The following is a 42,004-nucleotide window of genomic DNA, read 5'->3' on the forward strand; positions in this document are numbered from 1 at the left end:
CATCTAGCGTAGTTCAGTTCCGGTGCGGCAGGCCGCGCCGGAGGCGACTAGCGTGCTGCGTAGTACTCGACGACGAGCTGAACTTCACAGGTCACGGGGATCTCGATGCGCTTCGGGGCGCGAACGAGACGGGCCTGCAGCTTGTCGAGTTCGACCTCGAGGTACGGCGGGAGCTTGGGCAGCAGGTCGACGTGACCGCCGGCCGCGGCAACCTGGAAGGGCTCGGTGCCCTCGCTCTTGGCCTTGACGTGGATGAGCTGACCCGGCTTCACGCGGAACGACGGGCGGTCGACGAGCTGGCCGTCGACGAGGATGTGACGGTGCACGACGAGCTGGCGGGCCTGCGCGGTGGTGCGGGCGAAGCCGGCACGCAGCACGAGGGCGTCCAGACGCATCTCGAGCAGCTCGACGAGGTTCTCACCCGTCAGGCCGTCCTTGCGACGAGCCTCGTTGAACGTGTTGCGCAGCTGCTTCTCGCGGATGCCGTACTGCTCGCGCAGACGCTGCTTCTCGCGCAGACGGACGGCGTAGTCGCTGTCCTGCTTGCGCTTGGTGCGGCCGTGCTCACCCGGAGCGTAGGGACGCTTCTCGAGGTAGCGGGCGGCCTTGGGGGTCAGTGCGACGCCGAGGGCGCGCGAGAGGCGCACCTTACGGCGGTCCTGGGACTTCGTTGCCACGAAATCTTCCTTCCATGACGTGGCCGCGTCTTTCGCAGCTCACGGGCGTATCGCCGCTCCTCGCCCTTTCGGACTGCACGCCGGGGCACGCCGAAAGGTGGGAAAGAGAAGCGGGGATGCCCGAAAACACGGTTTCGAGCCGATCAAGCCTAACAGATCGGCCCTGAGACTCAGTCTGCGTCTGCGCCGGTGATCTCCACCCGGGCGAACCGGGTGCCCTCCATCACCGTGATCTTGATCTCCGCATCGCCCAGCGACCCGGCATTCAGCCCGAACCGCGCCGCGATCTCCGCCGGCGAGGCGTTGCGCAACTCCTCCGCCTCGCTCGCCGGGGCGAGGAACTTCATCGATCCGGAGTCATTGCGCCCGTACGCGTCGGGGTCGTCCTGACCGATCGCGTCCTCGTAGAGCTCTTCCACGATCTGCTGCGGCACCTTCTTGGGGACGCCCTTCACTTCGTCGAAGACGTCGCCGGGAATGTTCCGCACGTCCTGGCCCACGGTCTGGCCGAGGTCGCGCGCCGCGTTGTAGTCGGGGGCACGATGCTGCGGGACGTGATCCCGCGAAGACCACCCTTTGACCGCGTCGGTCACGATGTTGTACTCCTTGGCATGCGAGCGCGGCTTGTCGGCGCGGCGGTGCTGCGGTGAGTGATTGCTGTTGCGACGGTCCCAGGCGCGGATGCGATCGGCATCTGCCCGGTGCTTGCCGCCGCGCTTGCGGAACGCGCCCGAGAACCCGGTCTTGAACTCCCGTCCCGCGCCGTCCAGCGCATCGACGATGTCGCGCATCAGCTTCTTGAGCATCACGTCAATCTCCCGAGATCTGCAGGTTCGCGAGGTCAGCCAGGAGCCGGTCGGTGAGCTCCTCGACGTCGGCGGCGTGCGCATCCATGTCGTCGGCGGCCTGGTCGAGCGCGGCGAGGTCGGCGGCGAACTCGTCGGCGTCGCCGAACGTGTCCTCCACCACCGACGCGTCCAGGAGCGCCGCGACGAGGCCGGGCACCTCGTTGGCGAGCGGCTCGACAGCCAGCGGCAGCACCTGATTGACGACCTGCTCGATCGTCGCCTCCATCGCCATCGAGAAGAGCTTCTTGCGCGCGAGGATGAGGGCTGCGGCGCCACCGGCACCGAGCGGACCCGCCGCGAGCAGCGGAATGAGATGAGCGAGCGTGATGGTGACCTCGACGATCACCTTGAGCTTCAGCGCCAACACGATGTCCGCGGCGAGGTCGATCCCGGTCGCGGCAGGCCCCAGCACATCGAGCAGCTTCTGGATGTTCTGCGAACGGTTGCGGTTCCAGCCGTCCACCTGCGCGAGGGCGGTCCGCCCCTTCATCGCCGTGGCGAGCTCCCCGTTGATGCGACTGTCAGCGGCCTGGACGAGGGTCTCCAGATCGCTCCGGTAGGTCCGCACGTAGGTGGCGGCCTTGCGCACCTCGTCCTCGTCGATGTCGGGCCATTCCAGGCCCATCTTGTCCATGATCCAGATCAATTCGTTCGGCAACATCATGCCCACCACGACCACCTCCTGCGCGCGACGGTAGCCAGCACGGATGCGAAACGCGATGGGGAGATCACCCCATGTCCGTTGTGCTATACGCAGTCCGTCTGCCGGCGTCACCCGTCGGCGTCGAGCGCGCAGGCGAGCTCCAGGGCGCCGTCCGGGTAGAACGGCAGTTCGCCCGCCTGGAGGTCTGCGAGGCGGTACCAGCCGACCTCGGTGTGCCCGTCGATCACCGCGATTCGACCGTCCAGCGGGAGGGCATCGGTCTCGGGGCTTCGTGCGGCGAAGACGAACGCCACCTCGTGCCCGCGGGTTCCCGGACCGTCGACGAAGATGTTCTCCACGACGGCGAGGAGACGGCGCGTCGTGACAGAGGCGCCGAGCTCTTCGCGGAGCTCACGGACGACCGCATCCTCCGCGCGTTCGCCGAAGTCGATACCGCCGCCGGGCGCACGGAGATACGCGCCGCGCTCGCGGTTCTCGGGATACCGTTCCGCGAGCACCCACCCGTCACGCACGATCAGGGCGACGGCGATCGAGCGCACCCGAGGCCTCGCCGGGAGCTCCGCGGCATACGCGGCGACGGACCGGCCGTACGCGGGAAGTGTCGGAGCGAGATCGGCCAACACGCGACGCAGCGCGGGGGTGGGCTTGTCGTCGTCGTGGAGCGCGAGCGCGAGGAAGGCCCGGGCGGACGGAGCGAGCGGGTCCTCCTCCGGGACACCGCGGAGCAGGGCGATCGCCCCGGACGAGTCGCCGACGTTGCGGAGCGAGCTGGCGAGCTGGATCGTCGCCTCCGTGCGACGGATGCCGCTGAGACCCGCCGAGAGGGCAGCACGGTAGAGCGGAATGGCCGCGGTCTCCTGACCGAGGAAGTCCTCCACCGAGGCTGCCTCGAACAGCGCCTCCGGGTCGCCCTCTTCCCGTTCGGCGATGAGGCCGGCCATCTCGGATCGGAGCGCGGCGGGGTCGAGTTCCTCGGCGGCGGCCCAGAGCGAAGCGACCCGGTCGTGCCAGGGCAGCGCGCTCATGCGTCCCCTTCGAGGATCTTCCGGATCTTCTCGACGCGAGCGGAGATATCCCGCTCCACACCTCGTCCGGTGGGCTCGTAGTACCGACGACCCCGCAACTCATCGGGAAGGTACTGCTGGGTCGCGACCCCCACCGGCAGGTCGTGCGGATAGACATAGCCCTTGCCGTGGCCGAGCCGCTTCGCTCCCGGGTAGTGCGCATCGCGCAGGTGCGCGGGGACGCGCCCGAACCCGCCCGCGCGGACGTCGGCCATGGCGGCGTTGATCGCGTTGTAGGCGGCGTTGGACTTCGCCGTCGTCGCGAGATAGGCGGTCGCCTCGGCGAGCGGGATCCGTCCTTCCGGCATCCCGATGAACGCGACGGCGTCAGCCGCAGCAACGGCGATCTGCAACGCCTGCGGGTCGGCGAGACCGATGTCCTCGGATGCCGAGATGACCAGGCGCCGCGCGATGAAGCGCGGATCCTCCCCCGCCTCGATCATCCGGGCGAGGTAGTGCATCGCGGCATCCACGTCGGATCCTCGGATCGACTTGATGAAGGCACTGATGACGTCGTAATGCTCATCGCCCTGCCGGTCGTAGCGCAGCAGCGCCCGGTCGACGGCTTGCGCGACCTGCTCGGCGGTCACGACCGGCCGCTCGTCGTCGGCGCCCGGCTCCGCCATCATCGCGGCGGCTTCCAGCGAGGTCAGCGCCCGGCGCGCATCGCCGGACGCGAGATGCACGAGCGCCGCGCGCGCCTCGGGGGAGAGTTCGACGGCGCCGGCGAGCCCGCGCGGGTCGATCACGGCGCGGTCGATCAGCATGCCGAGGTCCTCGTCGGTGAGCGGCTGGAGGGTCAGCAGCAGCGACCGCGAAAGCAGCGGCGAGATGACCGAGAACGACGGGTTCTCGGTGGTCGCGGCAATGAGGATGACCCAACCGTTCTCGACGCCGGGGAGCAGGGCGTCCTGCTGCGCCTTCGTGAACCGGTGGATCTCATCGAGGAAGAGGATGGTGGACACGCCGTAGAGGTCGCGCTGGTTCATCGCCTCCTGCATGACCTCACGGACGTCCTTCACGCCTGCGGTCACGGCCGACAGCTCCACGAACCGGCGACCGGAGGTGCGTGCGATGGCCTGCGCGAGCGTCGTCTTGCCCGTGCCGGGCGGGCCCCAGAGGATGACCGACACCGCTCCCCCGGTGGATTTCCCGGGGTCTGCCAGCGCAACCAGCGGCGAGCCGGGACGCAGCAGGTGCCCCTGGCCGGCCACTTCGTCGAGGGATGCCGGGCGCATACGAACCGCCAACGGCGTCGCCCCACGGAACAACGCCTCACCCATCGCCATCCCTCCAGGCTATCTGCGCCCACGGACACCGCGTCCGGTTTGATCGCGGGAGCGCCCACTGCATAAGGTTTCGAAGGGCCCACCGGGGCCGACGATGGGAAGGTACGCCGTGGCAGCGGTCAGGAACGGCTCGCGCAAGAGCGTGCAGGAGCGCGAACGCGCCCGCCTCTACGAGGCCCGGCGGCGTTTCCATGCCTCGATCTCCCAGCGGCGCCGACGCGACAACGTCGCCGCCATCATCGTTGGCGGTCTGGTCATCGCGGGTGTCATCGGCGGTCAGGTCGCGTATTACACCCTGGGGCCGGGCGCTCCCTCGCCCTCTCCCTCCCCCACGGCGACGATGGACAGCACCCCCGCACCCTCCGCCTCGCCCACCGGATCACCGACGTCCTCACCCGCTCCCGCGACGCCGAGTCCGTCCGCGACACCGACCCCCTGACGCGCTCGTACTAGGCTGAGCGACGAATCCGACCCCCATGCGGCGAAAGCCGCCGACGAGGTGCACCCCGTGACTTCCGCCACTCCTGAATCCGCCGAGACCCAGCCCTGGGGACGTGTCGATGACGACGGCACCGTTTCCGTCCGCGAGGGCGACCAGTGGCGTGTGGTCGGCCAGTACCCCGACGGCACCCCCGAAGAGGCCCTCGCCTACTTCGAGCGCAAGTACGCCGATCTCGCCTCCGAGGTGACGCTCCTCGAGGTGCGCCGTCGCCGGGGCGGGGCTTCCGCCTCCGACCTGCGCAGCGCCGCTCGCACTGTCCGCGAGAAGTTGACGGATGCCGCGGCGGTCGGTGACCTGGCTGCTCTCGACGCCCGACTCACCGCGATGGAGGCCACGCTGAACGAGGCCACTGCGGAGGAGGCACAGGCCCAGCGCGCCGCCGTCGACGCGGCCGTCGCCGAGCGCGAGGCGATCGTCGCCGAGATCGAGGCCATCGCCGCCAAGGATCCCCGCTCGATCCAGTGGAAGCAGACCACCGCCGACGTGAGCGCCCTGTTCACCCGCTGGCAGGACCACCAGGCCAACGGACCGCGCCTGCCCAAGGCCACCGGCCAGCAGCTCTGGAAGCGATTCCGTGACGCGCGTGCCGTGGTCGACAAGCACCGCCGCGAGTTCTACGCCGGTCTCGACGAGCAGCACAAGACCGCCCGCGACGCGAAGACCCGTCTCGTGGAGCGTGCCGAAGCCCTCGCCCCGCAGGGAGAGGACGGCATCTCGGCCTACCGCGCGCTCCTCGACCAGTGGAAGGGCGCCGGCCGCGCCGGGAAGAAGGCCGACGACGCCCTCTGGGCGCGGTTCAAGGCCGCCGGTGACGTGCTCTACGGTGCGCGCATCGAGCGCGAGTCCGCCGACGCCGAGGCGTCGAAGGAGAAAATCGAGGCCAAGCGCGCCCTGCTCGAGCAGGCGGCGCCGATCGCCCGCGAATCCGACACCGCGAAGGCACGCGCAGCGCTGACAGCGATCCAGCGGCAGTGGGATGAAATCGGGCGCATCTTCCCGCGCGAGGCCGAGCGTGGCCTCGACGACCAGCTCCGCAAGATCGAGAACGCGGTCAAGCAGCGCGAGGACGAGGACTGGAAGCGCAACAACCCCGAGACCAAGGCGCGTCAGAACGACATGACGAGCCAGCTCCAGGACGCCATCACGAAGCTCGAGGAAGAACTCGCCGCGGCTGAGGCCGGCGGCGACAAGGCGGCCATCGCGAAGGCGAAGGACGCTCTCGAGGCCCGCAAGGGCTGGCTCCGCGCACTCGGCGGCTGACGACACAGCACGCTCGCCCGCCGGTTGTCCACAACAGCGGATGAGCGCACCCACGCGCCCGGAGTCTCGAACAGACTGCGGTTATGTGGCCGTTCCTCTACTTCGCCGGTGACCGTTTGACCGAGGCGGAGCTGCGCGCCGCACTTCTGGACGGAGACCTCGTCGACATCGGCGAGGGGTTCATGCCGGCTGATGCCGTGGAGACCCCGGAGATGCGCGCGGCATCCCTCCTCCCCCTCACCGGCGGCCATCGGGCGCTGACGCATGTGTCGGCGGCATGGGTCTACGGTGTGCGTCACGAGCCTCCGCTCGTCCACACCCTGCAGCGCGCGACGGCGACGCGGGCGTCTTTCCCCCTCGACGCCCGCGTGCGGTTCCGCGACCTGGCGCTCCCCGAGGCCGACGTCACGCAGATCGGGGGCGTCCTCGTCACCACACCGGTGCGCACCTTCGTCGACCTGGTACGTCGGCAGGTGGCCACGGGAACAGCGGATGCCACCATCGCGGCGTTCCTCCGGTGGCGGCCCTCACTGCGAGAGGACGGGCTGCGATGGCTTGACGCGTGCGGACCGGTCCACCACAAGCGTCCCGCCCGCGACGAACTGCTCCTGGGTGCAGCCCGCGGCGCAGCCCGCGATCAGGACGCGGAGCTCAGGACGTCGTGACGCGGTAGACGTCGTAAACGGCGTCGATGCGTCGCACCGCGTTGAGCACGCGGTCCAGGTGCACGGTGTCCCCCATCTCGAAGACGTAACGGCTGATCGCGAGCCGGTCGCTCGTCGTCTGCACCGAGGCGGACAGGATGTTGACGTGGTGCTCGCTGAGCACGCGCGTGATGTCGCTGAGCAGCCCCGAGCGGTCGAGCGCCTCAACCTGGATGTGCACGAGGAAGACGCTCTTCGAGGTCGGCGCCCAGGCCACATCGATCATCCGGTCGGGCTGGTCCTCGAGGGAGGAGACGTTCGTGCAGTCCGCGCGATGGACGGACACGCCGCTCCCCCGCGTCACGAACCCGACGATGTCATCGCCCGGAACGGGTGTGCAGCACTTCGCGAGTTTGACGAGGATGTCGGGCGCGCCGCGTACGAGCACCCCGGAGTCGCCGCCGCGCGGCGCCTTCGACCTGCCAACGGGGGGAAGGTCGATGGGGCCGGTGGTGGCCTCCTCCTCCGCGCGGACGAGGGCGGTGACCTTCTCGATGACCGACTGCGTCGAGACGTGGCCTTCGCCCACCGCCGCGTACAGGGCGGTGACGTCCTCGTAGCGGAGCTGGTGGGCGACGGAGGTGAACGAGTCCTGGTTCATCAGGCGCTGCAGCGGGAGGTTCTGCCGGCGCATGGCGCGCGCGATGGCGTCCTTGCCCTGCTCGACGGCCTCTTCGCGCCGTTCCTTCGTGAACCAGCCGCGGATCTTGTTGCGCGCGCGGGTGCTCTTGACGAAAGCGAGCCAGTCCTGGCTGGGCCCGGCGTCGGGATTCTTCGACGTGAAGACCTCGACGACGTCGCCGGAGTTCAGCACGGTCTCCAGCGGCACGAGCCGCCCGTTGACCTTTGACCCCATCGTGCGGTGGCCGACCTCGGTGTGCACCGCGTAGGCGAAGTCGACCGGGGTGGCCCCGGCGGGCAGGCCGATGACGCGCCCCTTCGGGGTGAAGACGTATACCTCCTTCGCACCGATCTCGAACCGCAGGGAGTCGAGGAATTCGCCGGGATCGGCGGTCTCGGCCTGCCAGTCGGAGATGTGCGCGAGCCACGCCATGTCCTGGTCGACGGCCTTGGGGTCGTTCTTCCCCCCGGCCATCTGCTCCTTGTACTTCCAGTGCGCGGCGACACCGTACTCGGCGTGCTGATGCATCTCGTGCGTGCGGATCTGGATCTCGACGGTGCGACCGCCGGGACCGATCACCGTCGTGTGCAGCGACTGGTAGAGGTTGAACTTCGGGGTCGCGATGTAGTCCTTGAACCGTCCCGGAAGCGGCGTCCACCGCGCGTGGATCGCGCCGAGCACCGCGTAGCAGTCGCGGACGGTCCCGACGAGGATCCGGATGCCGATGAGGTCGTAGATGTCGTCGAACTCGCGGCCCCGCACGACCATCTTTTGGTAGACGGAGTAGAGCTGCTTCGGGCGGCCCATGACCCGACCTCGGATGCGGAGTTCCCGCAGGTCGGACTCGACCGAGTCGATCACGGTGTGGACGTACTGCTCGCGCTGCGGGGTGCGCTGGCGGACGAGCGATTCGATCTCGGCGTAGAGCTTGGGGTGCAGGACGGCGAACGAGAGGTCCTCGAGCTCGCTCTTGACCGTCTGGATGCCGAGGCGGTGCGCGAGCGGAGCGTAGATCTCCAAGGTCTCGCGCGCCTTCTTGCCCGCCTTCTCGGGAGGGACGAATCCCCACGTGCGGGCGTTGTGGAGTCGGTCGGCGAGCTTGATCAGCAGGACGCGGATGTCTTTGGACATCGCGACGATCATCTTGCGGACCGTCTCGGCCTGCGCGGCGTCGCCGTACTTGACCTTGTCGAGCTTCGTGACGCCGTCGACCAGCATGGCGACCTCGTCGCCGAAGTCGACGGTCAGCTGATCGAGCGGATAGTCCGTGTCCTCGACCGTGTCGTGCAGCAGGGCGGCCGCGATCGCACGCGGACCGAGCCCGAGCTCGGCGAGGATCTGCGCGACCGCGAGCGGGTGGGTGATGTACGGCTCACCGCTCTGCCGCTTCTGCGACGCGTGCGCCTTCGCCGCGACCCGGTAGGCCCGCTCGATGATGGCGATGTCGCCCTTGGGGTGGTGCGTGCGCACCGTCCGCATGAGCTCTTCGAGCGCGTCGCGCGAAGGCGCGCGCGAGAAGATGCGCGGAACGAGACGGCGAAGCGATTGACCACCCGAGGCGGTCCCCGTCGGGGTGACCGGTTCGGCCATACGATCACCTCCGGTCGTTGCTCGCGCGCGTGTGGATTTGGACAATCCTACGCCCGCCCGCACCGCAGTCAGACCGCAGCGGAAGCGGCGGTACGGGCCTCGAGCACCCGCGCGTCACGAGCTTTGAGCGCCGGCTCGTTCTCCCGCAGCAGCGAGTAGAGCGGCGCCGCGACGAACAGCGTCGAGTAGGCGGCGACGATCGTTCCGACGAAGATCGACAGCGAGATGTCGGTGAGCGTCTGCGCCCCGAGCCACAGCGCACCGATGAACAGGATGGCCGCGGTCGGGAGCGCGGCGACGACCGTGGTGTTGATCGAGCGGATGAGGGTCTGGTTCACGGCGAGGTTCACGGATTCACCGAAGGTGCGGGAGGAGTTCTCGCCGTCTTCGTAGGTGTTCTCTCGGACCTTGTCGAAGACGACGGTGGTGTCGTACAGCGAATACGACAGGATCGTGAGGAAGCCGATCACCGCCGCCGGTGAGATCTCGAAGCCGAAGAGCGCGTAGATGCCGATCGTGACGACGAGCACGTCGACGAGACCGATCATCGCGGCGACCGACATCTTCCAGGTGCGGAAGTACAGCGCGAGGATGAGGAAGGTCAGCGCGAGGAAGATGGCGAGGCCCCACAGCGACTGACGGGTAACGCTGTCGCCCCAGCTGGGTCCGATGAAGGACGAGCTGACGTTTGCGGCGTCGACGTCGTATGCCTCGGCCAGAGCCGCCGTGACGTCGCGGGTCTCGGGGTCGGTCATCTGGTCGGTCTGCACGCGGATGGCGTCCTCACCGATCGTCGCGACCTTGGTCGTCGCTTCGGGGACGACCGACTGGACGGCCTCTGTGGCGAGGAGCTGGTCGGGCGTCGTGACGCTGTTGACCGTGAACTGCGAACCGCCGGTGAACTCGATGGAGAAGGCGATCGGACGGAAGAGCGGCACCAGCGCCGAGCCGATCACGAGGATCGCAGCGATGATGAACCACAGCTTGCGGCGCCCGACGAAGGGGAAGGAGGTCTTCCCGGTGTAGAGGTCGTTACCGAGATCGTTCATGGAGCGCATCAGTCGTTCCCCTCCCCCGCAGAGCGCGTATCCGCGCTCTGCTGTGCGAGCTTGCGCTCGGCGATCGTCTGGCGGCGCTCCGCCTCACCTCGTGCGCGCGACGTCCGTCGCTCCGCCGCGGTCTTGCCGGTGGCCGCCACCGGTGCGCGGAACTGCGCGCGACCGCGGTACACCGCGCCGAGCGCCCTCGGGTCGAGCCCCGACAGCGGGTGCCCGTCGCCGAAGAACTTCGTCCGCGCCAGCAGCTGCAGCACCGGGTGGGTGAAGAGGATGAAGATGAGGATGTCGATGACCGTGGTGAGGCCCAGCGTGAACGCGAAGCCCTTCACGGTCGCGTCGGCGAGGATGTACAGCACGACGGCGGCGAGGATGTTGATCGACTTCGAGATGTAGATCGTCCGCTTCGCGCGCGCCCAGCCGTCCTCGACGGCACTCGTGATCGACTTGCCGTCGCGCAGCTCGTCTCGGATGCGCTCGAAGTAGACGATGAACGAGTCGGCCGTGAAGCCGATCGTCACGATGAGACCCGCGACGCCGGCGAGCGAGAGGCGGAAGCCCATGCGCCAGGCGAGGATGCAGAGGGTGATGTAGGTCAGGATTCCCATCACCGCGAGCGAGGCGATGATGACGAAGCCGAGCGCGCGGTAGACGGTGAGCGAGTAGATCGCGACCAGGGCGAGGCCGATGAGGCCGGCGACAAGGCCGATCATCAACTGCTGGGAACCGAGCGTCGCAGAGATCGAGTTGCTGCTCTGGACCTCGAAGCTCAGCGGCAGAGCACCGTACTTGAGCTGGTCGGCGAGGACCTTGGAGCTCTCCTGGTCGAAGTTTCCGGTGATCTGCGGCTTGCCGTCGACGATGACCGCGTTCATCGAGGGCGCCGAGATCACGACGCCGTCCAGGACGAAGGCGAACTGGTTCTGCGGCGGCGACAGGTTGAACAGGCGCTGGCTGATCTCACCGAAGGTGTCCGCCCCGTCGCCGTCGAAGACGATGTTGACCGCCCACTGGCCGTTCTGCGAGTTGATGCCGTTGGTGGCGTCGTCGATGGCGGAGCCGTCGAGTTCGACCGGGCCGAGGATGTACTTCGCGCTGCCGTCGGCCTCACACGTGATCAGCGGCTGGTTCGCAGGCTCGTCGGCCGGCTGGTTCGCGTCGTCGGAGCAGTCATAGCTCAGGAACTCCGCGTAGAGGGCATCCGTCACCCAGGCGAGGTCGCTGCCGCCGGTCGGGGCGGGCGTCGGCGTCGCGTTCAGCGTCGGGTCGGGCGTGGGGTACGGCGTCTCCTCGCCGTCCTCGCCGACGTAGGAGGTCGCGGGCGCACCGGTGAAGAGCACAGCGCGAAGCTGCATCTGCGCCGAGCGCTCGATGCGGTCACGGGTCTCCTCGTCGGCCTGGCCGGGCAGCTGCACGACGATCTGGTTGCGGGCCTGGGTCGTGATGTCGGTCTCACCGATGCCCGAGGCGTCCACGCGCTGGCGGATGATCGAGACCGCCTGCTCCATCTGCTCGGGAGTAGGCTGCGCGCCCGCTTCGCCCTGCGCTTCGAGGATGATCTGCGTTCCACCCTGGAGGTCGAGCGCGAGCTCAGGGAGCCACGAGCTCTTGCCGAAGGCGTACACGCCGAGAGCGTTGATGCCGAAGAGCACAGCGGTGATCGAGATCAGCCCGATCAGCGCACGCCAGGCATGACGGACGGGAGTGGAAGTGGCCACAGGGGGAACTTTCGTCGAGCGCCGCCGAGGCGGCGGGAAATCAGGCCTTGGGCTTGTCGTCCGCGTCGGGCGTGCCGTCGACGGATGCCGGGGTCTCGCTCGCCGGCGCCTCGAACTCGGTGCGCGGCGCGGTGGACTCAGCGGGCGTGACGAGGTCGTCGCCGGGGACGTCTTCGGTCTCAGCCTCGGGCTCGACGATCCGCAGGATCGCCTGGCTGTGCACCTCGACGATCGCGCCGGGGGCGAGTTCGACGAGCGCGGGCTTGGACAGGTCGGTGGCGTCGTAGTCGACGATGGTGCCGTAGAGACCGCCCTGGAGGAGGACCTTCACACCGGGGAGCATCTGGAGGGCCTTCTTCTCCTGCTCCTCCTTCATCTTCTTCGTGCGACGACGCGAGCTCCAGAACATGAACACCAGCAGAGCCGCCAGCAGAATCAGCAGGCCGTAGTCAGAGAAGAAATTCCCTCCGGTGGCCGGGGTGGTCTGCGCGGTGAGGAACATCATGGACCGGGGTCCGCCTTTCGGGTGGCACGCCGCAACGACGCGGTAAGAGGGGATCAGGCCGATGGCCTTCAGCGATTATAGGTCATCGAGGGTCAGCGCCCCGTCGTGGCGCGGCACCCCGAGATGCGCATACGCCTCACGGGTCGCGACGCGTCCGCGGGGGGTGCGGCCCATGAATCCGATGCGCACCAGATACGGCTCGACGACCGACTCGATGGTGTCCGCCTCCTCACCCACCGCTACGGCGAGGGTGTTGAGCCCGACGGGGCCGCCGCGGAAGCGACGGACGAGCGCGTCCAGCACGGCGCGGTCGAGGCGGTCGAGCCCGAGGTCGTCCACGTCGTAGAGGTCGAGTGCGGCGGACACGTCGTCGATCGTGGCTTCGGTCGCCGACCCCCCGTGGACGACGACATAGTCGCGCACGCGTCGCAGCAGCCGGTTCGCGATCCGCGGGGTGCCGCGTGAGCGCCGCGCGATCTCGGCGCGCGACTGGGCCGGCAGCGCCACGTCGATCATGATGGCGGAACGGGCGATGACCTGCTCAAGCTCACCGGGGTCGTAGTACTCCAGGTGCGCCGTGAAGCCGAACCGGTCGCGGAGCGGATTGGGCAGCATGCCCGACCGGGTCGTGGCACCCACCAGGGTGAAGGGCGCGAGATCCAGCGGGATGCTCGTGGCACCGGCGCCCTTGCCGACCATGATGTCGATCCGGAAGTCCTCCATCGCGAGATAGAGCATCTCCTCGGCCGAGCGGGCCATGCGGTGGATCTCGTCGATGAACAGCACCTCGCCGGGCACCAGGCTCGACAGGAGCGCCGCCAGATCACCGGCGTGCTGGATGGCGGGGCCGCTGGACAGACGAAGCGGCTTCTCGCTCTCGTGCGCGACGATCATCGCGAGGGTGGTCTTCCCGAGTCCAGGCGGCCCCGAGAGCAGGATGTGATCGGCGGGACGCTGCTGGATGCGTGCGGCGTCGAGGAGCAGCTGCAGCTGGCCTCGGACCTTCGTCTGCCCGACGAACTCCGCGAGCGATGCGGGGCGCAGTGCGCCCTCGACGGCGAGCTCGACCTCGTCCTGAGCCTCCTCGCGCGGCTCAGCCACCGACCCGCTCCTTACGCGCCGGGCCGAGCTGGGCGAGGGCGAGCTTGAGCAGGGCCGGAACCGTGGCGCCGGCGGGCGCGTCGGCCATCACCGACTCGGCGGTCTCGGTCGCCACGCGCTCGTTCCAGCCGAGCGCGGTGAGGGCGGCGATCAGCTGCGCGGTGAGCGCACCGGAGGCGGGAGCAGCGGCATCCGCCCGAACGGGGGCGAGCAGCTTCCCCGCCAACTGCACGACGATGAGTTTCGCGGTCTTCGGACCGATGCCCGACACACGGCGGAACGGGGCGTCGTCCTCATCGGCGACAGCGCCGGCGATCTGGTCGACGGTGAGCGACGAGAGCACCCCGAGCGCGGACTTGGGACCCACCCCCGAGACGCTCAGCAGGTGGCCGAACACGTCGAGTTCCTCCCGCTGCTCGAAGCCGAAGAGCGACATCGAGTCCTCGCGCACGATGAGGGTGGTGTGCAGCAGGGTTTCGTCGCCGATCCGCAGCTGCCGCGCGTGCTGCGCGGTGACAGCGACCGCGTACCCCACACCGTGCACATCCACGATGACGGAGTCGGGCTCGAGGTGCAGCACGCGGCCGCGGAGGGACGAGATCATGCTCCGACCCTAGACGAGCGTTCGGACGTATGTTCGAGCGACACGCGTGGGCGGCGCGTCAGCGACGGACGGCACTCTCCGCCTGAGCCCATGCGCGCTGCGCCGGAGTGAGCGATCCGCTCGCGGCGGTTGCGCCAGCGCCGCCGCGGCGCCACGCGTGACACAGGGCGAGGGCGAGGGCGTCCGCGGCATCTGCCGGCCGCGGCAGGCTGTCGAGGCGGAGCACGCGCGCCACCATCGTCTGCACCTGCAGCTTGTCGGCGTTGCCGTAGCCGGTGACAGCGGCCTTCACTTCGCTGGGCGTGTGGGTCGCGGCAGTCAGGCCGTGCTCGGCCGCGAGCATCAGCGCGATGCCGCTGGCCTGCGCCGTGCCCATCACGGTGCTGCGGTTGTTCTGCGCGAACACCCGCTCGACCGCCACGACATCGGGTTCGTGCTCGGTCAGCACCGAACGGATGCCGGCGGCGATGAGCGCCAGTCGCTGCTCGATGGGCAGCTCCACGCCCGACCGGACGGCTCCGACGTGGACGAGTGTGGCGCTCCGGTCGCGCCGGACATCGACGACGCCGACACCGCACCGGGTGAGGCCGGGATCGATGCCGAGAACGCGAAGAGCGGATGCCACTCCCCCACGCTAATGCGGGGGTGTGCGGCATCCGCTCCAGGCGCGCCAGAGGCCGATTACTCGCCGTCGTCCTCTGCGAGCTCGGCCTGCACCTCCGCGGTCAGGTCGAAGTTGGCGAAGACGTTCTGCACATCGTCGCTGTCCTCGAGGGCGTCGATGAGGCGGAAGATCTTGCGGGCGGTGTCGGCATCGACCTCGACCTTCAGATTCGGGACGAACTCGACGTCGGCCGACTCGTACTCGATCCCGGCGTCGGCCAGCGCCGTTCGCACGGCGACGATGTCGGAGGCTTCGGTGATGACCTCGAACCCGTCGGCACGGGGCTCGACCTCTTCCGCGCCGGCTTCGAGGGCCGCCATCATGACGTCATCCTCGGTGGTGCCCTCTCCAGCGACGACGACGACGCCCTTGCGGGTGAAGTTGTACGCGACCGACCCGGGGTCGGCGAGGGTGCCGCCGTTGCGCGAGAGCGCGGTGCGCACCTCAGCGGCGGCGCGGTTCTTGTTGTCGGTCAGACACTCGATCATGAGGGCGACGCCGTTCGGTCCGTACGCCTCGTACATGATCGAGGTGTACTCGACCGATTCGCCGCCGATGCCGGCGCCGCGCTTGATCGCGCGGTCGATGTTGTCCTTGGGGACGGAGGTCTTCTTCGCTTTCAGGACGGCATCGAACAGCGTCGGGTTGCCGGCGAGGTCGGCACCGCCGAGCTTGGCGGCCACCTCGATGTTCTTGATGAGCTTCGCCCACGACTTGGCACGGCGCGCGTCGATGACGGCTTTCTTGTGCTTGGTGGTGGCCCACTTGGAATGTCCGCTCACGGGACTCCTCTCGAAAAACGCGAGTCCCATTGTAAGGGCGCGACCTCGCCCCCTTGTCGAGCGCGAACAGGTCAGCGCCCGGCGACCGCCTCCAGGAAGAGGCGGTGGAACCGGACCTCCCCGGAGATCTCCGGATGGAAAGCCGTACCGAGCAGCGCACCCTGGCGCACGGCCACGATGTCGTCCCCCACGCGCGCCAGCACCTCGACCGAGGGACCGACGGATGCCACGACGGGAGCGCGGATGAAGGTCGCCCGCACCGGGTCGGGGCCGACAGCGGGCACGTCGAGCTCGGTCTCGAACGACTCGGTCTGACTGCCGAAGGCGTTGCGGCGAACCGTCACGTCGAGGCCGCCGAAGCTCTCCTGCCCTTCGATGCCGCCCTCGATGCGGTCGGCGAGGAGGATCAGCCCCGCGCAGGTGCCGTAGACCGGCAGGCCGGCGGCGATGGCGGCGCGGATCGGGGCCTGCATCCCGAATGCGCGGCTGAGCTTGTCGATGACGCTGGATTCGCCGCCGGGGAGGACGAGGCCGGCCACGGCATCGAGCTCATCGGGGCGGCGCACCGGAACCGCGTCGGCGCCCAGCTCGCGGAGGACGCGCAGGTGCTCGCGCACATCGCCCTGCAGAGCGAGGACGCCGACGCGGGGGCCGGTCACCAGCCGCGCTCAGCGAGACGGTGCGGGGCGGGCAGGTCCGACACGTTGATGCCCACCATCGCCTCGCCGAGACCTCTGGAGACCTCCGCGATCACGGCGGCGTCATCGTAGAAGGTGGTGGCCTTGACGATCGCGGCGGCGCGCGCCGCGGGGTTCCCGCTCTTGAAGATGCCCGAGCCGACGAAGACGCCGTCCGCACCCAGCTGCATCATCATGGCGGCATCTGCGGGGGTGGCGACGCCGCCGGCGACGAACAGGACGACCGGCAGCGTGCCGGTGCGGGCGATCTCGGCGACCAGCTCGTAGGGGGCCTGGAGCTCCTTCGCCGCGACGTACAGCTCGTCGGGCGAGAGCGCACCGAGGGCCGCCACCTCGCCGCGGATCTTGCGGATGTGCTTCATCGCCTCTGACACATCACCGGTTCCCGCCTCACCCTTGGACCGGATCATCGCAGCGCCTTCGGTGATCCGACGGAGGGCCTCGCCGAGGCCCGTCGCACCGCACACGAACGGGACGGTGAACTGCCACTTGTCGATGTGGTTCACGTAGTCGGCGGGCGAGAGCACCTCGGACTCGTCGATGTAGTCGACGCCGAGCTGCTGCAGCACCTGCGCCTCGACGAAGTGTCCGATGCGGGCCTTGGCCATCACGGGGATGGAGACGGCCTCGATGATTCCGTCGATCATGTCGGGGTCGCTCATGCGCGAAACCCCGCCTTGGGCGCGGATATCGGCGGGCACGCGCTCGAGCGCCATGACGGCGACAGCGCCGGCGTCTTCGGCGATGCGTGCCTGCTCGGGGGTGACGACGTCCATGATGACGCCGCCCTTCAGCATCTCGGCGAGGCCGCGCTTGACGCGCCCCGTTCCGGTCTCAGTGGTTGGCATAGGCCAAAAAGTAGCATGTCTCGGACATAGGATCTGTTCCATGACGGATGCCGCGGACTCGATCACCGGTGAGACGGCGGCCGAGATCGCCGACAGCATCCGCGCGCTGATCGACCAGGGCAGGCTCGCGCCCGGCGCCGCGCTCCCCCCGGTACGCGCACTCGCCGAGACCGTCGGAGTGAACCGCAACACTGTCGTCGCGGCGTATCGACAGCTCGCCGCGGCGGGCGCGGTGGAGACCGCGGGGCGCGCCGGGACGAGGGTCACCGAACCCTCCGAACCCGCGCAGGAAGGCTTCGCCGCCGACACCGTCCTCCGCGACATCGGCACCGGCAACCCCGATCCCGCCCGGATCCCCGATCCTCTCCGCGCGCTGTCCACCCTCCCCGCCCGGCCGGTGCTGTACGGCGAGCCGACGATCGATCCCGCCCTCGAAGAGTGGGCCACACGCTGGATCAGCGCCGACCTTCCTCGGGGGCGCGAGGTGCATCTGACGATCACCGGGGGCGCCGTGGACGCCCTGGAGCGGCTCTTCGCCGACGCGCTGACCCGCGACGACGCCGTGGGGCTCGAGGACCCGTGCTTCCTCTCCGCGCTCCGCACCGTCCGGATCGGCGGCTACCGGCCCGTCGCGATTCCGGTCGATGAGGCGGGCATGACCCCGGACGGTCTCCAGGCCGCTCTGGACGCCGGCGTCCGCGCCATCGTGTGCACCCCGCGCGCCCACAACCCGACCGGCGTGAGCCTGACCGCCGAGAGGGCGGCGGAGCTGCGTGCGGTGCTGGCGCGGCATCCGTACGTCCTCGTCATCCAGGATGACCATTTCTCGATGCTCTCCCGCGAGCCGTACCACTCGATCATCGGCCCCGACCACCGCCGGTGGGCGCTCATCCGGTCGGTCTCGAAGTTCCTGGGCCCCGACATGTGCCTGGCCGTCACGGCGAGCGACGAGGAGACCGCCTCACGTCTGGGCCGGCGCCTCAGCCCCGGATCGACGTGGGTGAGCCACCTGCTGCAGCGGCTCGTCGTCGCGCAGGTGAGCGACCCGGAGGTGCTCGCGATGGTCGAGGCCGCCGGTGTTCACTACCGGGAGCGCAATGAGGCCTTCGCAGCAGAGTTGACCCGGCTGGGCATGCCCACGCGGCCCGGCGATGGCTTGAGCCTCTGGGTCGGCCTGCCCGCGCCCGCGCGCGCCGTCGCTGAGCAGCTGATGCGCCGCGGCTGGCTCGCCCGACCCGGCGACGAGTTCGTCCTCGTCGACGACGCGCCGCTGAGATACCTCCGTCTGACCGTGCATGACCTTCCCGAAGACGATGCCGCGCGCCTTGCCGCCGACGTCGTCGCCGCTGCGCGCGCTGCCGCGCCCTCATCGAAAGTGACGTCCGCCCCGTGAAGACCCTCTCCATCCAATCCGCCGTCGCATACGGCCACGTCGGCAACTCGGCAGCGGTCTTCCCGCTGCAGCGCATCGGCGTCGAGGTCTACCCGGTCTACACGGTGAACTTCTCGAACCACACCGGCTACGGGGCCTGGCGCGGACCGCTCATCAGCCCCTCCGACGTGGCCGACGTGATCACCGGCATCGAGGAGCGCGGCGCGTTCGCGGACATCGACGTGATCCTCAGCGGCTACCAGGGCGGCGAGGGCATCGGCGAGGTCATCCTCGACGCCGTCGCGCGGGTGAAGGCCGCCAACCCCTCCGCCGTCTACGCGTGCGACCCCGTGATGGGCAACGCGAAGAGCGGCTGCTTCGTCGCGCCGGCCATCCCGGTGCTGCTGCGCGAGCGCGTCGTCCCCGCCGCCGACATCATCACGCCGAACCAGTTCGAGCTCGGCTTCCTCACCGAGACCGAACCCACCGACCTCGAGTCGACGCTCGCCTCGGTCGACGCCGCCCGGGCGATGGGACCGTCCACCGTCCTGGTGACGAGCGTGGAGCGCCCGGACCGCCCCGAAGGGTCGATCGAGATGATGGCGGTGACCGGCGAGGGCGCGTGGATCGTGCGCACGCCGCACATCCCGATGAAGGCCAACGGGTCGGGTGATGTCACCGCGGCCCTGTTCACGGCGCATTTCCGCGCGAGCGGTGACGCCGCCGAGGCACTCGCGAAGACGACGTCCAGTGTCTTCGATCTGCTGCAGACGACCTTCGACGCGGGCTCCCGCGAACTGCAGCTGATCGAATCGCAGGAGTTCTACGCGCAGCCCCGCATGCAGTTCGAGGTCACGCAGGTCCGGTGACGGACGGCCTGCCCGTCAGATGACGGGCCAGGCCCCCTGCACGGCGTTGCGCACCTCTCCGAGCAGCTGCGGCAGAGCCTTCGTCTTGGCGATGATCGGGAAGAAGTTCGCGTCCGTCGCCCACCGTGGCACGATGTGCTGGTGCAGGTGTTCGGCGACGCCCGCTCCCGCGACCGCACCCTGGTTCATACCCAGGTTGAAACCGTCGCAGCGGGCGACGTCGCGGAGGACGCGCATGCCGATCTGCGTGAGCGCGCCGATCTCGGCGACCTCCTCCGGCGTCGCGTCGTCGTACGTCGCGAAGTGGCGGTAGGGGCACACCATCAGGTGGCCGGAGTTGTACGGGTAGAGGTTCAGCAGCACGAAGGCGGTCTCGCCTCGCGCGACGATCAGGCCGTCCTCGTCGCTCTTGCCGGGGGCTGCGCAGAACGGACAGTCGTGCGCGAGGGGCTCCGGTCCCGCCTGGATGTACGCCATCCGGTGCGGCGTCCACAGCCGCTGGAACTGGTCGGGCACGCCGCCGAGCGACGCGGCATCCTCGAGTCGGCGCTCGGTTCCGTCGGTCATGCGAGGTCCTCCGCGGTGCTGATGAGGGCGCGGGATGCCACGGCGGCGACGATCTTCTCGATCGCCTCGTCGACGGCGATGCCGTTGGTCTGGCTGCCGTCGCGGAAGCGGAACGACACGGTGCCGCCGGAGCGGTCCTGCTCGCCCGCGATGAGCTGCAGGGGCACCTTCTGCGTCGTGTGGGTGCGGATCTTCTTCGGCATGCGGTCGTCGGAGTGGTCGACCTCGGCACGGATGCCGCGGGCGCGGAGCCGCGCGACGATCTCGTCGAGGTAGGGGCCGTACTCCTCGGCGACGGGGATGCCGACGACCTGCACGGGAGCCAGCCACACCGGGAAGGCTCCGGCGTAGTGCTCGAGCAGGATCGCGAAGAAACGCTCGATCGAGCCGAACAGTGCGCGGTGGATCATCACCGGCCGGTGCTTCTCGCCGTCGGGGCCGGTGTACTCCAGCTCGAACCGCTCGGGCTGGTTGAAGTCGAGCTGGATGGTGGACATCTGCCACGTGCGGCCGATCGCGTCGCGCGCCTGGACGGAGATCTTGGGTCCGTAGAACGCCGCGCCGCCCGGGTCGGGAACGAGCTCGAGGCCCGACCCCTCGGCGACCTGACGGAGCGTCTCGGTCGCCTCTGCCCACAGGCGGTCGTCGCCGATGAACTTGGGGTTGCCCTCCTCCTTGGTGGACAGCTCCAGGTAGAAGTCGTTGAGGCCGTAGTCGCGCAGCGTCTGCAGCACGAACTCGAGGCTGTGCTCGAGCTCGCCCTTGACCTGCTCGGCGGTGACGTAGATGTGGGTGTCGTCCTGCGTCATCCCGCGCACGCGGGTGAGGCCCGCGAGGGTGCCGCTCTTCTCGTAGCGGTAGACCGACCCGAACTCGCTGAGGCGCAGCGGCAGCTCACGGTAGCTGCGTCCACGGGAGCGGAAGATCAGGTTGTGGAACGGGCAGTTCATGGGCTTCAGGTAGTACTCCTGGCCCTCGCGGGACACGTGCCCGTCGGCATCCACCACCTCATCGAGCACCATCGGCGGGTACATGCCGTCGGCGTACCACTGCAGGTGCCCGCTGGTCATGAACAGGTCGCCCTTGGTGATGTGGGGCGTGTTCACGACCTCGTAGCCGTTGGCCAGGAGACGCTCGCGCATGTAGCGCTCGATCTCGTATCGGATGATCCCGCCCTTGGGGTGGAACACCGACAGGCCGGGGCCGATCTCCTCGGGGAAAGAGAACAGGTCGAGTTCCTTGCCGAGCTTGCGGTGGTCGCGCTTGGCGGCCTCTTCGAGACGGTGCTGGTAGGCGCGAAGCTCGTCCTTCGGCGGCCAGGCGGTGCCGTAGATGCGCTGCAGCTGCGGGTTCTTCTCGCTGCCGCGCCAGTAGGCGCCGGCCACGCGGGTCAGGTCCCAGCCGTTGCCGATCATGCGGGTGCCGGGCACGTGGGGCCCGCGGCAAAGGTCCTTCCAGGCGACCTCGCCGTCCTTGCGGACGTTGTCGTAGATCGTGAGCTCGTCGGCCCCGACCTCGACGGACGCGCCTTCGGTGGACTCCGCTCCCCCGCCCTTGAGCCCGATGAGCTCGAGCTTGAACGGCTCGTCGGCGAGCTCGGCGCGGGCCTCGTCGTCGGTGACGACGCGGCGGACGAAGCGCTGGCCCTCGCGGACGATGCGCTCCATCTCCTTCTTGATGGCTTTGAGGTCCTCGGGGGTGAACGGGTCGTCCACGCCGAAGTCATAGTAGAAACCGTCGGTGACGGGCGGCCCGATGCCGAGGTTCGCCTGCGGGCGCACCCGCTGCACCGCCTGCGCCAGCACGTGCGCCGTCGAGTGCCGCAGGATCGACAGACCGTCAGGGCTGTCGATCGTGACCGCCTCGACGCCGTCGAGGTCGTCGACCGTGGTGGAGAGATCCTTCAGTTCGCCGTGGACGCGCAGGGCGACGACGGAGCGGTCGGGGAAGAGGGCGAAACCATCGGCGGGAAGTGCGACATCTGCCGGCGCGATCACATCAGTCAAGGGGAATTCTCCAGAAACGTGGCTTGGATCGAGGCTACTCAGCGTGGAGCGCGGTGCGCTCCGCCCGCTCAGGCGCGAAGCGTTCGCGCGCCGACGGAAGCGGGGTGCCGGCGATGATCCATAAGCGCGATTCTAGTGCGAGAGGTGGCGCACAGCCTCCCTCCGACTCAGCGGGCTGAGCGCGTGAGCGGGCACGTAAGCCGCGACCCATTCCGGGAACTTCCGCGCCGCGTCCCGCAGCGCCCAGCCGATCGCCTTGCGGATGAAGAAGTCCGGATCGCGCAGGTTCGGCTCCAGCACGTCGGCGAGCAGCTTCAGGTCGGTGCGCTCGCGACGGTTCAGCTGTGACAGGATCGCGAGCCGCCGGAGCCACAGGTCACCGCTGACGCTCCAGCCGCGGACGAGGGATGCCGCGTCGCGAGGGTGAGCGTCGAGGAGCTCCCGCACCCGCCCGGCGAGCTCGTCGGTGATGTCCCACCACTGGCCGGCGCGCACCATGTGCTCGATCAGCGGCACCACCGCCTGGTCGCCGCGCACGGGTGGCACGGCCAGGAGCATCATGGCCGCGTACCGTTCCTCGCGGTGCGTGGCGCCGTCCCAGAGCTCACGTGCCGCCGCCAGGACGACGCGGCCGTCCGAGATCGATCGCGCGGACCGCCGTGCGATCGACCGCGTTTCGGGCACGCGGACGCCGAGGAACGGCATGTCGGATTTCATGTAGGCCTGCTGCCCGGCCGCACGTTCCGGATCGGCGGCGCTCCGAAGGGCCGCGCGGATGTCCGCCGCGGTCGTCATCTCACGCGACGGTGACGTCGACCTGGATCTCGTCCGCGAGGCGCTCGAGCGCGGCTGTCACGGCAGCGGCATCCGCTCCCTCGGGAACACGCACGACAGCCGTGGCTTCGAAGAGTGTGCCGCCGGCCATGGGCGCTTCGAGGGTGCGGCTGCGGAAGACGTCCACGCTCGCGGCGTGGGCGGCGATCGCTGCCGACACGTCACGGACGATACCGGGCCGGTCGTTGCCGAGCACCGTGACCTCGTACGACTGCGCGGGAGTCGGCGCCTCGGTGGCGGCGTGGCCGCTGTGCGTCGTGACACGCAGCATCCCATCCAGGTCTCCCAATGCCGCGGTCAGCTGCTCCGCACGGTCATCGGGAACCGAGACGAGCACGATCCCGGCGAACGCGCCGGCGAGCTCGGCGAGCTCGCTGCGCTCCCAGTTGCCGCCGTGAGCGGCGACCTGCTCCGCGAGCGCATTGACGAGACCGGGCCGGTCGTCACCGACCACCGTGAGTACGAGATGGGCCATGCCGCGAGCCTAGCCCTCGACCGCTGCGCCCGGCAGAGGCCGGCCACTCGCGAGAACGCACGTCGCGAAGCCCGCGCAGTTCGCGTTTCAGCACCCGCTACTGATCGCGAGGCTGAGTGCGCCTTACGCGAAAACCACACAGATCATGGCCCCTGAAACGAGAAAACCCCCGGTAAAACCGGGGGTTCGTCTCTGTGCGCGATACTGGGATCGAACCAGTGACCTCTTCCGTGTCAGGGAAGCGCGCTACCGCTGCGCCAATCGCGCCCGTGAAGGCTGTTGAGTTGTGGAGTGGAGGTGGCGACGGGATTCGAACCCGTGTGGACGGCTTTGCAGGCCGCTGCCTAGCCACTCGGCCACGCCACCGTGTGTGGTTTGACCCACGTGACGTGATCTCCCGAAGGAGATCCCCCACACTCGAGCGGATGACGAGATTCGAACTCGCGACCCTCACCTTGGCAAGGTGATGCGCTACCACTGCGCTACATCCGCGTGCCCTCCGGTTTCCCCGAGGACCTGCGCTCCCTGGTTGCCCCGGGAACTCGATCTACATTAGACGACATTTCGCCGAGCACAAAACCGATGCCCCCCGCGCGTGTCCCGCCTCGTCGTTCAAGACGGCACCGCCGATCGGGTATGCTCGATCACCGGCCCTCAGTGGCCTGGGGCGATTGGCGCAGTTGGTAGCGCGCTTCCTTCACACGGAAGAGGTCGTCGGTTCGAGTCCGGCATCGCCCACCCTCAGACCCCCGGCTTGCCGGGGGTTTCGTGTTCCCGCCGCGCACGATCCCCCTGCCAGACTGGCGCCATGACCATCGCCCGCATCATCATCCTGTTCGCCCTCGCCGCCGTCGCCGAGATCGGCGGGGCCTGGCTGATCTGGCAGGCGGTCCGCGAGAACAAGGGCTGGCTCTTCGCGCTGATCGGGGTCGTCGCGCTGGGCGCGTACGGGTTCATCGCGGCGTTGCAGCCCGACGCCAACTTCGGCCGCGTCCTGGCTGCGTACGGGGGCATCTTCATCGCCGGCTCGCTGGCGTGGGGCATCGTCGTGGACGGCTTCCGGCCGACGACGTGGGACTACGTCGGGTCCGCCGTGGCGCTCCTGGGAGCGGCGATCATCATCTTCGCGCCGACCGCCTCCGCGACGACTGTCGACTGACCTCGCCGGATCAGCCGCGCACGCGCCACCCGAAGCGTGTCGCGAGCTCGGTGGCGACGTCTGCGAAGACCTCGGGGCTCACAGCCGCTCCTTCGCGCCTGACGCCGTCGCGGGGCACGAGGTACACCTGATCCGTGTCCAGCCACGAGGGGCGGCCTGCGCGGTCCCAGGGACCCGTGCCGAGGAAGATCGACCCGTCGGGACGGTCGGGCTCACGGCTGGTGAGCTTCATCGCGAAGACCCGCCCTCCGTCCGCCTCGGCGATCAGCAGCAGTGGGCGGTCCTTGCCCTGGGTCGGATCCTCCTGAAACGGCACCCAGCCCCACACGACCTCACCGGCATCGGGACGCCCGTCGGGCTGGGCTGCATACACGAGCTCGAGCGCGCCAGGACCGGGCGGGGCGATCTCGACGATGGATGCCGCGTTCGCCGACGCCCCTCCCCCCGGGGCCACGATGTGCGGGATCTGGGAAGCACCGGCATCCGGGCGCTGCGGAGCGAGCAGGTGCATGACGCGAGAGAAGAATCCCATCTCGCCACGGTAGACCACCGTGCAGCGTCGACGGCAGCCGACATCGCAACGATGAAGAGGCGCCCCGGCCGGAGCCGGGACGCCTCTTCGAGAGGTGTGTCGATCAGTCGGCGAGGGCGTAGCCCTCTTCGCCGTGGACCACGGTGTCGATGCCGGCGAGCTCGTCCTCGTTCTTGACGCGGAAGCCGATCGTCTTCTCGATGGCGAAGCCGATGACGAAGGCGACGACGAACGAGTAGACCAGGACCGCGAGGGCCGCGACCGTCTGCGACACCAGCTGGCCGGCGTCACCGCCGGTGAACAGGCCGGTTCCGGTGGCGAAGAAGCCGAGGTAGAGGGTGCCGATGAAACCACCGACGAGGTGGACGCCCACGACGTCGAGCGAGTCGTCGTAGCCGAGCTTCCACTTCAGCTCGATCGCCAGGGCGCAGACGGCACCGGCGATGACACCGAGCAGCAGGGCCCAACCGGGAGCGAGGGCGGCGCAGGCCGGGGTGATCGCGACGAGACCGGCGACAGCACCCGAGGCGGCACCGACGGAGGTCGCCTTGCCGTCCTTGAGCTTCTCGACGAGCGTCCAGCCGAGGATGGAGGCTGCCGTGGCGCCGAGGGTGTTGATGACGATCGTGCCGACCATCTGGTCCTCGGTGCCGAGCAGGCCGAAGGTGCCCTCGGCGCCGGCGTTGAAGCCGAACCAGCCGAACCACAGAAGCGCCGCACCGAGCATCACGAGCGGCACGTTGTGAGGCTTGTGGATGCCCTTCTGGAATCCGACGCGCTTGCCGAGGACCAGGGCGAGAGCGAGAGCTGCTGCACCGGCGTTGATGTGGACAGCGGTACCACCGGCGTAGTCGATGACGGCGGGAAGGCCCGTCTCGTCACCCCAGTTGAAGATCCAGCCGTCGCCCCAGACCCACGCAGCGACGGGGAAGTAGACGACCGTCGCCCACAGGCCCGCGAAGATCATCCACGCACCGAACTTGGCGCGGTCGGCGATGGCGCCGGAGATGAGGGCGACCGTGATGATCGCGAAGGTGGCACCGAAGGTCGCGCCGACCAGGGTGTCGCTGTCAGCGCCGGCCAGGCCGAAGTCGCTGAACGGGTTGCCGGCGAACGCGAGCGTGCCGCCGCCGAGCGACATGTTGAATCCGAAGAGGATCCACAGGACGCCGACGAGGCCCATCGCACCGAAGCTGAGCATCATCATGCTGACGACGCTCTTCGCCTTGACAAGACCGCCGTAGAAGAACGCCACACCGGGCGTCATTAGGAGAACGAGGGCTGTCGCCGCGACAGACCACGCGAGGTTTCCGCTGTCCATGAAGTTCCTCACTCATGTGTTGTGTAACTCGGTCCCGGAGCTTCGCAAGTCATCGGGTTCGCGAGCTTTTCGGGCGCGTTCAGTTTTGCGGGCCGGGGTTTCGGCTGCCGCATGCGCCGCGTTTCGCGGGTGTTACACGAGTGCCCCTGGCGTAAACATCAGGTTTCGTGATGCTCTGCAGTCGCCAGGGGGAACCTCAGGAATGAGTGAGTGCGACCAGACGGGAGACGGCGCGGAGGTACTTCTTGCGGTAACCGCCGGCGAGCATGTCCTCGCCGAACACCTGGTCGAGCGGCGTGCCCGTCGCACGGATCGGAATCTGGGCATCGTAGGCACGGTCGACGAACGCGACGAAGCGCAGCGCGGCGGACTGATCGTCGAACGGGGTGACATCGCGCAGACCGATCTGGTCGATGCCCTCGATGAGGCGGATGTATCGCGACGGGTGCACCGTCGCGAGATGCTTCACGAGCGCGGTGAAGTCGTCGTCCGAGGCGACGCCCGAGCGGGCTCCGTCTTCGGTCGCGCTTTCGTAGTCACCATCGGCGAGCACGACGGCATGCCCGTCGACAGCGCGCTGACGGTAGTCGGTGCCGTCGATGCGGATCGTCTGGAAGTGCTCGGCCATGGCGTGGATCTCCCGGAGGAAGTCCTGTGCCGCGAAACGACCCTCCCCAAGCGCGTTCGGCGGAGTGTTGGAGGTGGCCGCGAGCTTCGTGCCGGTGGGCACCAGTTCGCCGATCAGCCGGGTCATCACCATCGTGTCGCCCGGGTCGTCGAGTTCGAACTCGTCGATGCAGAGCAGATCTGCGCCGCGGAACAGCTCCACCGTCTTCTGATAGCCGAGCGCCCCGACGAGCGCCGTGTACTCGATGAACGACCCGAAGTACTTCCGGCGTGCGGGCATCGCATGGTAGATGGACGCGAGCAGGTGGGTCTTGCCGACACCGAAGCCACCGTCGAGGTAGACACCGGGCTTCATCTCCGGCTCGCGCTTCGCTCGCCTGAAGAAGCCGCCGCGGGCGACGGGCGCCCCGGCCCCACCGCTGAACCGCTCCAGAAGATCCTTGGCCTCCTGTTGCGACGGGTACGTGTCGTCCGCGCGGTAGGTCGAGAACGTGGCGCCGTCGAACTGCGGCGGCGGGACGAGAGCGGCGACCATCTCGGCCCCGCTGACCTGGGGATGACGATCGCTCAGATGCGTGACGGCGGGGTCGGAAGGCACCCGTCAACCCTAGCGGCGTGCGAGGATGACCACGTGTGGGTGACCGAGGTCGTACCGTCTTCCGGCGAACGAGCGGATGCCGCGTCCGATGACGGCCGCAGCTGGATCGCCGATCGCTACCGTCGCGGTGACCACGCGTACGTCCGACTCAACATGCTCACGTCGCTCACGGGCGCGGCAGTGGGTTCCGACGGCACCAGCGACACGCTCACCAGCCGCGTCGACCGCGCGATCCTCTCCGCCATCCGCGCGGAGGCGGACGTCGTCGTCGTGGGCGCCCAGACGGTCCGCGCAGAGGGATACGTCCTCCCCCGCCGAGCGCGACTCGCCGTCGTCTCCCGTTCCGGCGACCTCCGCGGTCACCGCTTCACGGCGCGCACGGACGCTCCCGCCGATCAGGTGCTGCTCCTGCTTCCCGAGGGTGTCCCCGAGCCCGACGACACCGGACTCGCCACCGTCGTCCGGGTGCCCGGTAGGGACGACCTCTCCCCCGCCGGCATCGTCGGGGTGCTGCGGGGGCGCGGACTCGGGCGCATCGTGTGCGAGGGCGGCCCGTCGCTCGCGTCCCAGTTCGCCGACGCCGGGCTCATCGACGAGTTCTGCCTGACCACCGCGCCGGCGCTGACGCCCGTGGCATCCCCGGTGCTCGACGTGGCACGACCGGTCGCCACGGAGGTCGCGGGGATGATCGTCGACGAGGCGGGTTTCAGCTACCTGCGACTGCGCCGGACGTGAGCCCCTGCCGCTCCAGCCAGGAGCGGATCGCGCCCGTCCACCGGTCCTCGTCGTAGTTCCAGAGCTTCGTGTGCCGCGCGACCTCGAACTGCTCGAGGTCGACGAGGTCCGCCCGCGCCGCCGCGAGCGCCTGAGACGCGCCCGACGGGACGAAATCGTCGCCCGAGCTGTGCAGGATGAGGGTGGGATGCCGCAGCTCCGCCGCGCGGGTGACCAGATCGAGGTCATCGAGGGGGATCGGGTCCTCCGCTCCCGACAGCCTGCTCGACCAGCCGCGGGTCAACGCACCGAGCGCGAGGCCCGTGACAGGGCGGGGCACCCCGAGAGCACGCGCGTGGTGACCGAGCACCGTCCGCCAGTCGATGACGGGCGAGTCGAGGATGAGCCCGGCGATCACGTCGCCGTGCGCAGAGTTCAGCGCAGTCTGCAGCGCGATCGCGCCGCCCATCGACCAGCCCACGAGCACGATGCGGCGTGCACCGCGAGAGAGGGCCAGCTCGATCGCGGCGTCCACGTCGCGCCACTCCGTCGCGCCGAGCGCGTACGTGCCCTCACGGGTCGCGGGCGCCTCGCCGTCGTTGCGGTACGAGACGATGAGCGAGGTGAGACCGGCGGAGCGGAAGGTGGGGATGGCGCGCAGGCACTCCGAGCGGGTCGTCCCGCGGCCGTGCACGTGGATCGCCCAGACCCCGCTGTGATCCTCGGTCGGGAACAGCCACGCGGGCGCGCCCCCGAGCGAGGTCGGGACCTCCACCTCGGTGAACGGCAGGTGCAGCTCCTCGGGGTCGCGGAAGTACCACCCGCTGAACGCGGCCTCCGCCGCGAGGCGGTCGGTCGGACCCACTTCGGTGAGGAGCTTGCGGGTGACCCCGGCGGCATCCGTCGACAGGACCGTGCCGATCTTGAGGTACGACTGCGTCCCGCTCGTGAAGAGTCCGTACCTGCCAGGCAGCTCGGTGTCGGCGTTCCGCGTGATGCGGACGGTCTGCGAGGCGGTGTCGACGTCGAGCAGTCGCAGGTCGGCGATGCGGGCGGCCGGTTCGATCGCGCGGCGGCCGATGCGGGCGGCCACGAAGGCCAGCACCCCGCTCGCGCTGACGAGGGCCGTCGCCAGGCCGACGATGACGCCCCCGAAAACGGCGGCTGACGCGGGTCGGGCGCCCTCGGGGACGGCGCGCCTGGAACCCTTCATGGTGCGCTCATTCTAGTCTGACGGCGTGACTGACCACGCGGACGCCTCGCCCGCCTTCACCGCGACCGCCGACGCGCTGCGCGCCCTCACGTTCCGCGATGACTTCGTCGTGCGCGAGATCGCCGCGCCCTCCTCCCTCGCACCGGAAGCGATCGCGTTCGCCGGCGACGTCCGTCCCGAAGAGGACGAGACCGACTCGCCGTTCGGCACCGGCCGCATCGTCATCCTCCACGACCCCGATGAACCCGACGCGTGGGGCGGCCCTTGGCGGATCGTCTGCTTCGCGCAGGCGCCCCTCGAACCCGAGATCGGCACCGATCCCCTGCTCGCCGACGTAGCCTGGTCCTGGTTGGTCGATGCGCTCGCCGCCCGTGGCGCGACATTCCACGCCGCGTCGGGCACAGCGACCAAGACGCTCTCGAAGGGCTTCGGCACGCTCGCCGCAGAAGGCGACGGCGCGCAGATAGAGCTCCGCGCGTCGTGGTCTCCCGAGGGCGAACTGACACGACACATGGACGCCTGGGCGGAACTGGTCTGCATGCTCGCAGGCCTTCCACCGGGCTCGGAGAACATCGCCGTATTCGGCGGACAGCGGAGCGCACGTGGCTGAGTACGACGTCATCGCCGATCTGAACGGAGCGGCGAAGGCCGCGGCGACCCTCGCGGCAGGCACGGGGCCCGTGGCCGTCGACGTGGAGCGAGCATCGGGCTTCCGATACTCGCAGCGCGCGTACCTGATCCAGGTCTTCCGCCGGGATGCCGGGGTGTTCCTGTTCGACCCGCGTGCGATCGGCGACATGTCAGCGCTGCAGAGCGCGATCGGCGACGAGGAGTGGGTGCTCCACGCGGCGAGCCAGGATCTCCCGTCGCTCCGCGAAGACAGCTTGAACCCGCCTCGCATCTTCGACACCGAACTCGCATCGCGTCTGCTCGGGCACGACCGCGTCGGTCTCGGAGCTGTCGTCGAACGCACCCTCGGCATCGCCCTCGCGAAGGCGCACAGCGCCGCCGACTGGTCGACCCGGCCGCTGCCGCAGGAGTGGCTCGAGTACGCCGCCCTCGATGTCCTCCACCTCGTCGACGTCCGCGACGCGCTCGTCGCCGAGCTCGAGGAGCAGGGCAAGACCGCCTTCGCCGAGGAGGAGTTCGAGGCGGTCCGCACCCGCCCCGCCAAGCCCGCCCGCGAAGAGCCGTGGCGCCGGCTGAGCGGCCTGCACAGTCTGCGCGGTCGTCGCGCGCTCGCGATCGCGCGCGCACTGTGGACGTCGCGCGAGGAGTTCGCCCAGGCAGAGGACGTCTCCCCCGGCCGTCTCGTGCCCGACCGCGCGCTGGTCGCCGCGGTGGCCGCCGACCCTGCCACGAAGGCCGACCTCGCGCGGATCAAGGAGTTCACGGGGCGCGCGAGCCGCTCGCAGCTGGATCGCTGGTGGGCCGCGATCGAAGCGGGCCGAGCCGATCCGATGCTGCCCTCCGAGCGTGGCAGTGGCGACGGGATGCCGCCGCCTCGCGCGTGGGCGGACCGCAACCCTCCCGCGGACGCACGCCTGAAGGCCGCACGGCCGGCTGTGGAGGCCGTCGCCGAGGGCCTGTCGATGCCGACGGAGAACCTCTTGACGCCCGACACGCTGCGGCGTGTGGCGTGGAATCCGCCGGCCGAGATCACCGCGGAGACGATCTCCGCAGCGCTCGAGGAGCGGGGTGCGCGCCCCTGGCAGATTGCACAGACTGCACAGGTGATCGCCGCCGCCTTTGTGGAATCCGTCAACGCATCCGGGGACGCCCCCGAATCGGCTTCGTAGGTTCGAACCAACCGATTTTTCCGCCCTCCGCGCGTCCCTAGGCTGGGGGTGAACCCAACCATTGGAGGCAGTGTGGCCGAGCTTTCGGACGTCTACTTCGTCGACGGAATGCGCACCCCGTTCGGGCGCGCCGGCGAAAAGGGCATGTACTGGAACACCCGGGCCGATGACCTCGCCGTGAAGGCGACGATCGGTCTCATGGAACGGAACCCGTCGGTCCCCGCCGACCGCGTCGACGACGTCGCCATCGCCGCGACGAGCCAGACGGGCGAGCAGGGCCTTACCCTCGGGCGCTCCGTCGCGATCCTCGCCGGTCTCCCGCAGACGGTGCCCGGCTTCGCGATCGACCGCATGTGCGCGGGCGCCATGACGAGCGTCACCACCATGGCCGGATCGATCATGGCCGGCATGTACGACGTCGCCCTCGCCGGTGGCGTCGAGCACATGGGTCACTACCCCATCGGCGGCAACGCCGACCCGAACCCGCGCTTCGTCGCGGAGAAGATGGTCGACCCGGGCGCGCTCAACATGGGCGTCACGGCCGAGCGCATCTTCGACCGCTTCCCGCACCTCACCAAGGAGCGCAGCGACCGGTTCGGCATGCTGAGCCAGCACAAGGCGCAGGCCGCCTACGACGCCGGCAAGATCCAGCCCGACCTCGTGTCCGTCGCGGTCAAGGACGCCCAGGGCGCCTGGGGCCTCGCGACCGAAGACGAGGGCCGTCGTCCGCAGACCACGATGGAAGACCTCGCCGCGCTGAAGACGCCCTTCCGTCCGCACGGCCGCGTCACCGCCGGCACCTCCTCGCCCCTCACCGACGGGGCGACCATGTCGCTGATCGCCGGCGGCGGCGCCGTGAAGGAGCTGGGCCTGAAGCCGAAGATGCGCCTCGTCTCGTACGCCTTCGCCGGCGTTCAGCCGGAGATCATGGGCATCGGCCCGATCCCGTCGACCGAGAAGGCGCTCAAGAAGGCGGGTCTCACGATCGACGACATCGGCCTGTTCGAGCTGAACGAGGCGTTCGCGGTGCAGGTCATCTCGCTGCTCGATCACTTCGGGATCGCCGACGACGACCCGCGCGTGAACCAGTGGGGCGGCGCGATCGCCGTCGGGCACCCCCTCGCGGCATCCGGTGTCCGCCTCATGATCCAGCTCGCGGCTCAGTTCGCCGAGCGTCCCGACGTCCGGTACGGCCTCACCGCCATGTGCGTGGGCCTCGGTCAGGGCGGCTCGGTCATCTGGGAGAACCCGCACTACAACGGCAAGAAGAAGTGAGACAGCCGCGATGACGAACTACGACTCCATCGACTTCAGCCCGATCCTCGGCCTCTCCGACAGCGAGGTCGTCACGAACTCCCCCGCCCGTGACATCACGCTGCCCAGCGGCAAGGTGATGGCTCTCATCACGCTCGACAACGGGCGCGACCACACGCGGCCGAACACCCTGGGACCGGCGACCCTTACGGCGCTCGGCCAGACGCTCGACACCCTGGCAGCCCGCGCCGCCAAGGGCGAGATCCAGGCTGTGGGCATCACGGGCAAGCAGTACATCCTCGCCGCCGGCGCCGACCTCAGCGAGGTCAGCAACGTCGGGTCGAAGGACAACGCCCGCCTGATCGCCCAGCTCGGCCACAAGGTGCTCGGCAAGCTCTCCGACCTCGGCGTGCCGTCCTTCGCCTTCGTGAACGGGCTCGCTCTCGGCGGCGGCCTCGAGATCGCCCTCAACTCGACCTATCGCACGGTCGACGCATCGGCGGCGGCCATCGCGCTGCCCGAGGTGTTCCTCGGCATCATCCCCGGCTGGGGTGGCGCCTACCTGCTGCCGAACCTCATCGGCATCGAGAACGCCCTCGAGGTCGTCATCTCCAACCCGCTGAAGCAGAACCGTGTGCTCAAGCCGAAGCAGGCCTTCGACCTCGGGATCATGGACGCGATCTTCCCCGCCTCGAACTACCTCGAGGACTCGCTCCGCTGGGCCGACGGCGTGCTCGCCGGCACGGTCAAGGTCGAGCGCAAGAACGAGCCGGGCAAGATCGAGCGCCTCACCAAGTGGCCCATCGCGATCAAGATGGCGCGCGGCATGCTCGAGTCGAAGATCGGCACGATGCCTCGCTCCCCGTACGTCGCCCTGGACCTCCTCGACAAGGCGAAGAGCGGCACGAAGGCCGAGGGCTTCGCGCGCGAGGACGAGGCGCTCGCCGACCTCGTCACGGGCGACCAGTTCGCGGCATCCATGTATGCGTTCGACCTCGTGCAGAAGCGTGCGAAGCGTCCCGTCGGCGCCCCCGACAAGACTCTCGCGAAGAAGGTGACCAAGGTCGGCATCATCGGCGCCGGCCTCATGGCGAGCCAGTTCGCGCTGCTGTTCGTCCGCCGCCTGCAGGTTCCCGTCCTCATCACGGACCTCGACCAGGCCCGCGTGGACAAGGGCGTCGCCTACATCCACGAGGAGATCGGCAAGCTCGAGGCGAAGGGCCGCCTCGACGCGGACAGTGCCAACAAGCTGCGCGCGCTCGTGACCGGCACAACCGACAAGAGCCTCTACAAGGACTGCGACTTCGTCATCGAGGCCGTCTTCGAGGAGGTCGGCGTCAAGCAGTCCGTGTTCGCCGAGATCGAGGCGATCGTCGCCGAGGACACGATCCTCGCCACGAACACCTCGTCGCTCTCGGTCGAGGAGATCGGCTCGAAGCTCGCCCACCCCGAGCGCCTCGTCGGCTTCCACTTCTTCAACCCGGTCGCGGTGATGCCGCTGATCGAGATCGTGAAGACGCCGCAGACCTCGGATGCCGCCCTGTCGACGGCGTTCGTCGTCGCCAAGGGCCTCGGCAAGAACGCCGTGCTCACCGCCGACGCCCCGGGCTTCGTGGTGAACCGCCTCCTCGCCAAGGTCATGGGCGAAGCCGCACGCGCGGTCTACGAGGGCACGCCCGTCGCCGACGTCGAGAAGGCGTTCGCGCCGCTCGGCCTGCCGATGGGACCGTTCCAGCTCATCGACCTCGTCGGCTGGAAGGTGGCCGCCCACGTGCAGGACACGATGGTGCGCGCGTTCCCGGACCGCTTCTACGCCAACGACAACTTCCACGAGCTCGCCGAGCTGTCGGAGATCGTCGAGAAGGACAAGGGCGGTCGGGTCACCGGCTTCACGAAGGCCGCGGAGAAGGTCGTCAAGAAGGCGGCCGGCTCGAAGGCGACGGCATCCGACGTCATCCTCCAGCGCGTCCAGGACGGGCTGGCCCAGGAGATCAAGATCATGCTGGACGAGGGTGTCGTGCCCGAGGTCGAGGACATCGACCTCTGCCTCATCCTCGGCGCCGGCTGGCCGTTCATCGACGGTGGCGCGACGCCGTACCTCGACCGCGAGGGGGCGAGCGAGCGCGTCTTCGGCGGCACGTTCCACAACCCGCCCATCCGCGGCATCGGCGCCTGATCGATCGCACGTGAGGACGGCCCCGGGCTTCGGCTCGGGGCCGTTCCGCGTCTGCGCCACTAGACTCAGCCCATGACGACCGTGCCGGTGCGCACACTCGAGGAGCCGATGGCGTTCACCATGGGCGAGTTCCTCCGCGGCGCACTGATCGCCTTCCTCGGGTACCCGCTCTGGGGAACGCTCCTGACAGCGATCGTCAGCGTCCCCGCCGATCCGGCCGGCGTGCTGACCTGGCTCCCGGTCTTCCTGCTGTACCTCGTCGGCGTCGCGGCGCCCTGGACGATCGGCACGCTCGTCGTCGGGCTGACTCCGGCCTGGGCCCTCGGGCGCGCGCTCCGGCGCGTTTCCGGGAAGGGTCTCCACGTCGCCGCCTTCGCGCTGCTGGGTGCGGCACTCGGGGCGCTCACCCTGGTCGTCGCGCTCACGATCGGCGGTATGCCGCCGCTCACGCCGGAGCTCTTCATCGCCCACGTCGGAGCCGGCGGGCTGACCGTCGTCACCGGATGGTGGTTCACGGCCCGGCGGGCGCTTCACCCCCGGCAGCGAGCCCGCCGCACGCAGGCGGACCTCGACGCCGCCGTCGAGGACCGCATCGTCGAGTCGACCACCTGACCCCGCTCCGCGCTGGTCCCGAAGACGGGCGTCGGACGTCAGGCGGAAAGGTGCTCCTGGGCGGCGCGGACGCGGAGGTCGCGGGCGAGGTGGTCGCGCTGCTCGAGCACGATGCGACGGAGCGCCGCGGGCGCGTCGGGGTGTACAGCGAGCCACGAGTCCGCGGCATCCGTCGTCTCGGCATCGGGGAACAGGCCGCGTACGAGGCGACCGGCGATCTCGATGCTGCGGGCGGACCAGACGTCGAGGATGCGGTCGAAGTACCCGTCCGTGACGGACCCGAGCAGGTCGTCCCGACCACCCGCGCGGGCACCGCGGATCGTCGCGCTGAGGTGGTCGTTGGTGAGCGACTCGTCGTCCCACGCGGCATGCCAGGCCGCCACCCGCACGTCCGCCGCGGGACGCGCGGCCAACGCGGCGATCCGCGCCGTCGCACCGGTCGCGGTCGCATCCCGGACGTACTCCGCGTCGAGATCGGCCGCATCCGCGTGCCCGGTCGCCGACAGCGCCAGCCACCAGGACCAGCGGAGGTCGGGGTCCAGCGGGAGTCCGTCGGGCGGCGTCGCGGCGCCGGTCAACAGGGCGCGCAGATCGTCGGCGCGGGCGTCGCTGTACTCCGCAGCCGCACCGACCGCGCGGGCCCAGGACAGCTGCGCGTCAGACCCGGGCTCCGCGGCGAGCAGGGCCTCCCCGCACGCCTCCAGCCACGCGGAGGCCGCGGATGCCCGCCGGTCAGCACGGACGTAGTGCGTGAGCGCGAACAGAGCCCGCGCGTGCACGTCGGTCATGAGAGCCGCGTTCGTCTCCCCCGCCGCGTGTCGCACGGCGATCCGGATGAACCGCTCCGCAGCGAGCTCGCCGTCGCGCGTCGCGTTCCACAGCGCGGCCCAGATGACACCGCGCGCCACCGGGTCGTCGATCGTCGAGAGCCCCTGCTCGACGGCGTCCAGCGACCGAGCGTCGAGCCGCACCTTCGCGTAGGAGCGGTCGTCGTCGTTGGGGACGACGAGGTCGGCGTCCGGGATCACCGGGGCGGTGACCGCCATGCGCTCGCCCGCGATGTCGACCTCGACATCGCCGCGGCGCACGAGGCGTTCGCCGTCGAAGGCGTAGAAGCCCACTCGCATCCGGTGCGGCCGATCCCCGTCCTGCACGACGAGAAGCGGGTCGCGTTCGACGCGGACCGTAGGCAGACCCGTCGTCTCGAGCCACGCAGCGCTCCATTCCGACAGGTCCCTCCCCGACGCGAAGGAGAGAGCCGACAGGAGATCATCGAGGGTCGTGTTGCCGTAGGCGTGCGCGGCGAAGTAGGCCTGCGCGCCGCGGAAGAACGCCTCCTCGCCGACGAACCCGACGAGCTGCTTGAGCACCGAAGCGCCCTTCGCGTACGTGATCCCATCGAAATTCAGCTTGGCCGCTTCGAGGTCGACGATGTCCGCGACGATCGGGTGCGTCGTCGGCAGCTGGTCCTGCGTGTAGGCCCAGCCCTTGCGGCGGCTCGCGAACGTGACCCAGGCCTCGGGGAATCCTCCGACAGCTGCGGCGGCGTGCGAGCCCATGTAGTCCGCGAACGACTCCTTCAGCCACAGGTCGTCCCACCACCGCATCGTGACGAGGTCGCCGAACCACATGTGCGCCATCTCGTGCAGGATCGTGTTGGCGCGCGCCTCACGCTGCGCGACGGTCGACTTGCCGCGGTAGAGGTAGGACTCGGTGAAGGTCACGAGGCCGGGGTTCTCCATCGCGCCGAGGTTGTACTCGGGCACGAAGATCTGGTCGTACTTGCCCCACGGGTAGGGCTGCGCGAATGCCTTCGTGAAGAAGGCGAGCCCGCGCTGCGTGATGCCGAGGATCTCCTCGGCATCGAGGTGCTCGGCGAGAGAGGCGCGGCAGAGGACGCCGAGTTCGACGGTCTGGTCCTCACCCTCCCACCGTCCCGCCACGCGGTGGTACGGCCCCGCAGCGACAGCGGTGACGTAGCTGGACAGCGGCTGCGTCGGCGCGAAGGAGACCCGGATGCCGCCGGTCACCGCCTCACGGCCGGTTTCGGCACCGCCGGACAGCACTGTCCACTCGGCCGGTGCGGTGATGTGGAAGGTCCACCGTGCCTTCAGGTCAGGCTGCTCGAACACCGCATAGACGCGGCGGCAGTCTGCCGGCTCGTACTGCGTGTACAGGTACACGGCGCCGTCGACCGGATCCCGGAAGCGGTGGAGTCCCTCGCCGGACCGGCTGTACCGGCCGCGGGCCCGGATGCGCACGGTGTTCTGTGCGGCGAGGCCGCTCACGCGGATGCGCGCGCCGTCCCAATCGACGGGCTGCTCGACGCCGTTGACCTCGACGGACTGCACGGCGTCGCCGAGGAAGTCGACCCACGTGGCATCCGTCGTCGCGTCGAAGACCAAGACGCTGGAGGTGTCGAAGGTGGTCTGCCCGTCATCGGGCGCGCCCGTCAGATCGAGCGACACCTCCACCGTGTGCAGGGTCACGTGTGCCGACCGGTCGGCGGTTTCGGCGCGGGTCAGATTGGCAGAACTCATCCGTCCATCGTTTCACGCACGCGAGCGGATGCCACGTCCGCGACGGACGGGAGCCTCCCGCCCCGACGCTCAGGACTCGCGGCGCTGCGCTTGATCCTCGAGCCAGATGGCGCCGACGTCGTCGGACGGCCGGGCGATCGGGATGCGGGTGCCGAGCACCTGCGCGACGACGTCCTGCGCGATCTTCGAGGCGGTGAGCCCGGCGTCCTCGAGGATCTGCTCACGGGTCGCGTGATCGATGAACTCGTCCGGGAGACCCAGCTCGTCCACCGCCGTCGAGACGCCAGCCTCGCGGAGGACCTGCCGGACGCGGGTGCCCACGCCACCGACACGGATGCCGTCTTCGAGGGTGATCACGAGTCGGTGCGCGCGCGCGAGGTCGACGATCGCGGGCTGGATCGGCACCGCCCAGCGCGGGTCGACGACGGTCGCGCCGATGCCCTGCGCGCGGAGCCGCGTCGCGACGTCCACCGCGAGGTGCGCCATCGGGCCGATGCCCACGAGAAGCACGTCTTCTGCTCCACCTCGGAAGAGCACGTCAGTGCCGTCGGAGAGGCGTTCCACCGCCATGAGCGGCTCGGGTACGGCGCCCTTGGGGAACCGGACGACCGTGGGCGCGTCCTCGACCTCGATCGCCTCGTCGAAGAGCTCACGCAGGCGTTCGCCGTCGCGCGGCGCCGCGATGCGGATGCCGGGGACGAGCTGGAGCACCGCGAGATCCCACACACCGTGGTGGCTGGGCCCGTCGGGCCCGGTCACGCCCGACCGGTCGAGCACGAAGGTGACCCCGGCCTTGTGGAGGGCGACGTCCATGAGGACCTGGTCGAATGCGCGGTTCATGAAGGTCGCGTAGATCGCGACGACCGGGTGCAGCCCGCCGTAGGCGAGGCCCGCCGAGGAGGCGACGGCGTGCTGCTCGGCGATGCCGACGTCGTAGACGCGGTCGGGGAACTTCGCCGCGAAGTCCTGGAGGCCGGTCGGCCGCAGCATTGCGGCGGTCATGGCGATGACGTCGTCCCGACGGTCGCCGGCGGCCACGAGGGCCTCGGAGAACACGTCCGTCCAGGCCACGGCATCCGACGACCCCAGCGGCTCCCCCGTCGTGGGATCGATCTTGCCCACAGCGTGGAACTGATCGGCCTCGTCGCGGCGAGCGGGCTCGTACCCGCGCCCCTTCTCCGTGATGACGTGGACGATCACCGGAGCGCTGAACTCCTTCGCGAGTCGCAGCGTCTCCTGCAGGGCGTCGAGGTCGTGCCCGTCGACCGGGCCGAGGTACTTGATGTCGAGGTTGGAGTACAACGCCGCGTTGTTGGTGAAGCGGGACAGGAATCCGTGCGTGCCGCCGCGGACCCCGCGGTACACCGCGCGACCGACCGGGCCGAACATGCGGAACGCACTCGCCGACTTCCGCCGGAGGCTCTCGTAGCTGTCGGTCGTGCGGACGCGGTTCAGGTACCGAGCCATGCCGCCGATGGTCGGCGCGTAGGAGCGCCCGTTGTCGTTGACGACGATCACGAGGTTGCGGTCGTTGTCATCGGAGATGTTGTTGAGCGCCTCCCACGTCATCCCGCCCGTGAGCGCACCGTCTCCGACGACCGCGACGACGTGACGGTCGTTGCGACCGGTGCGCTGGAACGCGCGGGAGATCCCGTCGGCCCAGCTCAGCGAACTCGACGCATGCGAGGACTCCACCACGTCGTGCGGACTCTCGCTGCGCTGGGGGTAGCCGGCCAAGCCGCCGCGCGAACGGAGGCGGTCGAAGTCCTGACGTCCGGTGAGCATCTTGTGGACGTACGACTGGTGCCCCGTGTCGAAGATGATCGGGTCGTTCGGTGAATCGAACACCCGGTGGAGGGCGATCGTCAGCTCGACGACGCCGAGGTTCGGCCCGAGGTGTCCCCCGGTGCGTGCCACGTTCTCGACGAGGAATCCGCGGACCTCTTCGGCGAGGCTCTGCAGTTCCGTCCGTGAGAGGCGATCGAGGTCGCGGGGACCGTGGATGCTCTCCAGAAGACTCATGACCCGAGTCTACGCGGCGTGACGCACAGAACCCCGGCACCTGACGGGGCCGGGGTTCTGTGGTATTCGGTGCGTCAGACCAGCGAAAGCAGCACGTACTGCAGGATGCCGCCGTTGCGGTAGTAGTCCGCCTCACCGGGGGTGTCGATGCGGACGATCGCGTCGAACTCGACCGTCTGCTTGCCCTCGGGCGAGAACTCGCTCGGCTCGGCGACGACCTTGACGGTCTTCGGGGTGACGCCCTCGTTCAGCTGCTCGAGACCCGAGATCGAGACGATCTCGGTGCCGTCGAGGCCGAGCGACTTCCAGCTCTCACCGGCGGGGAACTGCAGGGGGACGACGCCCATGCCGATGAGGTTCGAGCGGTGGATGCGCTCGAAGCTCTCCGTGATGACCGCCTTGACGCCCAGCAGGCTCGTGCCCTTGGCCGCCCAGTCACGCGACGAGCCGGAGCCGTACTCCTTGCCGCCGAAGACGACGAGCGGGGTGCCCTGTGCCTGGTAGTTCATGCACGCGTCGTAGATGTACGACTGCGGGCCACCCTCCTGGGTGAAGTCGCGGGTGTAGCCACCCTCGACGATCTGGCCGTCGTTCACGGCGGCGACCAGCTCGTTCTTCAGGCGGATGTTGGCGAACGTGCCGCGGATCATGACCTCGTGGTTGCCACGGCGCGAGCCGTACGAGTTGAAGTCCTTCTGCGCGACGCCGTGCTCGGTCAGGTACTGCGCGGCGGGGGTGCCCGCCTTGATGTTGCCGGCCGGGCTGATGTGGTCGGTGGTGACCGTGTCGCCGAGCGCCGCCATCACGCGAGCGCCGGAGATGTCGGTGACCGGTGCGGGCGTGCGCTCCATCCCGTCGAAGTACGGCGCCTTGCGGACGTACGTCGAGTCCTCGGCCCACTCGAAGGTGGGGCCGGTGGGGGTGGGGAGGTTCTTCCAGCGATCGTCGCCGTCGAAGACGGTCGCGTACTGCTTGATGAACTGCTCGCGCGAGATGGAGGTGTCGATGACCGACTGGACCTCGTCCGGCGACGGCCAGATGTCCTTGAGGAAGACATCGTTGCCCTCGGAGTCCTTGCCCAGCGCGTCCGTCTCGAAGTCGAAGTTCATCGAGCCGGCCAGTGCGTAGGCGACGACCAGGGGCGGCGACGCCAGGTTGTTCATCTTCACGTCGGGGCTGATGCGGCCCTCGAAGTTGCGGTTGCCCGAGAGGACGGCCGTGACGGCCAGGTCGTTCTCGTTGATCGCGGCGGAGACCTCTTCGATGAGGGGTCCCGAGTTGCCGATGCAGATCGTGCAGCCGTAGCCGACGGTGTAGAAGTCGAGGCCCTCGAGCGCCTTGTCGAGACCGGACTTCTCGTAGTAGTCGGTGACGACCTTCGAGCCGGGGCCCAGCGTCGTCTTGACCCACGGCTTGCGCTTGAGGCCCTTGTCGACGGCCTTCTTGGCGAGCAGGCCCGCCGCGATCATGACCGATGGGTTCGACGTGTTGGTGCAGGACGTGATCGCAGCCAGGGTCACGGCGCCGTTGTCGAGCATGTAGGTGTCGCCGTCGGGCGTGGTGACCTTCACCGGCTTGGATGCCGCGTGGCGGGCACCCGAGACGAGCATCGACGGCACGTGCTCGTGGTCGTGCTGGTGCGAGACGCCGTCTTCGGAGATGTGCTCGTGCTCGACGCCGGGCGTGGTGCCGGGGTCGGAGGCCGGGAAGGTGCCTTCGAGCTCGACCGAGTCCTCTTCGGCGGCCGCGGCGTAGTTGAGGATGTCCTTCTCGAACTGGCTCTTCGCCTCGGAGAGGAGGATGCGGTCCTGCGGACGCTTCGGGCCGGCGATCGAGGGGACGACCGTCGAGAGGTCGAGCTCCATGAACTCGCTGAACTCGAGGTGGCGGGACGGGTCGTGCCAGAGGCCCTGCTCCTTGGCGTATGCCTCGACGAGGGCGACGGTCTGCTCGTCGCGGCCGGTCAGGCGCAGGTAGTCGAGCGTGACGTCGTCGATCGGGAACATGGCGGCGGTGGAACCGAACTCGGGGCTCATGTTGCCGATGGTGGCGCGGTTGGCCAGCGGCACCTGGGCGACGCCCTCACCATAGAACTCGACAAACTTGCCGACAACAGTGA

Annotated in this window: 38 protein-coding genes and 4 tRNA genes; 13 read left to right on the top strand and 29 right to left on the bottom strand. The window is 69.3% G+C overall.

What is annotated here, in order from left to right; genetic code table 11:
- Positions 1-47: 47 nt before the first annotated feature.
- The 5 genes from rpsD to ACHFGS_RS11905 all read right to left on the bottom strand — a co-directional run bounded on the left by rpsD (position 48) and on the right by ACHFGS_RS11905 (position 4,542).
- On the bottom strand, positions 48-677 hold the full coding sequence (gene rpsD, locus ACHFGS_RS11885) for a 30S ribosomal protein S4 (RefSeq protein WP_394289489.1): 630 nt from the start codon (positions 675-677) through the stop codon (positions 48-50).
- Positions 678-847: 170 nt separating this feature from the next.
- Positions 848-1,483, bottom strand: coding sequence for a hypothetical protein (locus ACHFGS_RS11890; RefSeq protein WP_394279403.1), 636 nt, complete (start codon positions 1,481-1,483; stop codon positions 848-850).
- Between the two features lie 4 nt (positions 1,484-1,487).
- Positions 1,488-2,189 (bottom strand): hypothetical protein, encoded by a 702-nt coding sequence (locus ACHFGS_RS11895; protein ID WP_394279434.1) that lies wholly within the window; start codon positions 2,187-2,189, stop codon positions 1,488-1,490.
- A 107-nt stretch (positions 2,190-2,296) separates the two neighbouring features.
- Positions 2,297-3,214: a tetratricopeptide repeat protein gene (locus ACHFGS_RS11900; protein WP_394279404.1), complete on the bottom strand. Its 918-nt coding sequence runs from the start codon at positions 3,212-3,214 to the stop codon at positions 2,297-2,299.
- On the bottom strand, positions 3,211-4,542 hold the full coding sequence (locus ACHFGS_RS11905) for a replication-associated recombination protein A (protein ID WP_394279405.1): 1,332 nt from the start codon (positions 4,540-4,542) through the stop codon (positions 3,211-3,213). The genes ACHFGS_RS11900 and ACHFGS_RS11905 overlap by 4 nt, the downstream gene beginning before the upstream one ends.
- Positions 4,543-4,651: 109 nt before the next feature.
- On the opposite strand from ACHFGS_RS11905, the gene ACHFGS_RS11910 reads away from it, so the two are divergent.
- The 3 genes from ACHFGS_RS11910 to ACHFGS_RS11920 all read left to right on the top strand — a co-directional run bounded on the left by ACHFGS_RS11910 (position 4,652) and on the right by ACHFGS_RS11920 (position 6,969).
- A complete protein-coding gene (locus ACHFGS_RS11910) occupies positions 4,652-4,981 on the top strand; it encodes a dioxygenase (RefSeq protein ID WP_394279406.1) in 330 nt (109 codons plus the stop codon).
- Between the two features lie 69 nt (positions 4,982-5,050).
- On the top strand, positions 5,051-6,304 hold the full coding sequence (locus ACHFGS_RS11915) for a DUF349 domain-containing protein (RefSeq protein WP_394279407.1): 1,254 nt from the start codon (positions 5,051-5,053) through the stop codon (positions 6,302-6,304).
- Positions 6,305-6,387: 83 nt separating this feature from the next.
- Positions 6,388-6,969: a type IV toxin-antitoxin system AbiEi family antitoxin gene (locus ACHFGS_RS11920; protein ID WP_394279408.1), complete on the top strand. Its 582-nt coding sequence runs from the start codon at positions 6,388-6,390 to the stop codon at positions 6,967-6,969.
- On the opposite strand, the gene ACHFGS_RS11925 is transcribed toward ACHFGS_RS11920, so the two are convergent.
- From ACHFGS_RS11925 to pdxS, 10 genes are all read right to left on the bottom strand, one after another.
- Complete coding sequence (locus ACHFGS_RS11925; protein WP_394279409.1) at positions 6,956-9,220, bottom strand: RelA/SpoT family protein; 2,265 nt, start codon at positions 9,218-9,220, stop codon at positions 6,956-6,958. The two genes, ACHFGS_RS11920 and ACHFGS_RS11925, sit on opposite strands and share 14 nt — an antisense overlap.
- A gap of 68 nt (positions 9,221-9,288) precedes the next feature.
- A complete protein-coding gene (secF, locus tag ACHFGS_RS11930; RefSeq protein WP_394279410.1) occupies positions 9,289-10,278 on the bottom strand; it encodes a protein translocase subunit SecF in 990 nt (329 codons plus the stop codon).
- Positions 10,278-11,993, bottom strand: a complete 1,716-nt coding sequence (gene secD, locus ACHFGS_RS11935; protein WP_394279411.1) for a protein translocase subunit SecD — start codon at positions 11,991-11,993, stop codon at positions 10,278-10,280. The genes secF and secD overlap by 1 nt, the downstream gene beginning before the upstream one ends.
- A 40-nt stretch (positions 11,994-12,033) precedes the next feature.
- Positions 12,034-12,498 carry a preprotein translocase subunit YajC gene (locus ACHFGS_RS11940; protein WP_394279412.1) on the bottom strand — a complete coding sequence of 155 codons (465 nt, stop codon included), beginning with the start codon at positions 12,496-12,498 and terminating at the stop codon, positions 12,034-12,036.
- A 75-nt stretch (positions 12,499-12,573) separates the two neighbouring features.
- On the bottom strand, positions 12,574-13,599 hold the full coding sequence (gene ruvB, locus ACHFGS_RS11945; RefSeq protein WP_394279413.1) for a Holliday junction branch migration DNA helicase RuvB: 1,026 nt from the start codon (positions 13,597-13,599) through the stop codon (positions 12,574-12,576).
- The gene (ruvA, locus tag ACHFGS_RS11950; protein WP_394279414.1) at positions 13,592-14,203 is read right to left on the bottom strand and encodes a Holliday junction branch migration protein RuvA; all 612 of its coding nucleotides are present in this window, start codon (positions 14,201-14,203) and stop codon (positions 13,592-13,594) included. The genes ruvB and ruvA overlap by 8 nt, the downstream gene beginning before the upstream one ends.
- Before the next feature lie 58 nt (positions 14,204-14,261).
- A complete protein-coding gene (gene ruvC, locus ACHFGS_RS11955) occupies positions 14,262-14,828 on the bottom strand; it encodes a crossover junction endodeoxyribonuclease RuvC (protein WP_394279415.1) in 567 nt (188 codons plus the stop codon).
- A gap of 56 nt (positions 14,829-14,884) precedes the next feature.
- Entirely contained in the window at positions 14,885-15,649 is a 765-nt protein-coding gene (locus ACHFGS_RS11960) for a YebC/PmpR family DNA-binding transcriptional regulator (protein ID WP_394279416.1), read from the bottom strand.
- 71 nt (positions 15,650-15,720) lie between these two features.
- The gene (gene pdxT, locus ACHFGS_RS11965) at positions 15,721-16,308 is read right to left on the bottom strand and encodes a pyridoxal 5'-phosphate synthase glutaminase subunit PdxT (protein WP_394279417.1); all 588 of its coding nucleotides are present in this window, start codon (positions 16,306-16,308) and stop codon (positions 15,721-15,723) included.
- The gene (gene pdxS / locus ACHFGS_RS11970; RefSeq protein WP_394279418.1) at positions 16,305-17,195 is read right to left on the bottom strand and encodes a pyridoxal 5'-phosphate synthase lyase subunit PdxS; all 891 of its coding nucleotides are present in this window, start codon (positions 17,193-17,195) and stop codon (positions 16,305-16,307) included. Before pdxS ends, pdxT begins: the two co-directional genes overlap by 4 nt.
- A gap of 40 nt (positions 17,196-17,235) precedes the next feature.
- Between pdxS and ACHFGS_RS11975 the strand changes: the two genes are divergently transcribed.
- Complete coding sequence (locus tag ACHFGS_RS11975; RefSeq protein ID WP_394279419.1) at positions 17,236-18,588, top strand: aminotransferase class I/II-fold pyridoxal phosphate-dependent enzyme; 1,353 nt, start codon at positions 17,236-17,238, stop codon at positions 18,586-18,588.
- The gene (gene pdxY, locus ACHFGS_RS11980) at positions 18,585-19,436 is read left to right on the top strand and encodes a pyridoxal kinase PdxY (protein WP_394279420.1); all 852 of its coding nucleotides are present in this window, start codon (positions 18,585-18,587) and stop codon (positions 19,434-19,436) included. Before ACHFGS_RS11975 ends, pdxY begins: the two co-directional genes overlap by 4 nt.
- A gap of 15 nt (positions 19,437-19,451) precedes the next feature.
- Here the strand turns inward: pdxY and ACHFGS_RS11985 are convergent, their stop codons facing one another.
- From ACHFGS_RS11985 to ACHFGS_RS12015, 7 genes are all read right to left on the bottom strand, one after another.
- Entirely contained in the window at positions 19,452-20,003 is a 552-nt protein-coding gene (locus ACHFGS_RS11985) for an HIT family protein (protein ID WP_394279421.1), read from the bottom strand.
- The gene (gene thrS / locus ACHFGS_RS11990; protein WP_394289490.1) at positions 20,000-22,009 is read right to left on the bottom strand and encodes a threonine--tRNA ligase; all 2,010 of its coding nucleotides are present in this window, start codon (positions 22,007-22,009) and stop codon (positions 20,000-20,002) included. The genes ACHFGS_RS11985 and thrS overlap by 4 nt, the downstream gene beginning before the upstream one ends.
- Positions 22,010-22,141: 132 nt before the next feature.
- Positions 22,142-22,804, bottom strand: coding sequence for a DNA alkylation repair protein (locus ACHFGS_RS11995; protein ID WP_394279423.1), 663 nt, complete (start codon positions 22,802-22,804; stop codon positions 22,142-22,144).
- A gap of 1 nt (position 22,805) precedes the next feature.
- Complete coding sequence (locus tag ACHFGS_RS12000; RefSeq protein WP_394279424.1) at positions 22,806-23,318, bottom strand: glycine cleavage system protein R; 513 nt, start codon at positions 23,316-23,318, stop codon at positions 22,806-22,808.
- A 195-nt stretch (positions 23,319-23,513) separates the two neighbouring features.
- Positions 23,514-23,585: transfer RNA gene (locus ACHFGS_RS12005), tRNA-Val, on the bottom strand.
- Between the two features lie 25 nt (positions 23,586-23,610).
- Positions 23,611-23,684: transfer RNA gene (locus ACHFGS_RS12010), tRNA-Cys, on the bottom strand.
- 54 nt (positions 23,685-23,738) lie between these two features.
- Positions 23,739-23,810: transfer RNA gene (locus ACHFGS_RS12015), tRNA-Gly, on the bottom strand.
- A gap of 173 nt (positions 23,811-23,983) precedes the next feature.
- Between ACHFGS_RS12015 and ACHFGS_RS12020 the strand changes: the two genes are divergently transcribed.
- Positions 23,984-24,056: transfer RNA gene (locus ACHFGS_RS12020), tRNA-Val, on the top strand.
- A gap of 70 nt (positions 24,057-24,126) precedes the next feature.
- Positions 24,127-24,477, top strand: coding sequence for a YnfA family protein (locus ACHFGS_RS12025; protein ID WP_394279425.1), 351 nt, complete (start codon positions 24,127-24,129; stop codon positions 24,475-24,477).
- Positions 24,478-24,487: 10 nt separating this feature from the next.
- Here the strand turns inward: ACHFGS_RS12025 and ACHFGS_RS12030 are convergent, their stop codons facing one another.
- From ACHFGS_RS12030 to zapE, 3 genes are all read right to left on the bottom strand, one after another.
- Positions 24,488-25,009, bottom strand: coding sequence for a type II toxin-antitoxin system PemK/MazF family toxin (locus ACHFGS_RS12030; RefSeq protein WP_394279426.1), 522 nt, complete (start codon positions 25,007-25,009; stop codon positions 24,488-24,490).
- Positions 25,010-25,112: 103 nt separating this feature from the next.
- The gene (locus tag ACHFGS_RS12035) at positions 25,113-26,330 is read right to left on the bottom strand and encodes an ammonium transporter (RefSeq protein ID WP_394279427.1); all 1,218 of its coding nucleotides are present in this window, start codon (positions 26,328-26,330) and stop codon (positions 25,113-25,115) included.
- A 196-nt stretch (positions 26,331-26,526) separates the two neighbouring features.
- A complete protein-coding gene (gene zapE, locus ACHFGS_RS12040) occupies positions 26,527-27,555 on the bottom strand; it encodes a cell division protein ZapE (RefSeq protein ID WP_394279428.1) in 1,029 nt (342 codons plus the stop codon).
- A 39-nt stretch (positions 27,556-27,594) separates the two neighbouring features.
- Here zapE and ACHFGS_RS12045 point away from each other — a divergent pair, with 39 nt between their 5' ends.
- Positions 27,595-28,290: a dihydrofolate reductase family protein gene (locus ACHFGS_RS12045; RefSeq protein WP_394279429.1), complete on the top strand. Its 696-nt coding sequence runs from the start codon at positions 27,595-27,597 to the stop codon at positions 28,288-28,290.
- Here ACHFGS_RS12045 and ACHFGS_RS12050 read toward each other — a convergent pair.
- Positions 28,262-29,482 (bottom strand): alpha/beta hydrolase family protein, encoded by a 1,221-nt coding sequence (locus ACHFGS_RS12050; protein WP_394279430.1) that lies wholly within the window; start codon positions 29,480-29,482, stop codon positions 28,262-28,264. The genes ACHFGS_RS12045 and ACHFGS_RS12050 overlap by 29 nt on opposite strands.
- Before the next feature lie 25 nt (positions 29,483-29,507).
- Here ACHFGS_RS12050 and ACHFGS_RS12055 point away from each other — a divergent pair, with 25 nt between their 5' ends.
- The 5 genes from ACHFGS_RS12055 (at position 29,508) to ACHFGS_RS12075 (ending at position 35,323) form a co-directional block, all read left to right on the top strand.
- Entirely contained in the window at positions 29,508-30,092 is a 585-nt protein-coding gene (locus ACHFGS_RS12055; protein ID WP_394279431.1) for a DUF3000 domain-containing protein, read from the top strand.
- On the top strand, positions 30,085-31,281 hold the full coding sequence (locus tag ACHFGS_RS12060; protein WP_394279432.1) for a ribonuclease D: 1,197 nt from the start codon (positions 30,085-30,087) through the stop codon (positions 31,279-31,281). The genes ACHFGS_RS12055 and ACHFGS_RS12060 overlap by 8 nt, the downstream gene beginning before the upstream one ends.
- Before the next feature lie 72 nt (positions 31,282-31,353).
- Positions 31,354-32,556: a thiolase family protein gene (locus ACHFGS_RS12065; RefSeq protein ID WP_394289491.1), complete on the top strand. Its 1,203-nt coding sequence runs from the start codon at positions 31,354-31,356 to the stop codon at positions 32,554-32,556.
- 10 nt (positions 32,557-32,566) lie between these two features.
- Positions 32,567-34,711, top strand: a complete 2,145-nt coding sequence (locus ACHFGS_RS12070; protein ID WP_394279930.1) for a 3-hydroxyacyl-CoA dehydrogenase NAD-binding domain-containing protein — start codon at positions 32,567-32,569, stop codon at positions 34,709-34,711.
- 72 nt (positions 34,712-34,783) lie between these two features.
- Positions 34,784-35,323, top strand: coding sequence for a hypothetical protein (locus tag ACHFGS_RS12075; protein ID WP_394279929.1), 540 nt, complete (start codon positions 34,784-34,786; stop codon positions 35,321-35,323).
- 38 nt (positions 35,324-35,361) lie between these two features.
- Here the strand turns inward: ACHFGS_RS12075 and pepN are convergent, their stop codons facing one another.
- The 3 genes from pepN to acnA form a co-directional block, all read right to left on the bottom strand.
- Positions 35,362-37,863, bottom strand: coding sequence for an aminopeptidase N (gene pepN / locus ACHFGS_RS12080; protein WP_394279928.1), 2,502 nt, complete (start codon positions 37,861-37,863; stop codon positions 35,362-35,364).
- 69 nt (positions 37,864-37,932) lie between these two features.
- Positions 37,933-39,885, bottom strand: a complete 1,953-nt coding sequence (dxs, locus tag ACHFGS_RS12085) for a 1-deoxy-D-xylulose-5-phosphate synthase (RefSeq protein WP_394279927.1) — start codon at positions 39,883-39,885, stop codon at positions 37,933-37,935.
- Between the two features lie 74 nt (positions 39,886-39,959).
- Positions 39,960-42,004, bottom strand: a 2,045-nt coding sequence (gene acnA, locus ACHFGS_RS12090) for an aconitate hydratase AcnA (RefSeq protein ID WP_394289492.1), incomplete at its 5' end; no start/stop codon positions are given.

Source organism: Microbacterium sp. (assembly GCF_043427715.1).
Taxonomy (GTDB): Bacteria; Actinomycetota; Actinomycetes; order Actinomycetales; family Microbacteriaceae; genus Microbacterium.

Bases quoted from the DNA above. Each gene is read 5' to 3' on its own strand.
- ACHFGS_RS11890 (WP_394279403.1), bottom strand. From the start codon at position 1,483: ATGCTCAAGAAGCTGATGCGCGACATCGTCGATGCGCTGGACGGCGCG.
- ACHFGS_RS11895 (WP_394279434.1), bottom strand. From the start codon at position 2,189: ATGATGTTGCCGAACGAATTGATCTGGATCATGGACAAGATGGGCCTG.
- ACHFGS_RS11900 (WP_394279404.1), bottom strand. From the start codon at position 3,214: ATGAGCGCGCTGCCCTGGCACGACCGGGTCGCTTCGCTCTGGGCCGCC.
- ACHFGS_RS11905 (WP_394279405.1), bottom strand. From the start codon at position 4,542: ATGGCGATGGGTGAGGCGTTGTTCCGTGGGGCGACGCCGTTGGCGGTT.
- ACHFGS_RS11920 (WP_394279408.1), top strand. From the start codon at position 6,388: ATGTGGCCGTTCCTCTACTTCGCCGGTGACCGTTTGACCGAGGCGGAG.
- ACHFGS_RS11925 (WP_394279409.1), bottom strand. From the start codon at position 9,220: ATGGCCGAACCGGTCACCCCGACGGGGACCGCCTCGGGTGGTCAATCG.
- secF (WP_394279410.1), bottom strand. From the start codon at position 10,278: ATGCGCTCCATGAACGATCTCGGTAACGACCTCTACACCGGGAAGACC.
- ACHFGS_RS11940 (WP_394279412.1), bottom strand. From the start codon at position 12,498: ATGATGTTCCTCACCGCGCAGACCACCCCGGCCACCGGAGGGAATTTC.
- ruvA (WP_394279414.1), bottom strand. From the start codon at position 14,203: ATGATCTCGTCCCTCCGCGGCCGCGTGCTGCACCTCGAGCCCGACTCC.
- pdxS (WP_394279418.1), bottom strand. From the start codon at position 17,195: ATGCCAACCACTGAGACCGGAACGGGGCGCGTCAAGCGCGGCCTCGCC.
- ACHFGS_RS11975 (WP_394279419.1), top strand. From the start codon at position 17,236: ATGACGGATGCCGCGGACTCGATCACCGGTGAGACGGCGGCCGAGATC.
- ACHFGS_RS11985 (WP_394279421.1), bottom strand. From the start codon at position 20,003: ATGACCGACGGAACCGAGCGCCGACTCGAGGATGCCGCGTCGCTCGGC.
- ACHFGS_RS11995 (WP_394279423.1), bottom strand. From the start codon at position 22,804: ATGACGACCGCGGCGGACATCCGCGCGGCCCTTCGGAGCGCCGCCGAT.
- ACHFGS_RS12000 (WP_394279424.1), bottom strand. From the start codon at position 23,318: ATGGCCCATCTCGTACTCACGGTGGTCGGTGACGACCGGCCCGGTCTC.
- ACHFGS_RS12025 (WP_394279425.1), top strand. From the start codon at position 24,127: ATGACCATCGCCCGCATCATCATCCTGTTCGCCCTCGCCGCCGTCGCC.
- ACHFGS_RS12030 (WP_394279426.1), bottom strand. From the start codon at position 25,009: ATGGGATTCTTCTCTCGCGTCATGCACCTGCTCGCTCCGCAGCGCCCG.
- ACHFGS_RS12035 (WP_394279427.1), bottom strand. From the start codon at position 26,330: ATGGACAGCGGAAACCTCGCGTGGTCTGTCGCGGCGACAGCCCTCGTT.
- ACHFGS_RS12050 (WP_394279430.1), bottom strand. From the start codon at position 29,482: ATGAAGGGTTCCAGGCGCGCCGTCCCCGAGGGCGCCCGACCCGCGTCA.
- ACHFGS_RS12070 (WP_394279930.1), top strand. From the start codon at position 32,567: ATGACGAACTACGACTCCATCGACTTCAGCCCGATCCTCGGCCTCTCC.
- ACHFGS_RS12075 (WP_394279929.1), top strand. From the start codon at position 34,784: ATGACGACCGTGCCGGTGCGCACACTCGAGGAGCCGATGGCGTTCACC.
- pepN (WP_394279928.1), bottom strand. From the start codon at position 37,863: ATGAGTTCTGCCAATCTGACCCGCGCCGAAACCGCCGACCGGTCGGCA.
- dxs (WP_394279927.1), bottom strand. From the start codon at position 39,885: ATGAGTCTTCTGGAGAGCATCCACGGTCCCCGCGACCTCGATCGCCTC.